Origin of the sequence: Planomonospora corallina, from assembly GCF_042650625.1 — a bacterium.
Classification (GTDB): domain Bacteria; phylum Actinomycetota; class Actinomycetes; order Streptosporangiales; family Streptosporangiaceae; genus Planomonospora_B; species Planomonospora_B corallina.
On record NZ_JBHSBM010000042.1, the window covers coordinates 1 to 51763 of the forward strand.

Consider the following 51763-nt stretch of genomic DNA (forward strand, 5'->3'; position numbering starts at 1 on the left):
TGCGCCTGCTGTCGGCCCGCTCCCCGAAACTCGACCACGCCCTGCGCAAGGCCAGGCGGGACGGACTGCACTACCTGGTCCTGGACGGCATGCTCGTCCGCACCGACCGCGTACGGGCCGACCGGCCCTACTACTCGGCCAAGCACCGCGTGCACGGGATGAACATCCAGGTAATCGCCTCCCCGGACGGGACGATCATCTGGACTTCCGGCGCCCTGCCGGGCAAGACGCATGATCTGACCGCCGCCCGCATCTGAGGCATCCTGCGCGCGCTGGAGCGGGCCGGCATCGTCACCCTCGCCGACAAGGGCTACCAGGGCGCCGAAGGGCCGGTCGTCACGCCGTACAAGGGCCGGAACAAGCCCGTCGCGCAGAAGCAGGCCAACCGCTCCCACGCCCGGCTACGCGGTCCCGGCGAGCGCGCCAACGCCCAGCTCAAGAGCTGGCGCATCCTCCGGCGGCTCCGCTGCAGCCCCGGCAAGGCCGGGCACCTGTGCAAGGCCATCGCCGTCCTGCAGAACTACGAGGTCGCCCGGGGATGAAAAAGGTTCACTTGTCTCATGAAGTTTAGTTTCTTCAATGCCATGCTCCGGCGGCTAGCGAGAGGGCATGAAGACCGGACGCTGATAGTGCTGATCATCATAGGTGGAGCGAGACTCCCAGTAGGACAGAAGTCAATCATGATCCGATGTATCGACCGGGGTATCTCGTTGCCGCGATACCCCGCCGCGATCCTGATGTTCCCTCGTCCGCCTAGCCGAGCTGATCCGCGCACACCGTCACAGACGTTGATCTCGGCGGCTGCGCCTGGACGTGGCCGAGCAAGTGCTACTGGCACTGACCCACCTGCGTATCGGTGGACACCTGTGTCCGTCTGACCACTGGTTTTGCTATTGGCCGGCTAGCGCGTGGCGGCGCTGGCCGCGACCGGCCGAAGAGCCGCAGCGCGGCCGGCGACCGCCCAGCGCGGGGCGGGCCGCGGAGCGGGCCGCCCTTGAAGTCGAGAAGATAAGTTACGTTCGATCTTGGTTGGACGCCGTTCAGGCCGTGTGGGCTGCTGGTTCGGTGCTCGCCCAGACTCGTTCGAAGCTGTCGAGGTAGGTCACTGCGGCATTGTCGGTCTCGGTGCGGGTCAGGTAGATGACCGGCGCCTCGGGGGCTCGGGTGCCGTAGGCGTGGAGATTGACCAAGAGGCCGTCGTCGGCGCGGTAGATCGAGTTGTAGAGCACCGTACGGTGGAGCCGGACCTCGATGTTCTCGACCTCTTGGAGCGGCTGGTAGAGCGCCAGGGCGTTGCGGACGCGGGCGGCCATGACGTCACCGCCGATGCCCTCTTCGACTCCCCGGGCCGCTACCTGCGGGCTGTCGGGGTCGCCCAGGATAATGCGGACTCGGGCACCTGTGTGGGCCCGCTCGGTGAGGATGCGCAACAGGCCGGCGTCCTCGGCCAGGAACAGGCCGCTGTAGACGAGGATGCCGATCTCCTTGCCCGCGGCCTGGAAGAAGCCGCGCCAGGTCTCGGCCGGTACGGCCCAGCGGTGCGGATAGACCGCCTTGATCTCCCCGGGAAGCATCCGCCGGCCTCCGGCCTGCTCGGGCCAGAGTTCGCCCTCGTCCACGCCGAGGAGGTCGGCGACCGCCAGACGATGACGGGGGTAGGGGATCCGGCCGCTGATCCAGCGGGCGACGGTCTTGGGGTCCACCGCCAGGCGGGCGGCGATGTCGACGGGTTGCAGTCGCGCCCGGATGAGCGCGTGACGGAGGTTCTCGTTCATGAGGGGGCGCACCTTCCGCAGCAGGGTCGGTGCCTGCGACGGTAACACGAGACGTCCCTAGACGTCCCTAAGTCGTGGTGGGGAAGTCCCGCCCTTCGAACGAAGCTCATCGGCACGGACCCACCTGCGCATCGGGTCCACCCTCCAGCGATGGGAGTCTCCATGAGTGCCGTGAAAGCCAACCAGCGGGCCTATCAGATCGACCTGCTCACCGCGCTGCGCAACGAGCTGGTGGACCGGGAGGTGATCGCGGTTCTGATCACCGATGACAGGGACCGGCCGTGCCTGGACGTCACCGACAGCGCCTTCCGTACCCGCCGGGTCTACCTCCACCTGCCGTTCCAGTGGTTCTACTGGGGCGACCACCACGACGAGCGGGTCTCGTGCCTCAAGCTGTTCCCCGCGGCCGACCGGATCGCCGAGGCGGCCCGGGCCGGCTGGCGCGAGGGCGAACAGGGAGAGCTCGGCCTCGACCTCAGCCGGATCATCAACGCCTACCGCTCCTGACACGATGCCTGAACAAGAGAGCAGGTGGCTGACTGGCGGGCGGGTCTACCGGCAACTCGCCGACCGGCTCCGCGCCCAGATCACCGCGGGCACCTACCCGCCGGGAAACACCCTGCCCTCCGAGGCGGCCCTCAGCGCGCAGTTCCGCGTGGCCCGTACCACCGCCCGCCGTGGCCTGGCCGTCCTGGAGAACGAAGGGCTGATCGTCACCCTGCCCGGCAAGGGCCGCGTGGTGGCCGGCGACGGGCACGCCGCGGCGGCGTACCGCTACCAGGTGATCGCCCGGGACCTGCGCGAGCAGATCCGCGCCGGGACGCTGGCCGCCGGGGCGGCGCTGCCGAGTGAGCACGTGCTCCGCCGTCGGCACGGGGCCTCCCGCAACACCGTCCGTCACGCCCTGGCGGAGCTGGAGCGGGAAGGGCTGATCGCCACCGAGCACGGGAAGGGCCGGTTCGTCCGGCCTGACCGGGATTGAGACGTCTCAGGACGTCCCGGGCCGGACTCTGGAAGTCCCCCAGGGTCCGGCCTTTATCGTGACCGCATGGGACAAGCTGAATGGGCCCGTGAGCTGGCCAGAACCATCCTGGAAGAGCCGTTGCCGCGCCGCTGGGCGCACTCCCAGGGAGTGGCCGCGAAGGCCGAATCGCTGGCGCCGATCCTCGGGGAAGAGGCAGACCTGCTGATCGCCTCGGCCTGGCTGCATGACATCGGCTATGCGCCCGACCTCATCGACACCGGGTTCCATCCGCTCGACGGGGCGCGCTACCTGCGCGACGTGATCAAAGCCGATGACCGGCTCTGCCGTCTGGTCGCGCACCACACCTGCGCGGTCAACGAGGCGCGTAACCGCGACCTCTTCGACGCGCTCACGAGCGAGTTCGACCAGGAACGCCCCGAGCTGGTCGAGGCGCTGACCTACTGCGACATGACCACCAGTCCGGACGGCGTGCCCCTCGACGTCACCGAGCGCCTGGCTGAGATCCATTCCCGCTACGGCCCCGAGCACCTCGTCTCACGATCGATCACGGCATCGACGCCGTGCATTCTGGCCGCGGTCGGAGCCGTTGAGACAGCTCTCCGGGCACGGCAGAACTACACGGGCCGATAGTCAAGAGGTGTAGCCCCGGAACACGTCGTTCGCCATCAACTCCCAGAACGACCGGAAACGGTATGCGCCTGGGTACCAGGTGGCGAAGTTCCATGCCTCCCACTCGCCATCAGGCGTGATGACATGCGGGTTGAGCAGGTAGACCTGGCCTTCGAGGTACTCGGCGATACAGAGAGTGCCAGGCATGTATTCATCACGGATGTGAATCGGGTCCTGCTCCGCACCGTAGGTGAAATAGTCCTCGTCAGAGACGGCTGGGGAACCTGACTTGGGCCCCCATGACTCAGCAAGATGAGGGTCGACGTCACGGGTCCAGCCGACTTCGGCTATGGGCAGCAGTCGGAGACTGGAGCGGGTCTCCTCATCCCAGCCGTTAGTGACTTGGAGGAACTCCCTGTAGCTCGGCGGCAGACGGATACCGAGGCGCTCTTCGTGTTGCACGATCTCGGCTTCGCCGGCGCCATCCATGCCCAGCCACTCAGGGGGACGCTGTTCGGCCATCTGCTGAGGGCTGATAGGCCCCGGCGGCCGGGAAGGCAGACTCCACTCAGGGCTTCCATGGACCACGCGGTTGACGGTGTGGAGAAGATCCAGCCAGGGGTAGCGGGGGGCGTCAGAGGCGCTCATGGGGCCTACCGTACGGCAGCGCGATCAAGGAGGGCTCAGCCGATGTACGGCATCGCTCGGCCGGCCAGGTAGTGGCCGATCCGTAGGCGCATCGACCGGTCCATCGTCAGCGTCTCGACCTCCTGGCGTGGCACCCAGCGCACTTCGCGGGACTCGTCGCTCGGCGTCGGCTCGCCCTCGACGGCGCGGCCCGTGAGCACGATGGAGAACTCCTGCCGGGCCTCGCCGTTGGAGGTGTAGAGGATGACGTGCTTGGGGTCGGTGTAGGTGCCGACGATGCCGGTGATCTCGCACCGGACGCCGGTCTCCTCCAGCGTCTCCCGGATCGCCGCCTCGGGCAGGGACTCGCCCAGGTCGATCGCGCCGCCGGGCACCGCCCAGTTGTCGTTGTCGCTGCGGCGGATCATCAGGATCTCGCCCGCGTCGTTGGTGACCACGACGTTGACCGACGGCACGAGGCTGTTGGGTGCGGGTGCGGCGGGGTCGTCGTAGAAGTCGATGCGGCGGGCCATGATCAGGAGCTTACGAGAGTGGCCTTCGCCCACACGGTCTCGAAGCTGTCGAGGTAGGTGGAGACCATGTCCCCGCCGACGACCTTGCGCAGGTGCATGACCGGGGCGTCGGCGGCGAACTTGCCGTAGATGTGGGTGTTGATGAGGAGCCGGTCGTCCCCGCGGTAGATGGAGTTGTAGAGCGTCGTGGCGTGGAGCCGTACCTCCAGGCCGTCGACGCCGAGCAGCGGCCGGTACAGCACCAGGGCGGTCCTGATCTGCGCGGCCATGCCGTCGCCGACGCCCTCGTCCTCGCCACGCTGGGCGACCTCGGCCGAGTCGGGATCGCCGAGCAGGATGCGCACCCGCGTTCCGGCGGCGGCCTTCTCGGCGAACATCCGCATGATGCCGGTGTCCTGGGCGATGAAGATGCCGCTGTAGACGAGCACGCCGATCTCTTCTTCGGCCTGTGCGAACAGACGTCCCCAGGCGTCCCGGGGGACGGCCCAGCGGTGCGGGTAGACCGTGACGATCTCGCTCTCCGCCACGGCTGCGGCCTGCTCGGGCGTCAGGGCCTCCGGCCACAGGTACGCCTCGTCCATCCGCAGGAACGAAGCCACAGCAAAACGGTGCTTTCGGTACGGCGTGCGGTTCTTGGTGATCCACCGCTCCACCGTTTTCGGGTCGACCTGAATGGACTCGGCCAGCTCGGCCACCGTCGCCCCTCGTTCCAGAAGGGCCGCGCGCAGTCGCTCGTTCGGCATTTCACCTGACCAGAGGGGACGTCCAGGGACCTGGCAATCGTAGACCGGACGTCCTGAACATGTCCCGTCCTGTAGTGATCTCGTCCCGCCCTTTCACCGGATTCTCGTGTCACACCGCACCACACGGAATCGGCGAAAGGAGAAACAACGATGATCGACCTGATTTTCCCGCTGGACGACGGACCGGCCTGCGACTGCGGCGCGGCCCTGGAGGAGGGCCAGACGCTCTGCCGCAAGTGCCACGCCCTGGCGCGCTGGCTGCGCCGTACGACCAGGCAGCGCAAGGCGGGCAGGCGGCGCGGCGAGACCCGGCGGCCGGCCGGTCGCCCGCGGGGCCTGGCCGAGGCGGGGGTGATCTGGACGTGACCGCGATCCCTCTGATCATCGGTCTCGTGCTCGGGGCGGCCGTGTTCGTCGGCTATGTGCTCGTCATGGTCGGGATGCGTCAGGAGGACCGGCGGATGAACCTGGCCGCCGCTCCTCCGACCCGCGCGGCGGGCCTGGCCCGCCGGGTGACCGGCTGCCGGGCTACCGGCGTTCCTTCAGCTCGGCCTCGACCCGCGTCAGCCGCTCCGACAGTTCGCGCAGCGTGAGGCGGATTTCGGTGATCTCGTCGGCGGGCGGCGGGGCCGGCGCGGCGTCCTCCCGGACGAACACGCCCTTGCCCTGCTGGCCGACGACCAGGCCCTCGTTCCGCAGGATCCCGACGGCCATCTTCACCACGCTCAGCGAGGCGTCGTACCGCTCGGCCAACTGGGCGGTGGACGGCAGCGGGGCACCGGGCGCGAGCGCACCCGTGCGGATCTGCTCCCGCAGATCGTCGGCGATCTGCAAGTAGCCGGGCCGCCCGGTGTGCTTGACCATCCGTCCCTCTTCCGCCGCGTCGTCTGCCCTCTAGTTCAGCACAGCCGCGGAACCAAGCCAACCTTGAGAACATTGACAACCCAGCCAACTAGGTTAACTATGTTGACTACGACGAATAAGGAGGTCACCCGCCATGCGCAACATCCCGATCCCGGTCGACACGACCAAGCTGCAGTTCGTCTGCGTCGCCGCACCCCGCCCCCGCCTGCTCAACAAGGACACCGGCGAGATCAAGACCGACAAGAACGGCACCCCCGTCTACGAGGTCGCCCTGTCGGCCATCAACAGCGCCGGCCGCATCGAACTGATCCGCGTCAACACCTCCGGAGAGCCGCCCGTCACTCTCGGCATGCCCGTCTGCCCGGTCGACCTGGTCGGCTTCGTGTGGGAGCAGAGCCGAGGCGGTGAAGTGCGGTGGGGCATCAGCTACCGGGCCGCCTCGATCGTCCCGGTGGAGGTGAGCGCCCTTGCGTGATGACCTGCTGCTGAGACTCCTCGACGTCTTCGTGGTCCTGGCCGTCGCGGTGGCCGGCCTGTGGGCCTGGCGGCGCTGGCACTACCGGTCCTTCTGGCTGGTGGTCGGCTATCCGCTCATGGCCATCAGCATCCGCACCACCTGGCGCAAGGTCGCCCTCGGCTGCGGCCTGACCACAAAGCGCCACCGCTGGTGGTTCACCCTGGTCCCCAACGCGGTCGCCTCCACCGGCATGGTCAAGGTCCGCCGCCGCTTCCAGCGGATCGCGGTCGACACCAAGCCGTGGATGTGGCTGCCCCGGCCGACCCGGTACGGCTGGCGGGTGACGGTCCACCTGCTGGAGGGGCAGATCCCCGACGACTACGCCCAGACGGCCGAACGGCTCGCCCACTCCTGGCGGGTGCACGCGGTCCGGGTCTCCTCGCCCCGGCCCGGCCGGGCCGTACTGGCCGCCACCATGCGCGATCCGCTCGTGCGGGTGGACAAGATCCCGCCGTCCTCGGAGCTGCTGAAGGTCACCGTGGGACGGCTGGAGACCGGCAAACCGTGGGAGATCGACTTCCGCACCGTCCCGCACTGGCTCAACGCCGGGGCCACGCAGTCCGGCAAGTCGAACCTCGCCAACGCGCTCATCGTCGGCCTGGCTCCGCAGCCGGTCGCCCTGGTCGGCTTCGACCTCAAGGGCGGCGTGGAGTTCACCCCGTACGCACCTCGGCTGTCGGCCCTGGCCACGTCCCGGACCGAGTGCGTCGGGCTGCTGGATGACCTGGTGGCGCTGATGGCCGACCGGATGGGCCTGTGCCGTCAGGCCGGGGCGCGCAACATCTGGCAGCTTCCGCCCGGCGTGCGGCCGGTGCCGGTCGTGGTCCTGGTCGACGAACTCGCCGAGCTGTACCTGATGGCCGACAAGAGCGAGAAAGACGAGATCGCCAAGACCTCCACCGCGCTGCTGCGGGTCGCGCAGCTCGGGCGGGCCTTCGGCATCTACCTGTTCTGCTGCGGCCAGCGCATCGGCTCCGACCTCGGCCCCGGCGTCACCGCGCTGCGCGCCCAGTGCTCGGGCCGGATCTGCCACCGGGTCAACGACCCGGAGACCGCGACCATGACCCTCGGCGACCTCGACCCGGCCGCCCTCGTCTCCGCCCGCGCCATCCCCGCCGAGACACCCGGGGTGGCGATCGTGGCCGCCCAGGACGGCCAGTGGTACCGCGCGCGCTCCTTCTACGTCTCCGAGCACGCGGCCGAACACGCCGCCCGCATGTACGCCGACCTCACCCCGCCATGGGAGGAGATCACCTCCGGCACCCAGGGCGCGGAGATCACCGAAGCCGACCTGACCGAACTCATCGACGCCTGAACCACCGAACCGACCTGACCTGATCAGAAAGGGGGGACACGATGCGACGCCTTGCCTGCTGGCTGCTCGACTCCGGGCCGGTCCTCGTCCTGGCCGCCATCGCGGGTGCCGGATCGTTCACCCACATCCACGACACCGCCAGCGAGCACGGGCAGACCGGCTGGATGGCCTGGGCCGTGGCCGTCTGCGTCGACCTGACCTGCGTCATGGCCGCCCGCGAGCGCCAGCGCGACGCCACAACCGGCCGCGTCCGCTCCGGGCCGGTCTCCTGGCCGACGCTGGTGCTGGCCGGCGGGGTCGTGCTCTCCCTGGCCGCCAACCTCCACCAAGCCGAACCCTCGGTGTGGGGCTGGCTGGTCGCCGCCACCCCCGCCGGGGCGTTCCTCATCGCGGTCTCGATGCTGGAACGCCGCGCCGCCGCCTCCCGTCCCGCACCGGCCCCGGTGACGGTCACCGCCTCGGCCACGCCCGTCCCGACGTCGCCGATGCCCGAACTCGCCCCGGCCACCGATGACGGCCCCGAACTCGCGGCCGGTCCCTCCCCGGCCCTGATCACCTTCGCCCGTCGCGTGGCCGACGAGCACCACGCCAAGCACGGCGCACCCATCACACCCGAGCTGCTGCGCGCCCGGCTGGGCGTCTCCGACCAGCTCGCCACCGACCTGCTGCGCACCCTGCAGGCCGCCTGATCCGGAAAGGAGGGACCACCATGCGCATCCGCCTCGACGGCACCCGCGCCGAGATCACCGATGCCCTGCTGCGCCTGCGGGAGCTGTTCACCGTCGCGACGGTCTCGCGGGCCTACCCCAATCGCAGTCAGCCCCGCCACTGGCTGGTCTACGTCGACACCGCACCCCGGGAAAGGAGGTGACCCGCATGGACGAGACCGAGCAGGACCCGCCCGGACCGCTTGCACCTCAACGCTGGCGCTGCTGCGACTGCGGCGGCACCGGACTCGACTCCCTCGGCGGCACCTGCCGCCTGTGCGACGGCCTCGGCTTCTGCTGAGTCGTCGGCGCCCCCGGCCTGGCCGTACATCCGCCAAGACGCCTGCCAGGTCGGGGGCCATCCCCTTTGCACCCCGACGAGTGAAAGGAGGTCTCCATCTTGCCCGTACCCGCGCTCAACCCGCACGCGATCCGCGGCATGATCACCCGCCTGCACGATCCGGACTACGCCCGGTGGGCCGCCCAGATCCGCGCCACCGGCGGCTGCCGACAGCCGATCCACCTGCGCGGCAAGGTCGACCACATCGACCGGGCCACCGGCGAACTGCTCCACCGCTACACCACCCGCACCGAACCCGGCGGCGTGCTCCGCGTGCCGTGCAAGACCCGCCGCGCCTCCCGCTGCCCGGCCTGCGCCGAGGTCTACCGCGCCGACACCTACCAACTCATCCGCGCGGGCCTGGCCGGCGGCAAGGGCGTGCCCGAGACCGTCACCGCCCACCCGTGCCTGTTCGTCACCCTCACCGCCCCGTCCTTCGGCGTCGTCCACGCCCGGCGGGAGAAGAACGGCAAGGCCCTGCCGTGCCATGCTCGCCGCGACGCCGAGACCTGCCCGCACGGGCGGGTCATGTCCTGCACCGCCCGCCACGGCACCGAGGACGCCTGCCTCGGCGAACCGCTCTGCCCGGACTGCTACGACTACGCGGGCTCGGTTCTGTTCAACGCTCTCGCCTCCCAGCTCTGGCGGTACTTCACCGACGCCCTGCGCCGCCGCGTCGCCAAGCTCGGCGGGCTGACCCTGCGGGAACTCCGCCAGCAGCTCACGATCGCCTTCGCCAAGGTCGCCGAGTACCAGCGGCGCGGCGTCATCCACTTCCATGCCGTCATCCGTCTCGACGGCCCGGACGGTCCTGCCTCTCCGCCTCCGGCCTGGGCGACGGCTGATGCCCTGGCGGACGCCGTACGGCACGCCGCCTCGGCTGTCTCCGTGCCGGTTCCGGCCGTCGCCGACGAGCCCGCCCGGGTGCTGCGCTGGGGCGCTCAGCTCGACATCCGCCCGATCACCATGGGCGGGGAACTGACCGAACAGGCCGTGGCCGGCTACATCGCCAAGTACGCCACCAAGGCCGCCGAGTGCGTCGGCACCCTCGACCGGCGCGTCAGTCCCCTCGACGACCTGGCGGCCCTGCCCATCCGGGAGCACGCCCGGCGGCTTATCACCGAGTGCTTCCGCCTGGGCGCCCTCGACGGCCTGGCGGACCTTCGGCTGACCCAGTGGGCGCACATGCTGGGCTTCCGCGGCCACTTCTCCACCCGCTCCCGGAACTACTCCACGACCCTCGGGGACATCCGCGCCGACCGGGAGACCTTCGTCCGCGAGGAGGAGATCAGCACCGGGCGGCTTCCGCTCTTCGATGAGGAAACCGTGCTCGTCGTCGCCGAATGGGAGTACGCGGGCAAGGGCCTGGCCCCCGGTGACGCGCTCCTCGCCGCCGCGCTGACCGGCGTCCCCCTGGCCGATCCCGGAGGCCCGCGATGAGGACGATGAACCGGCTCTGGACGGTGGAGGAGGTCGCCGAGTACCTCGGCGTGCCGGTCGGGACCCTCTACCAGTGGCGCTACAAGAAGATCGGGCCGCCCGGCCGGCGGATCGGCAAGTATCTGCGCTACCTCCCCGAGGATGTGCACGCCTGGGTCCGGGAGCAGATATGACCGTCTACGACCGGTGGCACAAGTCCCGCCCCAAGCCCGGTGAGCCGACCTGCAAGGAGCACCGGCGCGTCCCCACGAACGTGCACGGGACCGGCGAGAGGTGGCAGGTCCGGTGGCGCGACGACCGGGGAGAGCAGCGCAAGCGGAACTTCACGAAGAAGAGCGACGCGGAGAGCTTCGACGCCGAGACCAAGGCCAACATCGACAAGGGCGTCTCCCTCGACATGGCGGCCGGTCGCGAGCGGGTGAAGGACGCGGCGGCCAAGTGGCGGGCTCACCTGCTGCACCGCGGCTCGACGAGTGAGCGGATGGACCGGGTGTTCCGGCTCCACGTGGACCCGATCCTCGGCCATCTCCGGATGGCCCAGGTGCGGCCGTCACACATCCGCGCGTGGGTGAAGGACCGCTCCCAGGTGCTGGCCCCGTCCACGCTGGGCGTGGTCTACAGCAACCTCGCCTCGTTCTTCGCCGCGGCCGTCGCCGACCGGGTCATCAGCGTCTCGCCGTGCCTCGGCGTCCGGCTGCCGAGCGCGGAGGAGCGGCGCCAGTTCATCCCGACGCCGGAGCAGGTGCACATCCTCGCCGAGTCACTGCCTCCGCGCTTCGCGGCGGTGGTCTACCTGGCGGCGGGCTGCGGGCTCCGCGGCGGTGAGGTCTTCGGCCTGGAGCTCGACCAGGTCGACCTCAAGCGCCGTGAGGTGGACGTGAGCCAGCAACTGGTGTCGGTCGGCGGGCGCTCGCCGTACCTGGGGCCGCCGAAGACCAGGACGTCGATGCGGACCGTCGAACTCCCCGAGGTGGTCTGCTCGGCCCTGGCTGTGCACCTGAAGCGGTTCGAGCCGGTCGAGATCGAGGTGGACGACGAGACCGATCCCCGCAACCCGCGCCGTCGTACGGCCCGGCTGCTGTTCACCACGAACATGCTGCTCCCGGTCCACCGGTCGACCTGGGCGCACATCTGGGCGCCGGCGGCCCGCGTGGCGGGGATCCCGAAGGGGACCGGGCTGCACGTGCTGCGGCACTACTTCGCGACCCTGCTGATCCACCGGGGAGCGAGCGTGAAGACCGTTCAGCTCGCGCTCGGGCACAGCACGCCCACGGTCACGCTCAACACCTACGTGGGGGAGTGGCCCGAGGCACAGGAGAGGACGCGTGCCCTGGTGGACAGCGCCCTCGGCCGTGTGCCCCGGATGTGCCCTCCCACATAGGCGCGGCTCTGAACGCGCAGCTCAGAGCCATGATCACCCATCTGGTTAACGGTAGTTCGTGAACTGCAGGGCGATGTCCAGGTCCTTGCCCTTGAGCATGGAGATGACCTCCTGGAGCTCGTCCTTCTTCTTGGAGCTCACCCGCAGCTCGTCACCCTGGATCTGGGCCTTGACGCCCTTCGGGCCCTCGTCGCGAATGATCTTGGAGATCTTCTTGGCGTTCTCCTGGTCGATGCCCTCCTTGAGGTCGACCATGAGCCGGTACTCCTTGCCGGACAGCTTGGGCTCGCCCGCGTCAAGGATCTTCAGGGAGAGGCCGCGCTTGATCAGCTTCTCCTTGAACACGTCGAGGACGGCGTTGGCGCGCTCCTCGCTGTTGGCCCTGATCTCGACGGCCTTCTGGCCGCCGGACCACGAGATGGCCGCGCCGGTGCCCTTGAAGTCGAACCGGTGCCCGATCTCCTTGACCGTCTGGTTCAGCGCGTTGTCGGCCTCCTGATGGTCGATCTTGCTGACGATGTCGAAACTGCTGTCGGCCATGCGTCGACTGTCCTCCCTAGGTCTCTGGACGACCCTAGCGTCTTGCCTGTCAGCCCATGATGAAGTGATCGCCGCCATCCCGGTGACGCTCCGGGAAGAGGGGCGGAGCGGACCTGGAGCCCGTACGGCCGCCGTATCGCACGGGCCGTCTGGGAGTGCGGGTACGGGGAGAGAAGGCCCTGGTGGACCGGGGTGGCGAAGGATCGGCGCCGCCGATGTCACGTCACGTCCGGAAGTCCGCTATTCTTCTTCCTGTCGCCGCCGCAAGCGGATGGCAAGGCAGGTTGCCCGAGTGGCCAAAGGGAACGGTCTGTAAAACCGTCGGCTCAGCCTACGATGGTTCGAACCCATCACCTGCCACCAGCCTTAACGGCAGCTGAGAGGCCCTACGGGGCCTCTTTTGCTGTTCCGGGACATGCAGTCGTGTGCCGCTCTGAGCGGCCGTGCGTCGGTGGTCGCGCAATATGTGCGCAATGATCTTGAGGGTGTTCTCCCAGGTCGGGCCGGACTTCGGAGCCGGTCAGGAACGCGAGTCCACCCCTGAACGTCGAAGGGCCCCGGGTGGTGCCCCGGAGCCCTGATCATACGTCGGGTGCCTCACGCCGCCAGGGCGTCACTGATCCGCCGGTTGGCGATCTCCTTCTGCCCGTCGATGCACTTGGCGTAGACGCGAAGGAGGACGTCCACGCTGTGCCCGGCCCGCTCAGCCACATCGGGAGCCGGAACGCCCGCATTCAGCCACAGAGAGACCGCCGCGTGCCGCAGGTCGTACGGTCGCCGGGCGAGGGGAGAGGCCACCTGAGCAGGCGTGAGAGCCAGTTTCCGAGCCTCCTGCCAGACCTCGGTGTAGGCCGTCGAGGCGACCACGCCACCCCGCTCACTGCGGAAGATCCGCCCGCCCTCGCCGGCGCCGTACTCCTGGACGTGCTCCCGGAGGATCCTGACGAGTTCGGGAGGGATCGGCACCGGCCGCACGTCGTCACGGCCCCGGTGCTTGAGACCGCGCTCCTCGTGGGCGTCTCCGCTGTCAGTCCACTGCGTGTTGACCTCCGGTCGCGAGACATCGACCGTGATCTGTCCCCACCCTTCGGCGGGAAGGTGGCAGTCCTGGAGACGCAGGCCCACTGCCTCACCGGGCCGCAGCGCGGCGTAGTACATGCAGGCGAACAGAGCCATGAGCCGCCGGCCACGGCCCCGCCGACCCACGTAGGTCACCGCGGTGAGCAACTCCCCAGCCTGCCGGGGATTGACCGCCACGCGCGGGTCGACGGTCTCGGTCGTCTTGGGCGGCTTCCACTTGACCTTGTGCAACGGATTGGCGGGCAGCTCTCCCAGCTCCACGGCGTATTCGAGGACCGCATGGAGAACGGCTCGCTTGCGGGCGACCGTGTTCGGGGCCGACGCCGTACCGTCGAGCCGGAGCGCGAGCGCGTCGAGTGCCAGCCGTACGGTTCGCGTCTCGCCGAGGTCGGCCAGGTCCAGCGAGGCGCCATCAAGCCAGCGGATGGCCTGGGCCATCTCATGCGGAGCATTGGGCCGCTTGCCCGCAGGCAACAGGGCGTACTTACGCAGCGCGGTCCGGAGAGCCCCGGCGTCGGGGCGGCCCGGCCGGTCCTTGGTGAGCGCGGGAAGTACCGTCGAAAGCGCGTCGGAGATGCTGTCCCGGCTCTTGGCCGCCGCGTGCGGCCACTTCATCTCGATGTAGGCCCGTACGAACTCGAAGACCGTCCGGGCGCTCTTGGCCTGGAGCATGGAGAGCGGGAACCCGGTCTCCACGTCGAACGCCTCACCGCGCTTCGCGGCCTGCCGCAGGTCCGACAGGAAGCTCTCGGCGAGGGCCTTGGTCCGCAGGGTCTTGGACTTCTGCCGGCCTCCCACCTTCCAGCGGACCACGTAGGAAGGCGTCTTGCTCGTCTCGTTCCGGCGGATTTCCCAGAACTTCACGTCGTATGAGGTGTTCACGCCGCCTCCCGGAGGGACTCAAGCCAGGCGAGGAATTCGCTGCGGTAGATGCGGATCTCGCCGTTCGGGAGCTTGAAGCCCCGAGGAGCGTGGCCGAGTTCGCGCCAGCGGTAGAAGGTGCGGCGGGAGACGCCCCCGAGTTCGGCCAAGATCTCCGGGACGGTCATCAGCTCGTCACGCTTGCTCATGCCGCCCTCCCGATGGTCTCGATTGCCGAAGGATCTTGACCGGTGGCTTCGGCTTGCCGGGCGAGGAGGGTTGCCCGCCAACGCTGGCGGTCGGCGACCATGCGCAGCAGCCGCAGAGCGAGGGAAGGAACGGTGCCGTCCCCGGCCGGGACGGGCTTCCAGACGTAGCGGTGCGGGTCGACCGGTTCATCGGCCAGGCCGAGGGCCTCCAGGACCCAGGTACGGCGGTCACGGCGGTGTTCGGCGAGGGTCTTGTTCGACCACTTCCGGGAGACCAGGACCCGCCGGCCCGCATAGCCGAGGTGTTCGGGCTTGTGGGCCTTGCCCCGGCACCGGCCCGGAGCCATCCCGGCTTTGGCGCCCTTGGGCTGCACGCCGTAGCGCAGCCAGTTCGGGCAGACCGGCGAGCACGGTTCGTAGCGCAGGGCCTCGACCAGCCGGGCCGCGTGATCCCGCCGGGCCGCGTCATCGGCATCCAGGCTCTCGCCGAGGGACTTGGTCAGGTACTTGGACAGATAGCGGATGCACTGGTCGGCATCCGGAGTGCCCGCGAGCACGCCCTGAACGTCGACCTGGTCGCCGAAGCGGATCACGTGCAGGGGTTCGGCCTCGTCGTCCTGGTCGAGTTGGTCGAGCGCCTCATCCCAAGTGGGAAGCACTTCCCCGGTTTCGGGGTCGAGGTAGTCGCCGTCCTGGCCGTCCGGGTAGGCCGCCCCATCGGGAAGTTCGGCCCGCGGAGTCCACACCGGCAGGTGATCGCCCGCGAAGCGGACCTCGTCGGCCGCCGGCCACCACACCTGGTGATACGTCGCCGCCGCGATGGCCTTGATCTCCGCGCGGGGCAGGGTGCCCCGGATGGCCATGTGCAGGTGCGGCGCGAGGCGCTTCTGAGGCTCCACCGTGGCGAAGTACTGCACGTCATAGCCCGCCACCCGCCGCAGGTTCTGCACGAACCGGTCCACCAGCTTGGAGAAGTGCAGCGCGTCCCGCGCGGCCCGCTGGTAGTCGTAGCTCGCGGGATCGACGGGAACGCCCTGCCCGGCCCGGATCCTGCCGTAGGAGGGCAAGGTGAGCGTGATGAACATCGACGGCCGGTAGACCGCGCCATCGGTGCCGGTGAAGGCCCGCCCGAGCGTGGTCGGGCTCATGGCCCGCTTTGGCAGGTCCGGGGCGTCCTGCCGCCGCCGGGTCGAGCGCGAGCGCCGGGAGACCTCCCGACCGGACAGATTGCCGCGCATCCCGGCCGCGGTGATCTCGGCGTCGATCTCGGCGATCGCCTCATCCCAACTGGCGATCTCGGCGGTATCGCCGTCCCGTTCGGCCGCGTCCCGCTGAGCCTGCACGTCGGCCCGGAACTCGATCAGCCACCGCTGCTGTTCGTCCGCCTCGTCCGGTTCGGCGACGGGCTCGGCTTCCAGATGCCAGCCCTCCCGGCACTGGGCCATGCGCAGGTAGCGGTTCCGTTTGGCGCACGGCGGGCACTTGGCCTCCTGCGTGGCCCCGCAGGGGACGTTGACGTCCTCGCTTCGGCCGGTGCGGACATCGAGGCGCCGCAGCACGATCGGCCGGATACACACGCCGTTGGCCTTGGCGATCTCCACCGCGACATCGAGGGCGACCGGCATCTTCTGCCGCTGCGCCCGCGTCAGGCTCCGATCGGTCGAGATGTTCACGGGTTCGGCCGGGGTGTTCATGGGGTCACCTCCTCTCGGTGGATCTCGGCCAGGTCCGCCGCCAGCCGGTAGACGGCCCTGTACGGGTCGGCGGTCACGCGGATGTCGGACAGTTCGAAGGCCACCACCCGCTGCGTCCGGTGCGGCCCGAACAGCGCCAGCACGGGCCGCTCGCAGATGCGGGTGATCTCCTCGTCGGTGCCGTAGAAGCAGACCCTCACGCCGCCACCGCCTCGGCCATCGCGCGGATGTCGGCGTCGGAGACGTAGGCCGCGCGGACCCGGATCGGTTCCGGTGAGGCTTCCAGGCGGACGTAGCCGACGCCCGCGCCTTGCTGGGGGACGGGTGAGATGTGGTCGGCCAGCGCGCCCCGGTCGCGGGCGCCGTCACCGAGCACCATGTCCACCTGCTCCGACTCGTCCAACCGGAGCGCGATCTTGTCGGGGAACAGGTTGCGGATGTTCAGCACGTCTTTTCGCGGGTCCTGGAGCGCGGCCAGGACGCCGACCCCGACCGCCCGACCCTGGGTCGTGAGCGTCGCCAGAGCTGCGGTGATGCGGAGCTTGAGGCTCTTGTCGGACTGGTAGGCGGTCAGGAACGCCACCTCATCGACCACCACCAGGACGAACGGATCCTCTGGTGTGGGGGTGTGGGAGCGCTGGAGGCCGGCGAACCGGTCGGCCCGCTCCTGCATCACCGCCACGGCGGCTTCCAGCAGGTCGGCGCACTCGGCCGGGGTCGCGGCGTAGCGGTCGCCGAACAGGGCGCGTCCGAAGGACAGCTCCATCCGCTTGGGGTCCAGCGCCCATATCTCGACCAGGTCCGCCCGCACGGCGGGGAGCAGGCCGCGGATGGTCGACCAGATGACCGAGCCCTTGCCTGCCCCGGTCGCGCCGGCCACCAGGACATGCGTGCCGTGCACGTTGAGCAGCCAGGGAGCCCCGTCCTCGCGGGTGCCGATGCACACAGGTCCCACCGATGCCTGCTCCGGAATCGGCATCGCGGGCAGGGGCACCGCCAAGGGGTCATGGCGCGGGAAGACCAGATGCAACCGGCCCGCCCGCGCGATGGAGACGCGGCAGGAGCGGGCGCCGAAGCCGTGCGCCAGATGGTCGAGCCGATCGGCCCAGTCCTTGACCGCCTGCCCGTGCAGCATCTTGACCGTCACGACGTCGGCCCAGGAGGTGCAGCGCACCCGCACCAGGTGGGGGAGGTAGTCCCGGCCGCGCAGGTGCCGCCCCAGCCCGGAGACGACCATCACGGCCTGCCAGTGCCGCCGGTAGACCCACAGGAAGCGCCAGAAGGCCAGCAGCCGCCAGCCTGCCCACCGAAGGAACGATGGCCGGTGCAGCGAGCACCACAACGCGAGCACGGTCACAGCGACTGCGACCAGGACCAGGCCCGCCCGCCAGCCGTACCACCAGGCCACCGCACACGGGGCGGCGACGACGGCCGAGGCGATCGGGTGCCGCCAGACCAGCCGCACCAGGCCGGCGACCAGGCGGGCGGCGAAGATGACGAGCGTGACGAACGCCGGGGTGCGCACCACGGCGGGGCGGAAGACGACGGCGGTATCGGGAGTGGTGGAGACGAGACTCTGGGTCTCGTCGCCGGGCAGTTTCTTGAACATTAGACTTCAGTCCTCTCTTGATTCGCAGTCGGGAGAATCGAGGGGCCGCCGGAAGTTGCCGCTTCCAGCGGCCCCGCTCGCATGTCAGGCCGCAGTGTCCTTGCTGGTCGCCGCCTTGACCGCAGCCCCGGCCGCGCGAGGCGGGCGCATGGACGTGGCGCGGATGGAGTAGGCCAGGCGGCCGGTGGACTGGTTGACGTACGGCGTGACGGTCATGCCGTCGAACTCGACCGGCACGAACGGCAGGCCCGGCAGCGCGGGCGGGACGACCGGCTCGACCGGCGACAGGATCTTGACCGAGACCGTCTTCTGGCCGGCCTTCACCGCCGGGTCGGCGTCCATCACCGCGACCTGCCAGACCAGTTCGCCGGTGGTCTTGTCCTTGGCGTAGACGGTCCGGCCGCCTGTGGAGGCGTCGAAGTCCTTGACCTGCTCGACCGCGCCGACGATGTAGCAGCCGTGCGGGAAGACCTGCTCGAAGCTGACAGGGATGGGTCCTTGCAGTGCCATGTTTTCTCGCTCCTGTTCACCCCCCTAGACAGTGGCGGCCGTTCCGCCCCGAAGACTGTCTAGGGGGGTATGCATCGAAGATAAAGGCGCTCTCCCCAACTGTCTAGGGGGGTGAACGAAACTCTTGCGTCGTGTCGCTCGAACCGCAGACGGCTCGCCTTCAGCGCATCGAGCTACGCGAAAGAGCGTCCGAGGTCACGCTGTTGAGGACAAGGTGCAGTAGACCGCCGTGGCGTCGTCGAAAATCTTGCCGCGGGGCCAGCGCTCGCCCTGGGGGTCGGAGCGCTCGGCCGTACGGGTCCGGCGGATCAGTTCGGCCGCGCCGCCCTGCTCCAGGACGTCGAGGAGCTGCCGCCAGGTAGACCGGCCGAACCGGTCGACCAGACGGGAGGCCCCGTCGCTCAGCACCGCCACCGCTCGCACAGTGTCGACCGGTACCGAGCCGGTGAGAGCGTGCTCGCCGGCCAGAGGATCGACGGCCGCCACCCAGAACCCGCCGTCGCGGTTGCGGTAGGCGCGCAGGGTCGTGATGTACTCGCGCCGGGCCTGGAGGTACTCCGGGCTCCCGTACGGCAGGCCCTCCAGTCGGGCCCGGTGGGGAGCGGCCACCCGATCCAACCGGTCGTCGCAGATCACCATCGGCTCGGCCGTACCGACATCCAGCACGAGCACCGAGTCCGCCAGCACCAGCCACTCCAGCGCCTCGGAGGTACGGCGCAGCATCACGACCGTGGCCGAGGGGGACCCGGCGTGCAGCAGGTTGCAGGTGCCCTCGTGCAGGGAGGCGACCTGCTTGATGCCTGCGGCCAAGACCTCGGTGAGGGGAGCGGAACTCTGTGTGAGTTCGGCGAGCAGAGCAGAGCCGAGGGTGCGGGAATACCACGCCACGCTGTGGGAGCAGCCCGACTCCAGTCCGGCAGGCTCCCCGGCGCCGTCGAGGAGGACCACCGCGTCCGGCGTCGCGCCGACGAAGTCCTCATTCGGCCGGTCGGGGCGGGCCGGTTCGGTGGCGAAGGTGACCCGCACGCGCCTTCAGCCCTCCTCGTGGCGATACAGCGGACTGGCCAGTTCCGCGCGGACGGGTTCGCCGGTCTCGGGGTCATAGGTGACACCGACCACGCAGGAGAACCGACGGTCGCCGACCTGCCCCCACAGCGTGGCGATCTCGCTTGCGATGAAGTGGATGACGCCCAGGGAGCCGTTCGGGTGGATGCCGGCGATGGCCAGGAAGAAGCCCTTGCCGTCGGGGCGCGGCAGCCGTCCCAGATACGCCGAGTCGGTCGGCTGGTGCGGTTCGGTCTGCGTGCCGGAGCGGAACACCTGACCGGTACGGGTGTCGCGCAGGAGCCAGCCGATCTCGTCGCGCTCCCAGCGGATGACCGGATCGGTCTCGTAGGCGGTGCGCATCGCCTCCGACATGCGGGGGCCGCAGATGACGAGCAGGCCGGGCCGGTTGAGGTCGATCCGGCCGTCAACGGTGACGTTGTCGCTGCCGACGGTCAGTCCGAAGGTCCGGGCGAGGTCTTCCAGGCGCTTGCCCGCCCGCATGTCGTCCAAGGCGACGACGGAACGGTTCGCCGCCGGATCGTGCCGCAGCGGCGTCACGACGGTGACGGTTCCGGCGCCGAGGAACGCCCCTTCCGGGGCCGGGCCGGTGTGGCGGATCTGGTGGATGCGCCCACGAGACAGGCCGGCCTTTTCAGCGATCTGAGCGTATGACAGGCCCTGGGCGTGCAGTTCCTGGATGACGCGGCGGCGCAGCCGGGCCAGTTCGGTGACCTCCTGCTGTGCGGCGTTGAGACGTTCGGTCGCGGCCCGCAGCAGCAGATACGGATCGTCGATCGCGGCGATGCGGTCGAGGTCGCTCGATGGCACGGCGGTTCCCTTTCGGTGGTGCTCGATCGAGTCTAGACCCCTGGACGAAATGCCGTCTATCCCCCTTGACAGTATGCTTCTCAGTCGTTTGCCGGTTCTGGGGTCCACTGCCCGGATCGCTGAGCGCCGGTTCGGGACACCGCGCGGGCTCACCGCTCACCGGACCAGACCGGACAGCAACGCCGTCCACATCACTCGTGCCGTCGCCGTGCGCCATCGCGGGCTCTCTCGGATCTCGCGCCGGCCGTCGAACCGGACGGTCCGGCGGATGAAGCCCTGTCCGCCGGCCTCGCACAGCTCGTAGACCGTGGCCAGGCACGTGCAGGTCCAGGCGATCACCCGCACTCGTTCCCCGAGCCTGGGGCCGTACCAGTCCAGGCGCTCACATCGCGACTGCGGAAGGGGGACGTGCGGGCTCAGGCAGCGCGTCACCGGCATGACGCCACCCGTAGGGCCGCGGCGGTCTCGGTGTGGAGCACCGCCCAGACGGTACGGCCGTGCTCGTCGCCGTGGACTCCCCAGGAGTCGGCGAGCACGGAGACGAGCAGCAGGCCCCGGCCGCCCTCGTCGTCGGGACCGTCCGGGCGAAGGACGGGGGAGGAGGGGCCGCCCTCGTCGAGCACGCCGAGCCAGAGCCGGTCCTGCCCGGCCTGGAGGGTCACCAGGAACCGGCCACCGAAGCGACCGCTGGCCGAGTGCCGTACGGCGTTGGTCGCCAGCTCGCTCACGATCAGTTCGGCCGTCTCGGCGACGGGCCAGCCGGACAGGAACGTGGTCACGAAGCGCCTGGCCTCGCGTACCGAGGCGGTGGAGCCGAGGAAGTGACGGGACAATCGCCAGCCGGACATGGGAGCACTCCGTTGTCTAGGGGGCTATACATCCATGTGAGCAGCGTATGAGCGAACCTAGACGACGTTCAAGAGATTCGACTTATAAATAAGTGACTAATCCGGGTCGGTCGCGAGCATCCGGTAGTCCGCTTTGATCCGCTCCAGCAGATCTCGCAGCTCATCGCCGTACAGCGCGGCACCCGCGAACGCCTCGAACGCCTCCTCGTGAGCGTCCAGCTCGCCCGGCTCCGTCAGCGTGAGATCACCGGTCAGGCTCTCCATCACGCTCACCGATCCGTCGTAGATCGTGAACCCGTGCAGCGGAAAGGCCGGCACCCGCGCCGACCAGGGCACCACGCCGAGCCGGACATGCGGCAACCCCGCGACCTGAGCGAGCCGATCCAGCTGCGCAGCCATCAATGACGGAGGCCCCGGCCAGGTACGGACGGCCCCCTCGGTGAGTACGAAGGCGAACTTCCGGCCCTCCTGGAGGAGTAGCGACTGTGCCTCGATGCGTACGGCCGCAGCCTTGGCCGCGTCATCGTCGCTCACGTTCCGGCCGATCGCCAGCGCCAGCCGCGCGTATTCGGCCGTCTGCAACAGCGGCGGGACCATTGCCGAAGAGAACACCGCCATCCACCGGGCCGAACGGACCCGCGTCGCGTTCGCCGCCTCCCGACCGGCAAGCCCGTCCTTGAGCCGGGAGACCTCATCCCGCAACCGGAGAAGCAGCGCGTCCAACTCCCCGCGGCCTGCCGCGTCCAGGCCGAGCGCTGCAACGAGCCGCTCCACCGTCTCCGGTACGGGCAGGAGCTTGCCGGTCTCGATCTGGGAGATCGCCGGCTGACTCACTCCGACCCGTAGCGCCAGCTCCTTGCCCGTCAGCCCGGCATCCTTGCGCAACCGCCGAAGCAGCTCGCCCAGCTCCCGCAACCGATCCTGTCGATCCTCCACACCGAGCGTTCTACCACCGGTCACCACACGGCGATCCGCGCCCTCATGGATCACTGCCGAATTGTTCTTGTAGGTATCAAGCGGCGGCGCGCCGCGCCGCCGTACCCCGGCCCTCTGCCGCCCGCCGTCCGGGCGTGCGGCGTGGGCGCCGGTCCCGGCCGGCGGCGCCCCGGGCCGTCGCCGCACCGCGCACCCGCCGTACCCAACGAACGCGCCAATCCCAGCGCCGCGCCCCCGCACCATCGATCAGTCGCCCTCGTCCTCCAACTCCAATGCCTCCGGAAACACCTCCAGGAACTCGCGGAACGCAGGGTCGGTCTCAGTCCTGGCCCTCTCACGGACCAGCTCGGCCAGTCTCCGCCTGTCCTCACCCGGCAAGCCGGCGAGCTTGTGACCGATCCACTCCTGCTGCTCAACCGCATCATCGAGGTCAAGGACGGAGCCGTCGCACGACTCGAAGAACCAGGCAAGGTCTACAACCAGCTCAGCCAGCGTCCGGACAAGAAGGTCTTCTCTCTGCACCCGCTCATCCTGTCCGTGGACCGCCCACGGCCTCAAGGTGCCTCCGGCAGGAGCGCTCCGGCTCCGGGATGATCATCGAGGGCGTGCTCCTCGCGTCGGCCTCTCTGTGGCTGGGGTAGGGGCCTGCTCATCCCGCCTGCCGTCGACCCGGGACAAGCCGAGCGGAGCAGGGCCAGGCGGTCAAGGTCGTTCGTCCGCGGGGCGCTCCACCTTGACCGCCTGGCCCTGCTCCGCTTCCCCTGCGGGCGGGTCGACGGCGGACGGGATGAGCAGGCGGGCGGGGTGTACGCAGGTGCGTCACTTCTCCCCGCTGTGTCACGATGACGCCATGTTCGAGGTGATCAACTGGAGAGGCTACCTGCGGGTGAACAAGCAGGCCGGCGCCGAACGGGTGATCGCCAGGATGGGCGCGGCCCTGGGAGAGCCCTTCACTCTCCTGTCCTATCAGCGGTACTGGAAGATGCCCGAGCTGGCCGAGGTGCAACTGACCTCTCCACTCGGGGTGCAGGAACCGCAGGAAGCCGTGTTCCGCACGATGCTCGCCGCCCAGAAAATCGCCGGCCCGTGGTCCGTCACCTGCCACATGTTCAGCGACCGCCTTGACTTCGAAGGAGTCGCCGCCAAGACGGTGCGTGCTCATCTCACTGTGCCCGGCGTCGAGTGGCTCTTGTTCTCCGTGACCGCCGACGAGCCCACGCCCTGGCCCGATCAGGAACAACCCGCATGATCCTCGGGCCATTGGCGGGTCATTAGACAGGGTGACGAGGGGTCAACCACGGTCACTCATGATCGGCTGGACGCCCAGCTCAGCCGCTCTACGAGGCGTGATCGATGCACTTCCCAAGCTGACAGCGCAGACTTGCTCCTATCGCTCGATTCACCTCCAACAGCTGCCAATCTTGACGCTGTACCACAGCAATGCCAGCATCCAGTCACTATGACTATCGACTCCTCGAATCCGAACGAGCAAAACTACAAGCCTTTGGCCTTCGTCCTTACCTTGTTCAGCTCAATCCTTATGGTCATGCCGATCCACATCGTGGTCGAGGTAAGTGAGTCCGGGCTGCGGCAACCGATTACTCCGGCGTTTATTCCGGCACTGATCCTAGTCGGGCTGCCTTCACTCGGGGCTCTCGTCGGAGCCTTCCTGAGGTTTCAAGGATCTGGTGGCAGATTCTTTGGGATCATCTTGGGAATCTTTATCGCCAGCGTGATTCTGATGGCGCTGCTCATTTTCTGGGTTTTCCACTCCGTCGACTAATCTATCCAGGGCCTCGACCCGTCGAGGGTGGCAGGGTTGCAATATATAGCTGTTCAGGGTAGACCGCACACATTCTCTGGTCGGTCGTGAGCATCCGGAACGGCCCAAGGCCGATCGTGTCGTGTTCACCTTGCGGGATATATGCGGGACGATCTCCTGTGCCCAAGGGTGGGAAGGGTGTTTCTGCCCTGGTGAGGGGCCCTATCGCTGTATGGAACCCAGCCCTCTTGAAAACCGCTAGCGGAGTGGTGCCGCCCTCACGATCGCCCTGCGATGGCTAGCCTTCATCAGTGGTCGGGGGCGATCGACGGGCCGGCGCTTCGTTCCTCAGCCCCGGCCCACCGGAGAAGTGGCTGGCCGCCGTTCAGGGCGACGGGAGGCGTGCAATATGCGTGCAATGGTCAAGGTCGTTGCTGGCGCGGAGGAGAGCCCCGCCGCAGGTGGGGCACGGTGAACCGTCGGGAACGGTCACGCCCTGTAAAACCGTCGGCTCAGCCTACGATGGTTCGAACCCATCACCTGCCACCAGCCTTAGCGACAGCTGAGAGGCCCTACGGGGCCTCTTTTGCTGTTCCGGGGGCCCTTGGCCGTACGCCGGGCCTCGCGCCCCGTCGGTCCTCCCTGTTTCCGGTGTCCTCGGAGCCGGGCCCGGTCCGCTCGACGAGCATCCGCGGGTTGCCGCTGTCAGGCGTCCCGCGAGCGGAACACCGCGAAGGCCGTCATCAGCAGAACGGCGGTGAAGGCGGCCATCAGGCCGAACCCCGTCCACGGAGCGAGCCGTTCCGCGTCATGGACGGTGGTGGTGATCCGGAGTCCGGCCGAGATCGGCCAGTAGACGGACACCCACTCCCCGACGGCTTCCGGCATGAGCCTGGGTCCGATGATCGGAATGATGAAGTTGACGACCGTCACCACGGTCGTTGCGGCCATCGTGTTCCGCAGCAGGCAGCCGAGCGCCACGCCGACCAGGCCCACCAGCGCCCAGACGAGCCCCATGCCGACGACGGCGCGCAGGACGTCGGGCTGGCCGAGCGCCGCGGAGGGGGCGCCGGCGGCGCCGATCAGGGTCTGGCCGAGGAGGAACGAGCCGAAAGCCGCGATCTCTCCCATCACCAGGGCGATCAGGCCGAACGTCCAGATCTTGGCGGCCAGCAACCGTCCGCGCCGCGGGACCACGGTGAGGCTCGTGCGGATCGTCCCGGTGGCGTACTCGGAGGTCACCACCAGCACGCCCAGTGCGCCCACGCTGATCTGGGCGAACAGGAACCCGCCGTACATGCTGACGTAGGTCGGGTCGAACGCGGATCCCGCCGCCCGGTAGCCCTCGCTCGCCCGGTTGGCGGTGAGGGCGCCCGCGCCCACCATGACGGTGACGGTCGCCAGCAGGATGGGGATGTTGGAGGGGATGGAGCGGAACTTGCTCCACTCCGACCGCATCGTGTCCGCGATGGGGGCCCTCATGCCGCGCTCGCCTGGAACTCGACGCTGTCACGGGTCAGATCCATGTAGGCCTGCTCCAGTGAGCGCTGTGGTGTCAACTCCGTCACCACGATCCCGGCGGCCAGTGCGGCCTTGCCGATCTGCCGGGCCTCCAGGCCGGTGACGACGAAGGAGCCGTCGGTGCCCTGTTTGACGGAACCGCCCGCTTCCACCAGGAGGGGAACGAGCCGGTCCCGGTCGTCCGCCCGCACCAGCACGTTGGAGCCCTGCCGGACGAACTCGCCGATCCCGATGTCCGCGATGAGTCTCCCCCTGCCGATGATGACGAGGTGGTCGGCGGTCTGCGCCATCTCGCTCATCAGGTGGCTGGAGACCAGGACGGTGCGGCCCTCTCCGGCCAGTCCGCGCATCAGCTCGCGGATCCACTTGATGCCTTCGGGATCCAGGCCGTTGACCGGCTCGTCGAACAGCAACACCTTCGGGTCGCCGAGGAGCGCCACCGCGATCCCGAGCCGCTGGCTCATCCCCAGGGAGAAACCGCCGGCCCGTTTACGGGCGACCGATTCCAGTCCGACCAGTTCCAGCACCTCGTCCACCCGTTCACCCGGAATGCCGTTGGTCTGGGCGATGCAGAGCAGGTGGTCGCGGGCCGTACGCCTGCCGTGCAGTGCACGGGCGTCCAGCAGGGCGCCCACCTCCCGCATGGGCCTGGCCATGCCCACGTAGTCGTGGCCGTTGACCGTCACGCCGCCGGCGTCCGGTCTGTCGAGGCCGAGGATCATTCTCATGGTCGTCGACTTGCCCGCCCCGTTCGGGCCGAGAAAACCAGTGACCTTTCCGGGTTCGACGGTGAACGTCAGACCGTCCACCGCTGTCCTGTCACCGAAACGTTTCGTCAGCCCGTTTATTCGGATCATTCCTCACGTGCCTCCCGTGCGTTTTCCTCGATCAAGGAGTTCGTCCGGTCCATACGCTGACACAATGAGGAGGCTGAGCATAGATCTCCGCGGCCTTGTGTTCCGATCTTCAGGCCATGTGCCGCGGGTCGCCCGCCGTGGGATGCGCGCGGGATGATTTTCCTCGGATACCTCCGGGGGAACGCCCGCCTTCAGACGTGCGAGGAGTCGGACCCCCGCGGAGTAGGGCGGGGACAGGCGTTTCGCCGCCGAGCGGACCTCCGTATCGGACGACCGAACGGTTCTCGGCTGATCGCTTGGTGCGATGTGAGGCATGGCACGGCTCGTGAAGCGGGCCTGCGAGCACCGCTTCCACCCGACCCCCGGCCAGGCCGAAGAGCTCGCCCGGACGTTCGCCGGGCGTTCGGCTGCGTCCGCCACGTCTGCGACAGGCCGGAGGATCCGGATACGACGGTCGTCGTCGACCGCCGTTCCTGAGTGCGCTCGTCGAGGGGGCGGCTAGCGGGTTCCGGCCGGAGGGGGCGGCCGGTGCTGCGCGCCCCAGTCCCACAGGGCCTGCAGGACGGGGCCGAGGCGGCGCCCGTGTGCGGTGAGCGTGTAGCGGACCCGGGGCGGCCAGCCGGGCTGGCGATGGCGATGGCGATGGCGATCGAGTACACCGGCTTCCGTCAGGTGCGCCAGCCGATCGGACAGGACCTTGTCCGACAGCGCGGGCAGGGCATGGCGGAGCTCGGTGAAAGTGCGGTCGCCCTGCAGGAATTCGCGGATCACCAGGGTCGTCCAACGGCCGTGCAGGGCCGAGAGGGCGATCTCCACCGGGCAGGAGGGGGTGGGTTCGGTGACGTTCGCGCGAGGGTCGTCGGGCAGGCCCGGACGGGCTGGGTGACCAACCGTTTGGTGAGTCACGAGGGCGCCTCCTAGCGTTGCCGCGTCTGACTGTTTTCTATCCGCTGAGAGGGTGCACATCGATGATGCGGCAGCTTGCCGAACGTCCCGAGGACGTGCCCGCGGTGTTCGCCGAGCGGTTCAACACCGGTGACGCGGAGGCGGTGGCGGAAGTCTACGAGAGCGGGGCGGTGTTCGTCCCGGAGCCGGGCTCACCGCTGACCGGGCAGGAGGCCCGTGCCGCCAACGAGCGGTTCCTGGGTCTCGGGCTGCCGATCACCGTCCGGCCGCGACACGTCTACACGGCGGGCGACATCGCCTTGCTGATCGTCGACTGGGTCATCGACGGCACGGATCGGAACGGCCTCCCCGTGCACATCGAGGGCACCGCCACCGATGTCGCCCGGCGTGGGCACGATGGGCGCTGGCGGTACGCCGTCGACAATCCTTTCGGTGTGAGAGCGGGAACCGGCGGCCGACCATGAGCCGCGTCGATGGATGCGCCGTGCGGCACACGCCGAATGATCGGGTGGCTCGTGGCGGCGGGGGCCTGCGTCCGTGCCGGGCGGGTCCCGGTCCGGCACGGCGATGGCGGGCTCGGCCGGGCGGGTCCCGGTCGTCCCCGGTTCAGGCGGGGACGGCGGCGACCGCCTCGACCTCGATCAGGATGTCGGGCCGGAACAGGCCGGCGACCTGGACGAGCGAGCTGGTCGGGGGCCGCTCCGTGTCGACGAACTCGTCGCGTACGGCCCGCACGACGGGCAGCGCCGAGGTGTCCACGACGTAGATCGTGAGCTTGAAGACGTCGCCCCAGGTGGCGCCGGCCGCTTCGAGCGCGGTGCCGACGTTCCGCATGGCCAGGCGGGTCTGGGCCTCCCAGTCGCCCGCGGGGGCGGGTGTGCCGTCCGCGTCGATCGGGACCTGCCCGGAGGTCCAGACGAGCCGGCTGCCCGGCGGGACACTTGCGACGTGGCTGTAGCCGTTGGCCGGCGGGAGTTCCGGTGATGCGCCGAACCCGATGTGCTGCATGGGGCCTTCTTCCGTGGTGGCGGCGGTGCGGCCGTGGATCGTACCCGAGGGTTCCGCTCGTGGGCCGTGCGGGGACTCGCGGGCTGCGCGGGAGGGGTTCGCTCCGGGAGGGGCGCCGGGCTCGGTGCTCCCGTCGCGGCTCACGGATCGGGGCCGGGGACCGGCGAGGTGGGGAGTGCCGGGACCGGCCGGGGGCGCTCAGCGGTCGAGCGCCTCCCACAGGACGGCGAACTCCTCGGCGGTCAGCCGGTTCAGGCCGAAGTCGTCCGGGAAGAGCGGACCCTCGGCCAGGAAGCCGTGCTCGTCCTCCAGGTGGCGCCAGGAGTAGCGGCGGGGGAGGCCGTCCCCGCCGAGCTCGGCGTGTCTGACCGGCCAGTACTCGCCGCCGTCGTCGATGACCGTCTCGAACAGCCAGACGTGGCCGCCGGCGTCCGTCCCGTGCCAGTACAGTCGGGGGCGGTCGCTCTCGTCGAGCGCCCGGATCGCCTGTCTGCGCTGCTCCTGCACCGGTCGTCTCCCCTCGGTCGGGTTGCCGGTGACCAGTCTGCCGGGCTCCGGGAGCGGATTTCGCATCGCGCCGTCCGGGCGTGTATGGTTACACCTGTCCGCAGCGCGAGAGCGAAGCAGACAGGCCCCTATAGCTCAGTCGGCAGAGCGTCTCCATGGTAAGGAGAAGGTCAACGGTTCGATTCCGTTTGGGGGCTCCACAGCCTGACGCCCTGGCCATCCGGTTGGGGCTTTTGGCTTGGGTGGGCCTGTTGCGGCCACCCGGAGATGCGTAAGGTCCCCGGCACGGGGGCGGGCACATCGGGACAACCTCCCGATAGTCGCCCCGACCTGCACAGGTGCGCGGTCGCTCCGTGAATCGGGTATCCTTGCGAGGGCAGCCGACCCCCGTCGGCTCCAAGGCGGAGTAGCTCAGTCAGGCAGAGCAAACGGCTCATAATCGTTGTGTCGCCGGTTCAAGTCCGGCCTCCGCTACTACCCTCCCGGACCTCCTTCCCAGCGAAGGGGCTCCGGCGTGGGTCGTCCCAGTCCCGAACGTAGAAAGGCACTCCCACGTGGCTGCCACCGACGTTAGGCCGAAGATCACGCTGGCCTGCCAGGAGTGCAAGCACCGCAACTACATCACGCGGAAGAACCGGCGTAACGACCCGGACCGGCTTGAGCTCAAGAAGTACTGCCCGAACTGCAAGACGCACCAGGCGCACCGCGAGACCCGCTAGTCTCGGCGAGCCTCCCGCTTCGCGTGGCTCGCGACGGGAGAAGAGCACTTCCGCAGCGCTCAGCGCAGCTCAACATATTCGTTGCCGAACCGGCGCCCTCCCTTCGAGGGCGCCGGTTCGTCGTATGGGGGCCCGGTCCATCGGGCCTCCGCGGGTGATGGCCGGCGGGGTCTTTCGCGGGTGTCCGTGGGTGAGGGTCTGTGGGAACCTCCATGGGTGTCCGTGGGTGAGGGCCTGTGGGGGGCCTCTTCGGTCTGGGAGGAGGGCCGCTCCTGGCCGGCGCGGGTGGGAGCCGACGCGGGTGCCCGGATGTGGGCCTTTGTCGTCTCCGTACAGGTTTTCCGGGCAGGTGTTGACCACGCTCCGCACCCGGAGGGGACCTGGTCCGGGCTACGGTTTCCTGGTGAGCGGGACGGGACCGGTTTCCCGAACCTTGTTCTGTTAGTGTCGGCCTCACCAGCTCGAATTCCGTAAAGGAGCACGATGGCTCTGAACCGTGATTTCGTCGGGCGGGCTTCCGAGCCCTCAGCGCCCTACGAGGTCAGTCGAGTGAAGATCAGAGAGTTCGCGGCGGCGATCGGCGACAACAGCCCGATCTACCGGGACAGGGAGGCCGCCCAGGCCGCCGGCCACCCGGACGTCGTGGCCCCGCCCACCTTCCCCATCGTGTTCAGCCTGGCGGGCGGGTCGCTCCTGGCCGACCCCGATCTCGGCCTGAACTTCGCGATGGTCGTCCACGGCGAGCAGCGCTTCCAGTACCAGCGGCCGATCTACGCCGGCGACGAGCTGGTCAGCGTCTCGACGGTGACCGACATCCGCAGCGTCGGCCGCAACGAGTTCATCACCGTGCGGAGCGACGTCACGACCGTCGGGGGCGAGCCCGTGTGCACGACCTACAACACCATCGTCGAGCGTGGAGGTGCGGGCTGATGGCCGCGACGGTCAAGTACGACGACGTCGAGGTCGGGCAGGAGATCCCGGCCGTGGACTACCCGGTGCGCCGCGCCAGCCTGGTGATGTACGCCGGGGCCTCGGGGGACTTCAACCCCATCCACTGGAACGAGCGCTTCGCGAAGACGGTCGGGCTGCCCGACGTCATCGCGCACGGCATGTTCACCATGGCCCAGGGCGGCCGCTTCGTCACCGACTGGGCCGGCGACCCGGCCGCGGTCGTCGACTACGGCGTGCGCTTCTCCTCCATGGTGGTCGTCCCTGACGACGACAAGGGCGCCGTCATCACGGTGAGCGGCGTCATCGAGGAGAAGCTCGAGGACAAGCGCGTGCTGGTCGCTCTGACCGCCCTCTGCGACGGCTCCCGGGTGCTCTCCAAGGCGCGCGCGGTGGTCCAGCTCTCCTGAGCCGCCTCCGAGGGCCGGCCCTCGCGAGCCCTCCGCTTCCCGGGTCCGGCTCTCCCGGCGCTGTCATCTCCGGAGGTTCATGCGGTGCTCCCGGTTCTTCCGGCGCTGTCATCTCCGGAGGTTCATGCGGTGCTCCCGGTTCTTCCGGCGCTGTCATCTCCGGAGGTTCATGCGGTGCTCCCGGTTCTTCCGGAGCCGTCATCTCCGGAGGTCCACGCGGCGGTCCGTCTCTCCTGGCCCCGTCTCCGCCGGGAAGCCCGTCCGGGCCGGGGAATGAGCATCTTCCCCCGGCCCGTGGGTAGGCGTCCGGCATGGACGAAACACCACGTCATGTCAGTGAACGGGCCGAGGAGAGGGCTGGTGAGCGGGTCCACGACCGGCCCGTCGAAGAAGTGTCGGAGGCCGCGCGGCGGACCGGCGCCCCCGAGCGGGTCGACCCGCCCGGCGCCAAGCTGCTCGCCGACGAGGAGGCGTACCCGGAGCAGTCGCCCGAGGGCGCCGAGCTCGTCGGCCGGGAGGGCGACAACGAACTGGAGGGCAACGCCGAGCGCATGGTCGCCTCCCAGCGGCTGTGGGACGGGAGCCTGTCGGTGTCGCGGCTGGACGAGGCCATGCCGCAGGGACAGGACGAGGACCCGGCGGGGTCTCCGAAACCGGAAGGGCGCGGCGGCACGCGGTGAGCTTCCGGCCCGTCGCACGTCACCCGTCGCAGTGGTCCGCCGTAGGCGATCCGTGCCGGTGGCCGTGCCGTCGGTCGGCCGTAGGGGGCCCGTGCCGGTGGTCCGCCGTAGGCGATGCGTACCCGTGATCTGCCGTACGCGGCCCACGCCGGGCTCGCCCGTACGTGACCCGCGCCGGTGGTCCCGTCCGTACGCGCCGGTCCCGGCGGGCGAGCACGTGACGGTTCGGCCGTGCCGGGTTCAGTCGTGTCCAGGAGGGCCGTGTCCGGGATTACCGGCGCCGCATAGGCTGGGGCGCGTATTTTGTCGGGTCTGCTGGGGATGGGGCATGGCTGAGCGGGTCGCAGGGGTACGGCTGGCGCCGTACACGACGTTGGGGCTGGGCGGTCCGGCGCGGGCGTTCGTGGAGGCGGGGTCGGCCGAGGAACTCGTCGAACTGGTCGCGGAGGCCGACCGGGCGGGTGAGCCGGTGCTCGTGCTCGGCGGCGGGAGCAACCTGGTCGTCTCCGACGAGGGCTTCGACGGGCTGGTGGTGCGCGTCGCGTCGCGCGGCGTCGAGTCCGACGGCGACCTGGTCACCGCGGAGGCCGGGGAGGACTGGGACGCGCTGGTCGAGCGGGCCGTGGCGGAGGGGCGGTCCGGGATCGAGTGCCTGTCGGGCATCCCCGGGCAGGTCGGTTCCACGCCCATCCAGAACGTCGGCGCCTACGGGCAGGACGTCTCGCAGACGATCACCTCCGTCCGGGTCTACGACCGCACGGCCCGCCGGGTGCGCGACCTGACCGCGGCCGAGTGCGCCTTCGCCTACCGGCACAGCGTCTTCAAGCGGGAGCCCGGCCGGCACGTCGTGCTGGCGGTCACCTACGCCCTGCCGAGGGCGGGCGGGGACGGCGGGCTCTCCGGTCCGGTCGCCTATCGCGAGCTGGCACTGCGGCTCGGCGTCGAGCAGGGGGAGCGGGTGCCGCTCGCCGAGGCCCGGCGGGCGGTCCTGGCGCTGCGCGCGGGCAAGGGCATGGTCCTCGACCCCGCCGACCCGGACACCCGGAGCGCGGGCTCGTTCTTCACCAACCCGGTGCTGGACGCCGGGCAGGCGGCCGAGCTGGAACTGCGCGCCCCGGGCTTCCCCCGCTGGGACATGCCCGGCGGGGCGGTGAAGGTCCCCGCCGCCTGGCTGATCGAGAACGCCGGGTTCCCCAAGGGCTACCGGCGCGGCCCGGCCAGGATCTCCACCAAGCACACCCTCGCCCTGACCAACCCGGAGCTGGCGGCCCGTACGGAGGACCTCCTCGACCTGGCCAGGGAGGTCCGGGACGGGGTGCACGAGAAGTTCGGTGTGACGCTCGTCAACGAGCCCGTCCTCGTCGGGACCCGTCTCTGATCCCTCCCCGCGGCGGTCGTCCCCGATCGTGCGGAGGCGGGAATGAGCAGCAGGGCAGGGGTGTTAGGGTCTGGTGGAAACACCCGAGGGGGAGTAGTCCCAATCGCGTGATCGACACACTGGCGCCCTGCGGGCGCCCGGTCACGCGGGCCTGGCATCCACAGGCGGACGAGACCTTCGGCCTGGCAGGCATACCGAAAAGGTGCCGCCGGGCCGGAGCGTGCCCGAAACCCCCGGGTGCACCCCTTCCGGCCCGGTCGCACGCGCGTGAAGGGCGACCCCGTTGGAAGCGTTCTGGCTCAGTCTTGCTGTCATCTTCGTGGCCGAGCTCGGCGACAAGAGTCAGCTCATGGCGATGACCTTCGCCACCCGGTTCAGGCCGTGGCCGGTCCTGGCCGGCATCACCCTGGCCACCACGGTGGTCCACCTCGTCAGCGTCGCCCTGGGCGGGCTGGCCGGTGATTTCCTCCCCACCACCGCCATCACGATCGTGGCGGGCATCGCCTTCCTCGGCTTCGCCCTGTGGACGCTCCGCGGGGACGAGCTGACCGAGGAGGAGGCGGGCAAGGCCAGGCGCACCACCCGGTCGGCGCTCATCGCGGTGACCGTGGCCTTCTTCCTGGCCGAGCTGGGTGACAAGACCATGCTCGCCACCATCACCCTGGCCACCCAGCACGACTGGGTCGGCACCTGGATCGGCTCGACGGTCGGCATGGTCGCCGCCGACGCGCTGGCCATCGCGGTCGGCCTCATGCTCGGCAAGAACCTGCCGGAGAAGGTCGTGCGGTACGGCGCCGCCGCCGCGTTCGCGGTCTTCGGCGTGCTCCTGCTCGCCGAGCCGGTGCTGGCCTGACCGGTGCTCTCACCCGGAGGATGTGAGGAGGGCCGCGGTGGCCTCGCGGGTGTCCCGGGCCGCTCCGGCCTCCTGTCCGGTCCGCCGCCCGGCCTCCTGTCCGGTCCCGTGCCGGGCCCGCCGCCCGGCCAGCCGGCAGCCGAGGCAGCCGGCGTGCGCCGTCATGGGATCGCGCACCCGCCAGTCCCGCTCCTGCGACGGCCGGGGCCCGCTCGGCTTCCCCCAGCCCATCAGGTGCAGCACCCAGGTGGTCAGCCCGGCGGCGGCGATGACGCCGGTCCCCAGCCAGACGCCGGGGAGCCAGGCAGCGCAGATGGAGGCGCCCACCGCGGCGGAGCCGGTGACGGCCAGGGCGCACCCGGTCCAGCCCGCCACCGTGTGGCCAAGGTCGTAGTCGCCGTGCACGCCGCTCATGACCGCTCTCCTCGGTGGACCCGGCTCTCCCGGGGTAGGGTGGAAGAAGACTTATCTCACGTACTAAATATCTTAGATTCTAAGGAGAATGTCAGTGGAGGGCAAGTCCCGCCCCGCCGCGTCACCCGCCCAGGCGCTGGCCGGCATGGACCGGCTCATCGCGCTGGGCATCGTCGGGCAGAACGAGATCGCCCAGCGGCTGGGCCTGAACGCCACCGACCTCACCTGCCTGGCCCACATCTGGGACGCCGGGGACGAACCCCTGACCGCCGGCGCCCTCGCGGAGAAGGCGAACCTGACCACCGGCGCCATCACCGGCGTCGTCAACCGCCTCGAACGGGCCGGTTACGCGCACCGGCAGGCCGACCCAGCGGACCGCCGCCGCATCCGGATCATCGCCGACGCCTCCGCCGCGGCCCGCGTCGTCGCGGTCTACCAGCCCTTCTACGACCGGCTCGGCGAGCTGTTCGCCGACTACTCGCCCGATGAGATCGCCGTGCTGGCCGACTGGTTCACCCGGGCCGCCGAGGCGATGCGGACCTCCATCGAGGAGATCCGCCGGGGCGACACCCCGGCCTGACCCGCCGGTCCCCGGCCGGCGGCCCGGCCCCGGATCCGCTCTCCGGCGTCCGCGCCCGGATCCGCTCTCCGGCGTCCGCGCCCGGATCCGCTCTCCGGCGTCCGCGCCCGGATCCGCTCTCCGGAGTCCGCCCTCGGGAGCGACGCGGACCGACGCGGACCGACGGGAGAACGACCGGCCGGGACCGCCGGGGAGGGCCTCAGCCGATCAGGGCGAGGCGGTGGGCGGCCGCGGCGGCCTCGCCGCGGGTGGACACACCGAGCTTGGCCAGGATGTTCGAGACGTGCACGCTCACCGTCTTGGCCGAGATGAACAGCTCGGCGGCGATGTCCCGGTTCGAGCGTCCCAGGGCGACGAGACGGAGCACCTCCTGCTCGCGCGGGGTGAGCGCCGGGACACCGTCCCCGGCCGGGTCCCCGGTCCTGCCCGCGGCGCCGTTCTCCCGGGCTCCCTCCGGCGCGTCCTGGGCGAGCACCGCGCCGATCCGGCGGGCCAGGGACTCGATCTCGGCCACCAGGGGCCGGGCGCCCACCCGCACCGCGACCGGGTGAGCCGCGCGGAGCCGTACGGCGGCGCCCTCGCGGTCGCCCGAGGCGGCCGCGGCCCGGGCCGCCCGGAGCAGCGCCGCGGCCCGGCGGAAGGGGCGGTCGATCCGGTCCCAGGCGGCGGCCGCGGCGTCGTGGTCGCCGTCGAAGCAGAGCCGGTAGGCCTCGGCGACCGGGCCGTCCGCGGTCATCGCGGCGACGGCCTCCTCGACCCGGCGGCGCAGCGCCGCGGCCCGCTCCGGGGCGACCGGTGCGGCTGCCTCGCACGCCTCGGCGATCTGGGCGACCAGCCGCCAGCCCAGCTCGGACTTGTTCAGGACGCGCGCCTCCAGCGTCATCCGCCCGGCCACCTCCAGCGCGGCCTCCGGCGCGCCCTCCAGCAGGTGGAGGCGGATGGCGAGGCAGGTGTTGGCGACCGCCTCCTGGGTGAACTCCTCCTGCTCGGGACAGGGACCGAACATCGCCAGCACGGACCTGAGCACCTCGATCTCGCCGCGCGCGGCGGCGACCTCCGCGCGGGTCCGGCTCAGGTGGTGCCGGTCGCGGATGGAGGGGTCCTTGGCCAGCTCCCGCTCGGTCACCTCGGCGGCCTCCTCGAAGCGGCCCAGCGCCTCCAGCGCCTCGGCGCGGTTGCCGGCGATGAAGGCGCCCTGGGTGCGGTGCCGGCCGTACTCCTTGGCCAGCCGCTCGCCCTCCAGCGCCAGCTCGACGGCCTCGGCCGAGCGGCCCAGGTTGTTCAGCGCGTCCACGGTGTTGGCCAGGGCGCGCAGCACGATCCGGCCGGAGTGCAGCCGCCTGCCGATCTCCAGCGCGACCTCGTTGGCCTCGAGCATGAGCAGGGAGCGGCCGGCGGTCGAGTGGCCCACCCCGAGATTGAGCAGCAGGTCGGCCTCCAGGCACTCGTCGCCGTGGGCGCGGGCGATGGCCAGGGCCTCCTCGGTGAGCGCCGTCCCCTCGTCCACCTCGTTGCGGAAAATCAGGTACGAGCCGAGCCTGGCCAGCACGCGGGCGCGGGCCAGGCTCCCGGTGGGCGCCAGCCGCTCGGCGTGGCGCAGGTCGTCGAGCGCCCCGGGGCGCCGCTTGCCCAGCTTCAGCTGCGAGAGCCGTACGACCAGCTCGGCGACCCGCTCCGGCTCGGCCTCCTCGTCCAGCTCGGCGAGGGCCGCCTTGGTGAACTTCACGCCGCGGTCGTACTCCCCGCAGGCGTGCGCGGCCTCCGAGGCCTGCTCCAGCACCGTGGTGTGGTCCGCGCCGATCCGGGCGGCGGCGTCTGGCACCTTGCTCCACAGCGCGAGCACCCGCTCCAGCAGCTGCACCTTCTCGTTGTAGGCGAAGGTCCGGGCGGCCTCCTGCGCGGCCTCCCAGGCCGAGACCAGGGCCCACACGTCGTCGCGGGCGGAGTACCAGTGGTGGGCGATCTCGATGGCGGCCCGGCCGGGCGGGACCAGCGTGCGGTCGCGCCCGATCTCCTCGGCGAAGCGGGCGTGCAGCCGCACGTGCTCGCCGGGCAGGAGCTCGTCGTGGACGGCCTCGCGGATCAGGGCGTGCCGGAAGGCGTAGGCGCGGCCGTCGGCGACCTGGACCACGTTGGCCGCGACGGCGGGCCGGATGGCGTCCTCCAGCTCCACGCCGGACAGGCCGGTGACGGCGGCGAGCAGGTCGTGGCCGACCCGGATGCCGCCCGCGGCGGCCACGCGCAGCACACGCTGGGTCTCGTCCGGGAGCTGCTCGACGGAGCTGATGATCAGGTCGTGCAGGGAGTCGGGGAGGGAGCCGCCGCCGCACTCCATGAGGGCCTCGACGAAGAGCGGGATGCCCTCGCTGCGCCGGTGGACCTCCAGCACCCGGGCGAACTCCGGGGCGGCGCCGAGGATGCCGGCCATCTGCGCGGCGACCTCGTCCTGGGTGAGCCGGGGCAGGTCCATCCGAAGGACCCCGTCCATCCGGCCCAGCTCGGCCAGGACCGGCCGGAGCGGGTGCTGGCGGTGCAGGTCGTCGGAGCGGTAGGTGAGGACCATCAGCACCGGCGCGGTGCACAGGTTGCGGCTGAGGAAGGCGATCAGGTCGCGGCTGGACCGGTCGGCCCAGTGGATGTCCTCGATGAGGAGGATGACGGGGCGCTGCTCGGCCAGGCGCTCCAGCAGGGTCAGGATCTGCTCGAAGAGCCGGGCGCGCGCGGTGTCGCTCTCGGTGTCGCCGCCGGGCTCGCCGAACTCGGGCAGCAGCCGGGCCAGGTCGCGGGCCGCGCCCTCCGGCAGCAGTGCCGCGACCTCGTCGGCCCCGCGCTCGCGGACCAGCTGGCGGATCGCCGCGGTGAAGGGGGCGTAGGCGAGGCCCTCGGCGGACAGCTCGACGCAGCCGCCGGTCAGCACGAGCGCGCCGTCGCGGGCGGCCAGCTCGGCGAAGCAGGTGACCAGCCGGCTCTTGCCGACCCCGGCCTCTCCGCCGAGCAGCACGGCGGACGCGGTCTTCCCCCGTGCCCGGGTGAACGCCTCGTCCAGGTCGGCGAGTTCGTTCTCCCGCCCCACGAAGACGGGGCTCACCGTCCGACCCATCATGTTTTCCAGCATGTCATGCCTTCTGCATTCGTTCCTCCTTTTATCCGAGCCCGTGCGGGCCCAGCGGGGAGGCTACGGAGGCTGAGAGGCCCGGCCGCGGTGGGGAATGCGGCCGGGCTCTCGTGCGGGCGTCATGCGGAGACGGTCTTGCCGAAGAGGCGCAGCGCGCGGCGGCGCTCGCCCCCGGAGCGGATCTTCCGTACGGCCTCGGCCGCGCGGGCCAGGCGGTACTCGGTGGCCTCGGCGATGAACTCGTCATGGCGGCTGGTCATCATCTGGAGGTGGAGCTCGGGACCCATGTCGGGTTCCTCCTTGGGTGGTGTCGATTCCCTTACACACTCAAGATTCGGCCTAAGGCCCCCGGTGCCACATCGGACGGATGCCTTATCTCCGGCGTCGATTCGTCCTACGAATGCTTAGGGCCTGCCCCGGCGTGCCCTAAGGCGGCCCGTCCCGGCCCCGGCCGGAGGTCTGAGGCGGTCCCGGTCCGGCTGGCCGTTCCCCTCCGGGACCCGTCCTGAGCAGCCCGTTCCCGCCCGGCCGGGCGTCTGAGGCACCTCTCTCCGCCATCTGAGGCACCCCCGGCCGGGCGTCTGAGGCGCCTCCGTCCGCCGTCTGAGGCAGCCCGGTCGAAATAACCGGAGGGCCGCCGTGGTTGCACAGCGTGCACCGCGGCGACGCCTCCCGGCCGGGTGCGCGCCCCTGTCCGGCTCCGCCGGAGCGCCGCTCCGGGCCCGCCGAACGGCCGGACCCTCCGGACCGCGTCCGCCCAGGGACGTCCCGCAGAGAACGCCTCGTCAGAGAAAGGCCCGCCCGCCATGGCGCTTCCCCGCCCCCTCCCGCTCTCCATCCTCGACCTGGCCCACATCGGCGACGGGGAGACGGCGGCCGACAGCTTCGACGCCAGCGTGGCGCTGGCCCGGCGCGCCGAGGAGCTGGGCTACCTGCGGGTCTGGTACGCCGAGCACCACAACATGGACACCATCGCCTCCTCGGCGACCAGCGTGCTCATCGCGCACGTGGCCGCGCACACCCGGACGATCCGCCTGGGCGCCGGCGGCGTCATGCTGCCCAACCACTCCCCGCTGACCATCGCCGAGCAGTTCGGGACCCTCGAGACGCTGCACCCGGGCCGCATCGACCTCGGTCTCGGCCGGGCGCCGGGCAGCGACCAGCAGACCATGCGGGCGCTGCGCCGCGGTCCCGCCTCCGCGGACGCCTTCCCGGAGGACGTCCTGGAGCTGCAGGGGTACCTGACCGGCGAGACCCGCATCCCGGGCGTGAACGCCACCCCCGGCAGGGGCACGGACGTGCCGCTGTACATCCTCGGCTCCTCGCTGTTCGGGGCGAAGCTCGCCGCCGCGCTCGGGCTCCCGTACGCCTTCGCCTCCCACTTCGCCCCGGACGCGCTCGAGGAGGCCGTCGCCCTCTACCGGCGGGAGTTCAGGCCCTCCGCGCAGCTCGACCGGCCGTACGTCATCGCCGGGGTCAACGTCATCGCCGCGGACACCGCCCAGGAGGCGCAGGAGCAGTTCCTGGACGCCAAGCGCAAGCGGGTGAGCCTGCTGCTCGGCCGGGGCCGGACGTTCACGCCGGAGGAGGCGGACATGGTCCTGGAGTCCCCGGCCGGGCGCCAGCTGCTGAACATGGCCCGCTACTCCGCCGTCGGGACCCCGGCGGAGGTGGAGGAGTACCTCGGCCGCTTCGCCGGGCACGCCCAGGCCGACGAGCTGATCGTGGTCTCCATGGCCCCGGACAGGAAGGCCTGGCTGCGCTCCGTCGAGCTGCTGGCCGACGTCCACGGGCTGACCGCGGCCTGAGGCCGTACGGCCCGCGGGCCGGTCCTGGCGGAACGTGCCGCGCACCCGCCGGTCGCCGTGCCGTACGGACTGCGGGCCGGTCCTGGCGGCGTGTGCCGCACGCCCGCGGGCCGGTCGCCGTGCCGTACGTCCGCGGGCGGTTCTTGGACCCGCCATGACCGTCTCCGGCGCTCCCCCGCCGAACTCGGCGAATGTTCACAAAAAGTCGTTACCGGCCTCAGCCGCGTCCGGTTTGGAACTCACCATCCGAGTCGGCATGCTGGAGTGGTGTCAACTGTGACTACTTCGCTCGCTGACGTGGCCTCGTCCGGTGCCACGCTGCGAGCCTTCCTGCACGGCCTGCCCGGCGTCGACCGGGTGGGCGCGGACCAGCGAGCCGCCATGCTCGGCACCCGGTCGATCAAGACCACCGCCAAGGCGGAGGCGATCGACCTGGCCATCCGCATGGTGGACCTGACGACCCTGGAGGGCGCGGACACGCCCGGCAAGGTCCGCGCGATGTGCGCCAAGGCCGTACACCCCGATCCGAGCGACCCGTCCGTGCCGAAGACGGCCGCGGTCTGCGTCTATCCCGACATGGTCGGCCAGGCGGTGGACGCGCTCGCCGGCTCCGGCGTGAAGGTGGCCAGCGTCGCCACCGCGTTCCCGAGCGGGCGCTCCTCCCTGGAGGTCAAGGTCGCCGACACCGCGCTCGCGGTGGCCGCCGGCGCCGACGAGATCGACATGGTGATCGACCGCGGCGCGTTCCTGTCCGGCGACTACCTGAAGGTCCACGAGGAGATCGTCGCCGTCAAGGCCGCCTGCGGCCCGGCGCACCTGAAGGTCATCCTCGAGACCGGGGAGCTCGCGACCTACGACAACGTACGGCGTGCGTCCTGGCTGGCGATGCTGGCCGGCGCCGACTTCATCAAGACGTCCACCGGGAAGATCCAGCCCGCGGCGACCCCGCCGGTCACGCTCATCATGCTGGAGGCGGTCCGAGACTTCCTCGCGGTGACCGGGCGCAAGGTCGGCGTCAAGCCCGCCGGGGGCATCCGCACCACCAAGGACGCGATCAAGATGCTCGTCATGGTCAACGAGACCGTCGGCGAGGGCTGGCTCGATCCCGACTGGTTCCGCCTGGGCGCCTCGTCCCTCCTCAACGACCTGCTGATGCAGCGCCAGAAGATGGCGACCGGCCGGTACGCGGGCCCCGACTACTTCACCCTGGACTGAGGCGATGTTCGAATACGCACCGGCACCCGAGTCCCGCGACGTCGTCGACATCCAGCCGTCCTACGGCCTGTTCATCGACGGCGAGTTCACCGACGGGTCGGGCGCCCCCATCAAGACCGTCAACCCCGCGACCGAGGAGACGCTGGCCGAGGTGGCCACGGCCACGGACGCGGACGTCGACCGCGCCGTGCGGGCCGCCCGCAAGGCGTTCGGCACCTGGTCGGCGCTGCCCGGCTCCGAGCGGGCCAAGTACCTGTTCCGGATCGCCCGCATCATCCAGGAGCGCTCGCGCGAGCTGGCGGTGCTGGAGACGCTGGACAACGGCAAGCCGATCCGCGAGTCGCGCGACGTGGACCTGCCGCTGGTCGCGGCGCACTTCTTCTACTACGCGGGCTGGGCGGACAAGCTCGCCCACGCCGGCTACGGCCCCGACCCCAGGCCGCTGGGCGTGGCCGGGCAGGTCATCCCGTGGAACTTCCCGCTGCTCATGCTCGCGTGGAAGGTCGCCCCGGCGCTGGCCTGCGGCAACACGGTCGTGCTCAAGCCCGCCGAGACGACGCCGCTGAGCGCGCTGCTCTTCGCGGACATCTGCCGGCAGGCCGAGCTCCCGCCCGGCGTGGTGAACATCGTCACCGGCGCGGGGGAGACCGGCGCGGCCGTGGTGAACCACCCGGACGTCGACAAGGTCGCCTTCACCGGCTCCACCGAGGTCGGCCGGCTCATCGCGCGCTCGGTCGCGGGCACCGGCAAGAAGCTCACCCTGGAGCTGGGCGGCAAGGCCGCCAACATCGTCTTCGACGACGCCGCGATCGACCAGGCCGTCGAGGGCATCGTCGACGGCATCTTCTTCAACCAGGGCCACGTCTGCTGCGCCGGCTCGCGGCTGCTGGTCCAGGAGTCGGTCGCCGGCGACCTGCTGGAGGCGCTCAAGACCCGTCTCGGCAGGCTCCGGCTGGGCGACCCGATGGACAAGAACACCGACATCGGCGCGATCAACTCCGAGGTGCAGCTCGCCCGGGTCCGGGAGCTGTCCGACATCGGAGAGGCCGAGGGCGCCGAGCGCTGGTCGCCGCCGTGCGAGCTGCCGTCCCGGGGCTTCTGGTTCCCGCCGACGATCTTCACCGGTGTCGCGCAGTCGCACCGGATCGCCCGGGACGAGGTCTTCGGCCCGGTCCTGGCCATGCTGACCTTCCGCACCCCGGCCGAGGCCGTGGAGAAGGCCAACAACACCCCGTACGGCCTGTCGGCCGGCGTCTGGACGGAGAAGGGCTCGCGCATCCTGTGGATGGCCGACCGGCTCCGCGCGGGCGTGGTGTGGGCCAACACCTTCAACAAGTTCGACCCCACCTCCCCGTTCGGCGGGTACAAGGAGTCCGGCTACGGCCGCGAGGGCGGGCGGCACGGGTTGGAGGCCTATCTCGATGTGTGAGCACCAGAGTTCGGGCCGCACCTCCCGGGTCCGCAGGGCCCGCCGGGCGCAGAGCACCCGGGGGCACGGCTACGCCAGGGTCGGCCGTCCGGAGCCGCGGGGCTGGTTCGCCCACCGGTGCGGCGTGAGCCGCTGCGGCCAGGTCTTCGTGCCGGTACGGCTGGCACAGCAGCAGAGCACGTGGAGGGGGCGCGGAAATGACTGAGGCGGAGCAGCCGGGCAAGCCGGCGGCCGACGAGAAGCAGGCCGGGCGCCGGGCCGTCAGGCCCGGCCGGGCGCGTACCGGAGAGGACCGGCCCGCCGCGCCGGCGGCCGCACCGGCCGGCGCGCAGACCGGCGGGAACGGGCGGTCGCCCCTGCGGCTGGACGTGCGCAAGACGTACAAGCTGTACATCGGCGGGGCGTTCCCGCGGTCGGAGAGCGGAAGGTCCTACGCGGTGACCTCCTCGACAGGTGAGTTCCTGGCCAACGCCTCGAAGGCCTCCCGCAAGGACGCCCGCGAGGCGGTCGTCGCGGCCCGCAAGGCCTTCGGCGGCTGGTCGGGCGCGACGGCCTACAACCGGGGCCAGATCCTCTACCGGATCGCCGAGATGCTCCAGGGCCGCCGGGCGCAGTTCGCCGCCGAGCTGGCCGACGCGGGCACGGAGCGGCCCGAGGAGGTCGTGGACGCGGCGATCGACCGGCTCGTCTGGTACGCGGGGTGGTCGGACAAGATCGCCTCGGTGGCGGGGGCGGCCAACCCGGTCGCCGGGCCGTACTTCAACCTCTCCTCGCCGGAGCCGACCGGCGTGGTCGCGGTGGTCGCGCCGGACGAGCCGCTGCTGGGGCTCGTCTCGGTGATCGCCCCGGTGATCGTCACCGGGAACACGTGCGTGGTGGTCGCCGGTGAGCGGGCGCCGCTCCCGTCGATCACGCTGGCGGAGGTGCTCGCCACCTCCGACCTGCCCGGCGGCGTGGTGAACATCCTCACCGGCTCGGTGAAGGAGCTCGCGCCCTGGCTGGCCGCGCACATGGACGTCAACGCCGTCGACCTGACCGGCGTGGCCGACGAGGAGCTGGCGGTCGCGTGCGAGCAGGCCGCGGCGGAGAACCTCAAGCGGGTGCTCCGCCCGGCGGCGGCCGACTGGTACGCCGACCCCGGCACCCGGCGCATGACGGCCTTCCTGGAGACCAAGACCGTCTGGCACCCCACCGGCGTCTGACGGGCCTGTGCCGACGGACCGGCCCGGCCGGGGAGTTCGCTTCCCCGGCCGGGCCGGTCCTGTCAGAGCCGGGAGGTGACCGTCAGAGCCGGGAGGCGGCGTGAGCGCCGGTTCCCCGGCGTCCGCTCAGGTCCTCACCCGGCCGGCCCGGGACTCCAGGTAGCGCCGCTCGGCGAGGCTGGCGGTGGCCTTCGCGGCGCGCCGGTAGTGCTCGTGCGCCCCGGCCGGGTCGCCCGCCTTCTCCAGCAGGTGCGCCCGTACGGACAGCAGCCGGTGGTGCCCGGCCATCCGCTCGTCGCCGTCCAGGGTGGCCAGCAGGGCCAGCCCGGCCGGTGGGCCCTCGGTCTCGGCGAGCGCGACCGCCCGGTTGAGGGTGACCATCGGGTTGGGCGCGATCCGTTCCAGGATCAGGTAGAGGGCGTGCACCTGCCGCCAGTCGGTCTCCTCGGCCGTGGCCGCGTCGGCGTGCGTGGCGGCGATGGCGGCCTGCAGCAGGTACGGCCCCAGCGCCGGACGGGCCAGTGCCTCCTTGACCAGTGCGGTGCCCTCGTCGATCAGCGCGCGGTCCCATTTCGCGCGGTCCTGCTCGTCCAGCGGCACCAGGTCGCCCGCCGCCGTCGTGCGGGCCTCCCTGCGGGCGTGGGTCAGCAGCATCAGCGCGAGCAGCCCGGTCACCTCACTGCCCCCGGGCAGTTGTGCGTGCACCATCCTGGTCAGCCGGATCGCCTCGCGGGCGAGGTCGGCGCGGTGCAGCTCGCCGCCCGAGGTGGCGGTGTAGCCCTCGTTGAAGATCAGGTAGAGCACGTGCAGGACGACCCGGAGCCGTTCGTCGAGCTCCGCGCCGCGCGGCAGGCCGAACGAGCCGCCGGCGGCCTTGATGCGCTGCTTGGCCCGGCTGATCCTGGCCGCCATCGTGGCCTCCGGCACCAGGAACGCGCGGGCGATCTCGGCGGTGGTCAGACCACCGACCGCGCGCAGCGTCAGCGCGGTCTGGGAGGCCGGCGTCAGCGCCGGGTGGCAGCACAGGAACAGCAGGACGAGGCTGTCGTCGGTGTCCGGCACGTCCTCGGGCGCCGCCTCGGCGGCCGTTGCCGCCTCCCGCTCGCGGCGTGCGTGGTCGCTGCGCACCTGGTCGATGAGGCGCCGGGAGGCGACGGTGATCAGCCAGCCCCGGGGGTTGCCCGGCACGCCCTCGGCCGGCCACTGCACGGCGGCGGCGAGGACGGCCTCCTGCACGGCGTCCTCGCACTCCTCGAACCGGCCGTTCCGGCGTGTCAACGCGCCGAGGACCTGCGGCGTGAGTTCACGCAGCAGGTCCTCGATGGCCTGTGTCGTCATGCCTCCAATTGTCCGGCAGCGAACATCACCTGGCGCACCTCGATGCCCAGGCCCTCGATCGCGGCGTCCGGGATCCGCGCCGCCAGCTCGATCGCCCGATCCCTGTCCTCGCAGTCGATCAGGTAGAAGCCGCCCAGGTACTCCTTGGCCTCCAGGAAGGGGCCGTCGGTCACGACCGGCTGGCCGTTGCGCACGGACACCACGGCGGCCTGCGACGGGTCGGCCAGCGCCTGCGTGGTGATCAGCTCTCCGGACTCCCTCAGCTCCTCGATGAACCTGCCGTGGCCGTCGCCGATCGCCGCCCTCTCCTCGTCGGTCAGCGCGTCCAGCACAGCGGGGTTGATGTGCATGCTGATCAGGAACTGCATCTCGTGCTCCTCGTGGTCCACGGGCCCCGGAGCGGGCCCTTCAACAGGTCGGTCGGATCCGCCGCCGCCGTCTTGACATCCACCGCCGGAACTCTCGCACGGATCTCCTCTCGCACGGATCTCCTCTCGCACGGATCTCCTCCCGCACCGATGCCGAGCCGGCCGTGCCGATCCTGACGATGCGCCCGGCGGCCCGGACGCCCCGGCCGGGCTCCCCGGCCGCGAGGCGGCCCGTCCGCAGCGCCGCCGGGGCCGGCGTCGTGGTCGTCGCAGTGGTCGTCGCAGTGGTCGTCGCAGTGGTCGTCACAGTGACCGTCACAGTGACCGTCACAGCGGAACGCGGCTTGACCGCCGCGGGGCGCCCTGAGGAGACTGCCGCTGTGATCTTCGCCGACGCGGACGCCGCCGCCCTCTACGACCTGATGTATCCGTGGGATCCCGAGCGCCATCCCGGCGACGCCTTCTACGACGGCCTGGTGACGGCCGCCGGCGCCGTGCTGGACGTGGGGTGCGGGACGGGGAGCATGCTGCACCGGGCGCGCGAGCGCGGGCACACCGGGCGGCTCGCCGGCCTCGACCCGGACCGGGCGGCGCTGGAGCGGGCCCGGCGGCGCACCGACGTCGAGTGGGTCGAGGGCGTCGCCGCGGACGCGGCCTGGGACCGGGAGTTCGACCTGGCGGTCATGGCGAGCAACGCCTTCCAGTGCCTGGTGGACGATGACGGGCTGCGCGCCTCGCTCGCCGCGATCCGGGCGGCGCTCCGCGACGGCGGCCTGTTCGCCTTCGAGACGCGTCACCCGCAGGCGCGTGCCTGGGAGGACTGGACCCCGGAGAACGCGGCCGAGGTCGTGGACGTCGCCGGCCGCGCGCTCCGGGTGGAGCACCGGGTCGAGTCGGTGGCCGGGGACGTCGTGACGTTCACCGAGACGGTCAAAGACCCGGACGGCGCCGTCCTGCGGGTCGACCGGACGAGCCTGCGCTTCCTGGACGCGCCCGAGCTGCGGGCGTTCCTGACCGGGGCCGGGTTCGCGGTCGAGGCCCAGTACGGCGATTGGCACCGCGGGCCGGTCACCGGCGAGAGCCGGATCATCGTCACCCTCGCCCGCCGCGCCTGAGCCGGGGGTGGTCGAGCGGTTCGGGACCGTTCTTCCAAGGGTGGGCGGTGTCCCTCCGGGTGAGCCGAGTGCGGTACGCAGCCAGGAGGAAGGACGGAGTCAGGGCCGTGCGGCGGGTGGAGCGGCATGGCAGCATGGGAATCGGGAGGCGACATGAGTGTTGACTTCACGACCATCCGCCCGCAGCTCATCAGACTGTGCCGGAAGTACGGCATCGCGGAGCTGGCGGTCTTCGGCTCCGTCGCCCGTGGCGAGGACCGCCCGGACAGCGACGTCGACTTCCTCTATGTCCTCAGGCCCGGCAACGACATCGGACTCGAGTTCTTCGGGTTCCAGGAGGAGCTGGAGGAGCTGCTCGGCCGGAAGGTCGATGTGGTCTCCAAGGAAGGGCTCCACTGGGTCATCCGCGACGAAGTCCTCGGCGAAGCCCAGGTGCTCTACGCAGCGTGATGTCCGGTGACCGGTGGACATCGTAAACTCGTCTTCATGAGCGCGGCACCGGAAGAGTACGACGACCTCCATCGCCTGGTCGACCGCTTGACGCTGAAGCAGGTTCGGGCCCTGCGGGCCGTCGCGTTGGAACTCGTCGAGAACGAACCGTCGCCTTCCGCCGAATCGGGTGGCCGGCGCGGTCGGCTCTCGTTCGCAGGGATCATCGAGGACGAACCGGACAGCGCGCAGCGGGTTGAGGAGATCCTGCGCGGACGGTTCGGGAACGGCTGATGCTGGTCTGCGACACCGGACCCCTGTATGCGGTGATGAACCGGAAAGACCAGGATCATGACCGTTGCCTGGAGCTTCTCGAGGCGCATCCAGGGCCGCTGGTCGTTCCGGGCCCTGTGCTGGCTGAGGTGTGCTGGCTGCTGGAGTCACGGGTGGGACCGGTTGCCGAGGCAGGCTTCCTCCAGGCCGTCGTGGACGGTGAACTGATGATGGAACCGCTGACCACCGCGGACGTCGCGCGTATGAAGGCGCTGGTGGTGAAGTACGCCGACTTCCCGCTGGGTGCGGTGGATGCGGCCGTGATCGCGGTGGCCGAGCGATTGGGAGTGCAGAAGATCGCGACCATCGACCACCGGCATTTCAGAGCCGTCAGGAACAACCGGGGCGGGTACTTCACGCTGGTGCCGTAGACCGCGGGCACCTCGCGCCGTCGTCAGCCGGTGGGGGCGTGGCGGGGCCAGGGGCGGGCGGCCTCCAGCTGGGCGGCGAGGGTGAGGAGCTGGGCCTCGCCGCCGGGGGCCGCGACGAGCTGCACGCCGATGGGCAGGCCGGTGGAGTGCGTGCCGTACGGGACGGTCATGGCGGGCCAGCCGGCGAGGTTCCAGGCGGCGGTGGCGGGGGCGTAGGTCAGGTTGGCGCGGGCGTTGGCCAGCAGGCCGCGCTCGCCCCAGCGGCGGGCGGGCGGCGGGACCGCCGCCAGCGCGGGGGTGACGAGCACGTCGGCGTTGCCGAACCACTGGTCGGCGCCGTTGGCCCGCCAGCGGTCGCGGCCCCTGGCCCCGTCCATCCCGATCGCGCGCAGCATCTTCCCGGTCCGGGCCAGGGCCTTCGTGCGCCGCTCCAGCCGGTGCCGGTCGAGCTCCGCGGCGTCCTCGCGGGCGCACGCGAACCAGGCGGCGACCGCGGCGGAGCCGAGCCAGAGGGGCATCCGGGCACCGTGCTCCACGACCGTGTGCCCGGCCTCGCCGAGCGCGCGGGCGGCGTCGGTGACCGCCTTCTGGAACTCGGGGTCCACCGCGAACCCGGGCGGGAGCGGCCGGGGCGCGACGGCGACGCGGAGCCGGACCGGCTCGGACGGGACCAGCCCGCCCGGGTAGTCGTCGATCTCCTCGTCCACCGGGAGGGACTCGGTCTCGCCGGGAGTGGCCAGCGACATGTCGCCGGCCATCACGGCCAGGGCGAGGGCGAGGTCGGCGACCGTCGTGGCGAGCGGGCCGTTCTCCGACATGCCGTGCCAGTGGTGCTCCGGCGGGGGGACGAGCCCGAGGCCGGGCTTGATCGTGACGAGGCCGCAGCAGGCGGCCGGGATGCGGAGCGAGCCGAGCCCGTCGTTGCCGTGGGCGATCGGCACCATGCCGGCCGCCACGGCGGCGGCGCTCCCGCCCGAGGAGCCGCCGGGCGTGCGGGACGGGTCCCAGGGGTTGCGCGCCGTGCCGTACACGCTGTCGGAGAAGCCGGCCAGGCAGAGCTCCGGCACGTTGGTGAGGCCGACGACCACCGCGCCCGCCGCGCGCAGGCGCGCCACCACGGGGTGGTCGTCGAGGGCGGGGGTGTCCGGGGTGGCGGCCGAGCCGTTGCGGAGGGCCTCGCCGCGGACCGCGACGTTGTCCTTGACCGCCACCGGCACCCCGGCGAGCGGCAGCTCCGCCAGGTCCGGGCGCTCCTGCACGGCACGGGCCTCGGCGAGCGCCGCCTCGGCCCGGACCGTGCGGAACGCCCCCACGCGCCCGTCGCGCTCGGCGATCACGGCGAGGTGCTCCTCGACGACCTGCGGAGCGGTGGCCCTGCCCTGCCGTACGGCCTGTGCGATCTCCGTTGCGGACCTACCCACCCACGACATGTACCGAGTGTCGTCCCATGGGCACTCGTAGGGGAAGTGCCCTGTGTCTCAATCGGATGACGTGTCCTGGGGCGGGTCCTTGCGCGGTGTGCGGCCCGCTTCCTTGAGCGCCAGGCGCAGCGCGTACTCGATCTGGGCGTTGATGCTGCGCAGGTCGTCGGCCGCCCACCTGGCGATCGCCTCGTAGACGGCCGGATCGAGCCTGAGGAGGAGCTTCTTGCGCTCTGGCATGGTGTCAGGAGTAGAGGCTGCCGGCGTTGACCACCGGCTGGGTCGCCCGGTCGCCGCAGAGGACGACCAGCAGGTTGGAGACCATCTGCGCCTTGCGCTCCTCGTCCAGGTCCACCACGCCCTCCTCGGCCAGCTTCGTCAGTGCGAGCCGTACCATGCCCACGGCGCCGGACACGATGTGCGTGCGGGCCGCGACGACCTGGGCCGCCTGCTGGCGGACCAGCATCGCCTGGGCGATCTCCGGAGCATAGGCCAGATGGGTGATGCGCGCCTCCAGGACCTCCACACCGGCCAGCTCGGTGCGCTCGCGCAGCTCGGTGGTGAGCTCCCCGGCGACCTCGGCGCCGTCGCGCAGGCTGGTGCGGCCCTCCTCGTGGGCGTCGTAGGGGTGGCTGGTGGCGAGGTGGCGCACCGCCGCCTCGGACTGGATGGCGACGTACTCCTCGTAGTCGTCGACGGAGAAGGCGGCCTTGGCGGTGTCGGTGACCTTGTAGACGACGACCGCGGCGATCTCCACCGGGTTGCCGTCGGCGTCGTTGACCTTGAGCTTGGCCGTCTCGAAGTTGCGGACCCTCAGGGTGACGTGCTGCTTGGTGGTGAACGGCAGGACCCACTGGAATCCCGTGTCCTTCACCGTGCCGACGTAGCGGCCGAGGAACTGCACGACCTTCGCCTCGTTGGGGTTGACCACCGTGAAGCCGCTGAGCAGGACGATCGCGGCGATGCCCCACGGGCCCGCGGTGGCGAACAGCGCCACGACCGATTCGGTCCAGCCGGCCGCCACCACGACCGCGGCCAGGGCCGCGGCGAGCACCAGCATGACGGCCAGGACGAGGAAGCCGTTGATCCGGAATGCGGGTCGTTCCATGGATCCACCTCTGCTATCGGGAGACTATCGAAGTGATATCACTAAGATAGCCCATGAAGCGGCCGTGCGCGTACCCCCGTACGGCGGTCGGCCGCGTGGACCGGGCTCCAAGTGAGTTTCAAGTCGGGCACGGCACACTGGCGGGCATGTGGTTCCTCGATCGCACGGCACGACAGATCCGCCGCCATCCCGCCCTGCTCACCTACCGGCCTCCGGAGCCGGCCCGGCTGGAGGACCTGCTCCGCCAGTACGACCCCGGCCTGACGCGCTCGGGGGACTGGTTCGTCGTGCGCGGGACCAAGATCCGCTGGACGGAGCTCACCGAGGAGCAGGCCGCCAGGGCGCGCGTGCCCGCCGACCGGCGCGGGGCGGTCATCGCCTGCGGGGGCGGGCACCGGACCGCCGGGACCTTCCTGCTGAACGGCCTCGCCCGTCGCCTCGGCGGGGCGCTGCACCCGGCGGCCGATCTCGACGACGCCGTGGACGTCGAGGTGAACCTGGGCAGGCGCGCCGTGCTCGACTGCGAGGAGGTGGCCGCCCTGGTGCGCCCGATCCTCGGGGAGCGGTCCGTCGCGCACGACCACGACCTGGGCATGTGCCGCATCGGAGCCGAGGAGGAGCGCATCCAGGTCAACTACAGCCGCCCCGACTCCGACTGGACGGGCGAGGACGACGCGGACCACGCGATCGACCTGGACATGCGCCCCACCGGCCCGGACGACCCGGACGTGGAGCGGCTCTACCAGGCCGCCGTCGCCCTCGCCGCCGCCCTCGGCGGCACCATCCGCTCCTGGGACCTGCCCGTCACCCGCTTGGAGGACATCGCCCCCACCTGGGACCGCCTGCCCGTCTGATCCGGTGCCGGAGTCCGTACGGTGCCGGAGTCCGTACGGTGCCGGAGCCCGTACGGAGCCGGAGCCCGTACGGAGCCGGGGCGCGCGGTGGCGCGGTCGTCGTCAGCGGCGCGGGTTGGTGCGGCGGGTGGCGGCGGCCGAGAGGGGGTCCTCCGGCCAGGGGTGCTTGGGATAGCGGCCGCGCAGCTCGGCGCGGACCGCGCGGTAGCCCTCCCGCCAGAAGGACGCCAGGTCGGAGGTGACCGCCGCCGGGCGGCCCGCCGGGGAGAGCAGGTGCACCACCAGCGGCACCCCCGCCACCCGGGGGGCGCTGTCCCAGCCGAACAGCTCCTGCAGCTTGGCCGCGAGGACCGGCCGCTCACCCGAGTAGTCGATCCTGATCCGCGACCCGCTCGGCACCTCGATCCGCTCGGGGGCCGTCTCGTCCAGCCGGACGCTCCACGGCACCAGCCGGTGCAGGGCCGCGGCCACGTCGATCCGCTCCAGGTCGGCGCGGCGGCGGGCCCGTGACAGCTCGGGCTCCAGCCAGAGCTCCGCGGCCGCGATGAGGGCCTCGTCGTCCACCTCGGGCCAGGGGTCGCCGAGCGCGCGGCGGCAGAAGGCCAGGCGCTCGCGGAGCGCCACCGCCTCGGGGCTCCAGCGCAGGACCGGCAGGCCCTCGGCGCGCAGGCCCTCCAGGAGGGCGGGCCGGACGCCGGCGTCGCGCAGCGGGACCGAGGACAGCTCGATCGCGCCGAGGCGCTCGACGCGGCGGGCCGAGACGTCGCCCTGCCGCTCCCCGGGCGGGACGCGCCAGGCGACCTCGTCGGCGCGGGTGAGCAGGGGGGCCGCGGCGAGCCGGGCGGTCTCCTCGTCGATCACCACGGCCTGCCGGATCCGCGCCGCCGCCGAGCCCGCGGGCCGGTCCGCGACCGCGACGGCGAGCCACTCCGCCGTGCCGAGCCGGGACCCGGCGGGCAGTTCGGCGGCGGTCCCCGAGGCCATCAGGTAGGCCCCGCCCCGCCGCCTGGCCACCCGTTCCGGGTAGGCCAGCGCCACCACGAGCCCGGCCACCCCGTCATCGCTCCGCGGTCCGCCCGTGCCGCGACCGCCGGGCGGGTCCCCGCCGGGTCCGGA

Annotated in this window: 64 protein-coding genes, 3 tRNA genes and 1 pseudogene (1 of these 68 cut by a window edge); 36 read left to right on the forward strand and 32 right to left on the reverse strand. The window is 71.0% G+C overall.

Annotation, left to right across the window (positions count from 1 at the left end):
• Positions 1–542 (forward strand): annotated as a pseudogene (locus ACFOWE_RS28425) (transposase family protein); the annotation flags it as partial.
• 498 nt (positions 543–1040) lie between these two features.
• Here ACFOWE_RS28425 and ACFOWE_RS28430 read toward each other — a convergent pair.
• Positions 1041–1775, reverse strand: a complete 735-nt coding sequence (locus ACFOWE_RS28430) for a helix-turn-helix domain-containing protein (RefSeq protein WP_377293192.1) — start codon at positions 1773–1775, stop codon at positions 1041–1043.
• Between the two features lie 162 nt (positions 1776–1937).
• On the opposite strand from ACFOWE_RS28430, the gene ACFOWE_RS28435 reads away from it, so the two are divergent.
• The 3 genes from ACFOWE_RS28435 to ACFOWE_RS28445 all read left to right on the forward strand — a co-directional run bounded on the left by ACFOWE_RS28435 (position 1938) and on the right by ACFOWE_RS28445 (position 3390).
• The gene (locus ACFOWE_RS28435) at positions 1938–2282 is read left to right on the forward strand and encodes a hypothetical protein (RefSeq protein WP_377293194.1); all 345 of its coding nucleotides are present in this window, start codon (positions 1938–1940) and stop codon (positions 2280–2282) included.
• A gap of 4 nt (positions 2283–2286) precedes the next feature.
• On the forward strand, positions 2287–2757 hold the full coding sequence (locus tag ACFOWE_RS28440) for a GntR family transcriptional regulator (RefSeq protein ID WP_377293196.1): 471 nt from the start codon (positions 2287–2289) through the stop codon (positions 2755–2757).
• A gap of 66 nt (positions 2758–2823) precedes the next feature.
• Positions 2824–3390 carry an HD domain-containing protein gene (locus tag ACFOWE_RS28445; protein ID WP_377293198.1) on the forward strand — a complete coding sequence of 189 codons (567 nt, stop codon included), beginning with the start codon at positions 2824–2826 and terminating at the stop codon, positions 3388–3390.
• Here the strand turns inward: ACFOWE_RS28445 and ACFOWE_RS28450 are convergent, their stop codons facing one another.
• Genes ACFOWE_RS28450 through ACFOWE_RS28460 form a run of 3 tightly spaced genes read right to left on the reverse strand, consistent with a single transcriptional unit; the run spans position 3391 to position 5272 of the window.
• The gene (locus ACFOWE_RS28450) at positions 3391–4017 is read right to left on the reverse strand and encodes an SMI1/KNR4 family protein (RefSeq protein ID WP_377293200.1); all 627 of its coding nucleotides are present in this window, start codon (positions 4015–4017) and stop codon (positions 3391–3393) included.
• A 35-nt stretch (positions 4018–4052) separates the two neighbouring features.
• Positions 4053–4529, reverse strand: a complete 477-nt coding sequence (locus ACFOWE_RS28455) for an NUDIX hydrolase (RefSeq protein ID WP_377293202.1) — start codon at positions 4527–4529, stop codon at positions 4053–4055.
• A gap of 2 nt (positions 4530–4531) precedes the next feature.
• Positions 4532–5272 carry a helix-turn-helix domain-containing protein gene (locus ACFOWE_RS28460; RefSeq protein WP_377293204.1) on the reverse strand — a complete coding sequence of 247 codons (741 nt, stop codon included), beginning with the start codon at positions 5270–5272 and terminating at the stop codon, positions 4532–4534.
• A 150-nt stretch (positions 5273–5422) separates the two neighbouring features.
• Between ACFOWE_RS28460 and ACFOWE_RS28465 the strand changes: the two genes are divergently transcribed.
• On the forward strand, positions 5423–5638 hold the full coding sequence (locus ACFOWE_RS28465) for a hypothetical protein (protein WP_377293206.1): 216 nt from the start codon (positions 5423–5425) through the stop codon (positions 5636–5638).
• 162 nt (positions 5639–5800) lie between these two features.
• Here the strand turns inward: ACFOWE_RS28465 and ACFOWE_RS28470 are convergent, their stop codons facing one another.
• A complete protein-coding gene (locus ACFOWE_RS28470) occupies positions 5801–6136 on the reverse strand; it encodes a winged helix-turn-helix domain-containing protein (protein ID WP_377293208.1) in 336 nt (111 codons plus the stop codon).
• Positions 6137–6269: 133 nt separating this feature from the next.
• Between ACFOWE_RS28470 and ACFOWE_RS28475 the strand changes: the two genes are divergently transcribed.
• The 8 genes from ACFOWE_RS28475 to ACFOWE_RS28510 all read left to right on the forward strand — a co-directional run bounded on the left by ACFOWE_RS28475 (position 6270) and on the right by ACFOWE_RS28510 (position 11836).
• A complete protein-coding gene (locus ACFOWE_RS28475) occupies positions 6270–6611 on the forward strand; it encodes an SCO3933 family regulatory protein (RefSeq protein ID WP_377293210.1) in 342 nt (113 codons plus the stop codon).
• On the forward strand, positions 6604–7968 hold the full coding sequence (locus tag ACFOWE_RS28480) for an FtsK/SpoIIIE domain-containing protein (RefSeq protein ID WP_377293212.1): 1365 nt from the start codon (positions 6604–6606) through the stop codon (positions 7966–7968). Before ACFOWE_RS28475 ends, ACFOWE_RS28480 begins: the two co-directional genes overlap by 8 nt.
• Before the next feature lie 41 nt (positions 7969–8009).
• Positions 8010–8657 (forward strand): DUF2637 domain-containing protein, encoded by a 648-nt coding sequence (locus ACFOWE_RS28485; RefSeq protein ID WP_377293214.1) that lies wholly within the window; start codon positions 8010–8012, stop codon positions 8655–8657.
• A gap of 20 nt (positions 8658–8677) precedes the next feature.
• Complete coding sequence (locus ACFOWE_RS28490) at positions 8678–8839, forward strand: DUF3970 family protein (protein ID WP_377293216.1); 162 nt, start codon at positions 8678–8680, stop codon at positions 8837–8839.
• Positions 8836–8976 (forward strand): hypothetical protein, encoded by a 141-nt coding sequence (locus ACFOWE_RS28495; RefSeq protein ID WP_377293218.1) that lies wholly within the window; start codon positions 8836–8838, stop codon positions 8974–8976. The genes ACFOWE_RS28490 and ACFOWE_RS28495 overlap by 4 nt, the downstream gene beginning before the upstream one ends.
• A 99-nt stretch (positions 8977–9075) precedes the next feature.
• The gene (locus tag ACFOWE_RS28500; protein WP_377293220.1) at positions 9076–10455 is read left to right on the forward strand and encodes a replication initiator; all 1380 of its coding nucleotides are present in this window, start codon (positions 9076–9078) and stop codon (positions 10453–10455) included.
• Positions 10452–10628, forward strand: coding sequence for a helix-turn-helix transcriptional regulator (locus tag ACFOWE_RS28505; protein ID WP_377293222.1), 177 nt, complete (start codon positions 10452–10454; stop codon positions 10626–10628). The genes ACFOWE_RS28500 and ACFOWE_RS28505 overlap by 4 nt, the downstream gene beginning before the upstream one ends.
• On the forward strand, positions 10625–11836 hold the full coding sequence (locus ACFOWE_RS28510; RefSeq protein ID WP_377293224.1) for a tyrosine-type recombinase/integrase: 1212 nt from the start codon (positions 10625–10627) through the stop codon (positions 11834–11836). The genes ACFOWE_RS28505 and ACFOWE_RS28510 overlap by 4 nt, the downstream gene beginning before the upstream one ends.
• 45 nt (positions 11837–11881) lie before the next feature.
• On the opposite strand, the gene ACFOWE_RS28515 is transcribed toward ACFOWE_RS28510, so the two are convergent.
• Positions 11882–12376 carry a YajQ family cyclic di-GMP-binding protein gene (locus tag ACFOWE_RS28515; protein ID WP_377293226.1) on the reverse strand — a complete coding sequence of 165 codons (495 nt, stop codon included), beginning with the start codon at positions 12374–12376 and terminating at the stop codon, positions 11882–11884.
• Positions 12377–12654: 278 nt separating this feature from the next.
• Between ACFOWE_RS28515 and ACFOWE_RS28520 the strand changes: the two genes are divergently transcribed.
• Positions 12655–12739: transfer RNA gene (locus ACFOWE_RS28520), tRNA-Tyr, on the forward strand.
• Positions 12740–12973: 234 nt separating this feature from the next.
• Here ACFOWE_RS28520 and ACFOWE_RS28525 read toward each other — a convergent pair.
• The 12 genes from ACFOWE_RS28525 to ACFOWE_RS28580 all read right to left on the reverse strand — a co-directional run bounded on the left by ACFOWE_RS28525 (position 12974) and on the right by ACFOWE_RS28580 (position 22520).
• Positions 12974–14338 carry a tyrosine-type recombinase/integrase gene (locus tag ACFOWE_RS28525; protein WP_377293228.1) on the reverse strand — a complete coding sequence of 455 codons (1365 nt, stop codon included), beginning with the start codon at positions 14336–14338 and terminating at the stop codon, positions 12974–12976.
• Positions 14335–14526 carry a helix-turn-helix transcriptional regulator gene (locus ACFOWE_RS28530; protein WP_344861223.1) on the reverse strand — a complete coding sequence of 64 codons (192 nt, stop codon included), beginning with the start codon at positions 14524–14526 and terminating at the stop codon, positions 14335–14337. The genes ACFOWE_RS28525 and ACFOWE_RS28530 overlap by 4 nt, the downstream gene beginning before the upstream one ends.
• Positions 14523–16220 carry a replication initiator gene (locus tag ACFOWE_RS28535; RefSeq protein ID WP_377293230.1) on the reverse strand — a complete coding sequence of 566 codons (1698 nt, stop codon included), beginning with the start codon at positions 16218–16220 and terminating at the stop codon, positions 14523–14525. Before ACFOWE_RS28535 ends, ACFOWE_RS28530 begins: the two co-directional genes overlap by 4 nt.
• Positions 16217–16420 carry a hypothetical protein gene (locus ACFOWE_RS28540; protein ID WP_377293232.1) on the reverse strand — a complete coding sequence of 68 codons (204 nt, stop codon included), beginning with the start codon at positions 16418–16420 and terminating at the stop codon, positions 16217–16219. The genes ACFOWE_RS28535 and ACFOWE_RS28540 overlap by 4 nt, the downstream gene beginning before the upstream one ends.
• Positions 16417–17829, reverse strand: coding sequence for an FtsK/SpoIIIE domain-containing protein (locus ACFOWE_RS28545; protein ID WP_377293234.1), 1413 nt, complete (start codon positions 17827–17829; stop codon positions 16417–16419). Before ACFOWE_RS28545 ends, ACFOWE_RS28540 begins: the two co-directional genes overlap by 4 nt.
• Before the next feature lie 84 nt (positions 17830–17913).
• Complete coding sequence (locus ACFOWE_RS28550) at positions 17914–18339, reverse strand: plasmid replication, integration and excision activator (RefSeq protein WP_377293236.1); 426 nt, start codon at positions 18337–18339, stop codon at positions 17914–17916.
• A gap of 195 nt (positions 18340–18534) precedes the next feature.
• Complete coding sequence (locus tag ACFOWE_RS28555) at positions 18535–19365, reverse strand: integrase (RefSeq protein ID WP_377293238.1); 831 nt, start codon at positions 19363–19365, stop codon at positions 18535–18537.
• Positions 19366–19371: 6 nt separating this feature from the next.
• The gene (locus ACFOWE_RS28560) at positions 19372–20214 is read right to left on the reverse strand and encodes a sigma factor-like helix-turn-helix DNA-binding protein (protein ID WP_377293240.1); all 843 of its coding nucleotides are present in this window, start codon (positions 20212–20214) and stop codon (positions 19372–19374) included.
• A 156-nt stretch (positions 20215–20370) separates the two neighbouring features.
• Positions 20371–20652, reverse strand: a complete 282-nt coding sequence (locus ACFOWE_RS28565) for a hypothetical protein (protein ID WP_377293242.1) — start codon at positions 20650–20652, stop codon at positions 20371–20373.
• Positions 20643–21062, reverse strand: coding sequence for an ATP-binding protein (locus ACFOWE_RS28570; protein WP_377293244.1), 420 nt, complete (start codon positions 21060–21062; stop codon positions 20643–20645). The genes ACFOWE_RS28565 and ACFOWE_RS28570 overlap by 10 nt, the downstream gene beginning before the upstream one ends.
• Positions 21063–21158: 96 nt before the next feature.
• Entirely contained in the window at positions 21159–22052 is an 894-nt protein-coding gene (locus ACFOWE_RS28575; protein WP_377293246.1) for a helix-turn-helix domain-containing protein, read from the reverse strand.
• 192 nt (positions 22053–22244) lie between these two features.
• Positions 22245–22520 (reverse strand): hypothetical protein, encoded by a 276-nt coding sequence (locus tag ACFOWE_RS28580; protein ID WP_377293248.1) that lies wholly within the window; start codon positions 22518–22520, stop codon positions 22245–22247.
• 328 nt (positions 22521–22848) lie between these two features.
• Between ACFOWE_RS28580 and ACFOWE_RS28585 the strand changes: the two genes are divergently transcribed.
• Entirely contained in the window at positions 22849–23247 is a 399-nt protein-coding gene (locus ACFOWE_RS28585) for a hypothetical protein (RefSeq protein ID WP_377293250.1), read from the forward strand.
• 210 nt (positions 23248–23457) lie between these two features.
• Complete coding sequence (locus tag ACFOWE_RS28590; RefSeq protein ID WP_377293252.1) at positions 23458–23781, forward strand: hypothetical protein; 324 nt, start codon at positions 23458–23460, stop codon at positions 23779–23781.
• A gap of 684 nt (positions 23782–24465) precedes the next feature.
• Here the strand turns inward: ACFOWE_RS28590 and ACFOWE_RS28595 are convergent.
• The 3 genes from ACFOWE_RS28595 to ACFOWE_RS28605 all read right to left on the reverse strand — a co-directional run bounded on the left by ACFOWE_RS28595 (position 24466) and on the right by ACFOWE_RS28605 (position 26954).
• Positions 24466–25242 carry an ABC transporter permease gene (locus ACFOWE_RS28595; protein WP_377293254.1) on the reverse strand — a complete coding sequence of 259 codons (777 nt, stop codon included), beginning with the start codon at positions 25240–25242 and terminating at the stop codon, positions 24466–24468.
• Positions 25239–26138 (reverse strand): ABC transporter ATP-binding protein, encoded by a 900-nt coding sequence (locus ACFOWE_RS28600; RefSeq protein WP_377293256.1) that lies wholly within the window; start codon positions 26136–26138, stop codon positions 25239–25241. The genes ACFOWE_RS28595 and ACFOWE_RS28600 overlap by 4 nt, the downstream gene beginning before the upstream one ends.
• Positions 26139–26636: 498 nt before the next feature.
• Positions 26637–26954, reverse strand: coding sequence for a winged helix-turn-helix transcriptional regulator (locus tag ACFOWE_RS28605; protein WP_377293258.1), 318 nt, complete (start codon positions 26952–26954; stop codon positions 26637–26639).
• Positions 26955–27106: 152 nt separating this feature from the next.
• On the opposite strand from ACFOWE_RS28605, the gene ACFOWE_RS28610 reads away from it, so the two are divergent.
• Positions 27107–27508: a YybH family protein gene (locus tag ACFOWE_RS28610; protein WP_377293260.1), complete on the forward strand. Its 402-nt coding sequence runs from the start codon at positions 27107–27109 to the stop codon at positions 27506–27508.
• 142 nt (positions 27509–27650) lie between these two features.
• On the opposite strand, the gene ACFOWE_RS28615 is transcribed toward ACFOWE_RS28610, so the two are convergent.
• Entirely contained in the window at positions 27651–28052 is a 402-nt protein-coding gene (locus ACFOWE_RS28615) for a RidA family protein (protein WP_377293262.1), read from the reverse strand.
• 198 nt (positions 28053–28250) lie between these two features.
• Positions 28251–28625, reverse strand: a complete 375-nt coding sequence (locus ACFOWE_RS28620) for a hypothetical protein (protein ID WP_377293264.1) — start codon at positions 28623–28625, stop codon at positions 28251–28253.
• A 58-nt stretch (positions 28626–28683) separates the two neighbouring features.
• On the opposite strand from ACFOWE_RS28620, the gene ACFOWE_RS28625 reads away from it, so the two are divergent.
• From ACFOWE_RS28625 to ACFOWE_RS28660, 8 genes are all read left to right on the forward strand, one after another.
• Positions 28684–28759: transfer RNA gene (locus ACFOWE_RS28625), tRNA-Thr, on the forward strand.
• A 200-nt stretch (positions 28760–28959) separates the two neighbouring features.
• A tRNA-Met gene (locus tag ACFOWE_RS28630) sits at positions 28960–29033 on the forward strand.
• 80 nt (positions 29034–29113) lie between these two features.
• Positions 29114–29278, forward strand: a complete 165-nt coding sequence (gene rpmG / locus ACFOWE_RS28635; protein WP_030921771.1) for a 50S ribosomal protein L33 — start codon at positions 29114–29116, stop codon at positions 29276–29278.
• 483 nt (positions 29279–29761) lie between these two features.
• Positions 29762–30208 carry a MaoC family dehydratase N-terminal domain-containing protein gene (locus ACFOWE_RS28640; RefSeq protein WP_377293266.1) on the forward strand — a complete coding sequence of 149 codons (447 nt, stop codon included), beginning with the start codon at positions 29762–29764 and terminating at the stop codon, positions 30206–30208.
• Positions 30208–30636: a MaoC family dehydratase gene (locus tag ACFOWE_RS28645; protein WP_377293268.1), complete on the forward strand. Its 429-nt coding sequence runs from the start codon at positions 30208–30210 to the stop codon at positions 30634–30636. The genes ACFOWE_RS28640 and ACFOWE_RS28645 overlap by 1 nt, the downstream gene beginning before the upstream one ends.
• 311 nt (positions 30637–30947) lie before the next feature.
• On the forward strand, positions 30948–31316 hold the full coding sequence (locus ACFOWE_RS28650; protein WP_377293270.1) for a hypothetical protein: 369 nt from the start codon (positions 30948–30950) through the stop codon (positions 31314–31316).
• A 328-nt stretch (positions 31317–31644) separates the two neighbouring features.
• Entirely contained in the window at positions 31645–32694 is a 1050-nt protein-coding gene (locus ACFOWE_RS28655; protein WP_377293272.1) for a UDP-N-acetylmuramate dehydrogenase, read from the forward strand.
• Between the two features lie 283 nt (positions 32695–32977).
• A complete protein-coding gene (locus ACFOWE_RS28660) occupies positions 32978–33547 on the forward strand; it encodes a TMEM165/GDT1 family protein (RefSeq protein WP_377293274.1) in 570 nt (189 codons plus the stop codon).
• Positions 33548–33556: 9 nt separating this feature from the next.
• Here ACFOWE_RS28660 and ACFOWE_RS28665 read toward each other — a convergent pair whose 3' ends face one another.
• Entirely contained in the window at positions 33557–33961 is a 405-nt protein-coding gene (locus ACFOWE_RS28665) for an HGxxPAAW family protein (RefSeq protein ID WP_377293275.1), read from the reverse strand.
• A gap of 94 nt (positions 33962–34055) precedes the next feature.
• Here ACFOWE_RS28665 and ACFOWE_RS28670 point away from each other — a divergent pair, with 94 nt between their 5' ends.
• Positions 34056–34541: a MarR family winged helix-turn-helix transcriptional regulator gene (locus ACFOWE_RS28670; protein WP_377293277.1), complete on the forward strand. Its 486-nt coding sequence runs from the start codon at positions 34056–34058 to the stop codon at positions 34539–34541.
• 199 nt (positions 34542–34740) lie between these two features.
• Here ACFOWE_RS28670 and ACFOWE_RS28675 read toward each other — a convergent pair whose 3' ends face one another.
• Positions 34741–37644 carry an AAA family ATPase gene (locus ACFOWE_RS28675; protein WP_377293279.1) on the reverse strand — a complete coding sequence of 968 codons (2904 nt, stop codon included), beginning with the start codon at positions 37642–37644 and terminating at the stop codon, positions 34741–34743.
• 131 nt (positions 37645–37775) lie between these two features.
• Positions 37776–37943, reverse strand: coding sequence for a hypothetical protein (locus ACFOWE_RS28680; protein WP_377293281.1), 168 nt, complete (start codon positions 37941–37943; stop codon positions 37776–37778).
• A 519-nt stretch (positions 37944–38462) separates the two neighbouring features.
• Between ACFOWE_RS28680 and ACFOWE_RS28685 the strand changes: the two genes are divergently transcribed.
• The 5 genes from ACFOWE_RS28685 to ACFOWE_RS28705 all read left to right on the forward strand — a co-directional run bounded on the left by ACFOWE_RS28685 (position 38463) and on the right by ACFOWE_RS28705 (position 43310).
• The gene (locus ACFOWE_RS28685; protein ID WP_377293283.1) at positions 38463–39464 is read left to right on the forward strand and encodes an LLM class flavin-dependent oxidoreductase; all 1002 of its coding nucleotides are present in this window, start codon (positions 38463–38465) and stop codon (positions 39462–39464) included.
• A 276-nt stretch (positions 39465–39740) separates the two neighbouring features.
• Positions 39741–40679: a deoxyribose-phosphate aldolase gene (gene deoC / locus ACFOWE_RS28690; RefSeq protein ID WP_377293285.1), complete on the forward strand. Its 939-nt coding sequence runs from the start codon at positions 39741–39743 to the stop codon at positions 40677–40679.
• Between the two features lie 4 nt (positions 40680–40683).
• Positions 40684–42108, forward strand: a complete 1425-nt coding sequence (locus ACFOWE_RS28695) for an aldehyde dehydrogenase family protein (protein WP_377293287.1) — start codon at positions 40684–40686, stop codon at positions 42106–42108.
• On the forward strand, positions 42101–42313 hold the full coding sequence (locus tag ACFOWE_RS28700; RefSeq protein WP_377293289.1) for a hypothetical protein: 213 nt from the start codon (positions 42101–42103) through the stop codon (positions 42311–42313). Before ACFOWE_RS28695 ends, ACFOWE_RS28700 begins: the two co-directional genes overlap by 8 nt.
• Complete coding sequence (locus tag ACFOWE_RS28705) at positions 42306–43310, forward strand: aldehyde dehydrogenase family protein (RefSeq protein ID WP_377293291.1); 1005 nt, start codon at positions 42306–42308, stop codon at positions 43308–43310. The genes ACFOWE_RS28700 and ACFOWE_RS28705 overlap by 8 nt, the downstream gene beginning before the upstream one ends.
• A 126-nt stretch (positions 43311–43436) precedes the next feature.
• Here ACFOWE_RS28705 and ACFOWE_RS28710 read toward each other — a convergent pair whose 3' ends face one another.
• Both ACFOWE_RS28710 and ACFOWE_RS28715 read right to left on the reverse strand, forming a co-directional pair.
• A complete protein-coding gene (locus tag ACFOWE_RS28710; RefSeq protein ID WP_377293293.1) occupies positions 43437–44648 on the reverse strand; it encodes an RNA polymerase sigma factor in 1212 nt (403 codons plus the stop codon).
• Complete coding sequence (locus tag ACFOWE_RS28715) at positions 44645–45016, reverse strand: YciI family protein (protein WP_377293295.1); 372 nt, start codon at positions 45014–45016, stop codon at positions 44645–44647. Before ACFOWE_RS28715 ends, ACFOWE_RS28710 begins: the two co-directional genes overlap by 4 nt.
• A gap of 380 nt (positions 45017–45396) precedes the next feature.
• On the opposite strand from ACFOWE_RS28715, the gene ACFOWE_RS28720 reads away from it, so the two are divergent.
• From ACFOWE_RS28720 to ACFOWE_RS28735, 4 genes are all read left to right on the forward strand, one after another.
• Complete coding sequence (locus ACFOWE_RS28720) at positions 45397–46131, forward strand: class I SAM-dependent methyltransferase (RefSeq protein WP_377293297.1); 735 nt, start codon at positions 45397–45399, stop codon at positions 46129–46131.
• 153 nt (positions 46132–46284) lie between these two features.
• Positions 46285–46581 carry a nucleotidyltransferase family protein gene (locus ACFOWE_RS28725; RefSeq protein WP_377293299.1) on the forward strand — a complete coding sequence of 99 codons (297 nt, stop codon included), beginning with the start codon at positions 46285–46287 and terminating at the stop codon, positions 46579–46581.
• Positions 46582–46617: 36 nt separating this feature from the next.
• Complete coding sequence (locus tag ACFOWE_RS28730) at positions 46618–46854, forward strand: hypothetical protein (RefSeq protein WP_377293301.1); 237 nt, start codon at positions 46618–46620, stop codon at positions 46852–46854.
• A complete protein-coding gene (locus ACFOWE_RS28735) occupies positions 46854–47264 on the forward strand; it encodes a type II toxin-antitoxin system VapC family toxin (protein ID WP_377293303.1) in 411 nt (136 codons plus the stop codon). Before ACFOWE_RS28730 ends, ACFOWE_RS28735 begins: the two co-directional genes overlap by 1 nt.
• Positions 47265–47287: 23 nt before the next feature.
• On the opposite strand, the gene ACFOWE_RS28740 is transcribed toward ACFOWE_RS28735, so the two are convergent.
• The 3 genes from ACFOWE_RS28740 to ACFOWE_RS28750 are packed head-to-tail and all read right to left on the reverse strand — an operon-like array spanning position 47288 to position 49793.
• On the reverse strand, positions 47288–48694 hold the full coding sequence (locus ACFOWE_RS28740; protein ID WP_377293305.1) for an amidase: 1407 nt from the start codon (positions 48692–48694) through the stop codon (positions 47288–47290).
• 48 nt (positions 48695–48742) lie between these two features.
• Entirely contained in the window at positions 48743–48925 is a 183-nt protein-coding gene (locus ACFOWE_RS28745; RefSeq protein ID WP_377293307.1) for a hypothetical protein, read from the reverse strand.
• 4 nt (positions 48926–48929) lie between these two features.
• Positions 48930–49793: an SPFH domain-containing protein gene (locus ACFOWE_RS28750; RefSeq protein WP_377293309.1), complete on the reverse strand. Its 864-nt coding sequence runs from the start codon at positions 49791–49793 to the stop codon at positions 48930–48932.
• Between the two features lie 146 nt (positions 49794–49939).
• Between ACFOWE_RS28750 and ACFOWE_RS28755 the strand changes: the two genes are divergently transcribed.
• On the forward strand, positions 49940–50647 hold the full coding sequence (locus ACFOWE_RS28755; protein ID WP_377293311.1) for a hypothetical protein: 708 nt from the start codon (positions 49940–49942) through the stop codon (positions 50645–50647).
• Positions 50648–50749: 102 nt separating this feature from the next.
• Here the strand turns inward: ACFOWE_RS28755 and ACFOWE_RS28760 are convergent, their stop codons facing one another.
• Positions 50750–51763, reverse strand: the 3' portion of a protein-coding gene (locus ACFOWE_RS28760) for an ATP-dependent RNA helicase (protein WP_377293480.1). 1989 nt of this gene lie beyond the right edge of the window; only the last 1014 of its 3003 coding nucleotides appear in the window; the start codon falls outside the window, past its right edge; it ends in the stop codon at positions 50750–50752.

Excerpts from the sequence above, each read along its gene's own strand:
- ACFOWE_RS28665 (WP_377293275.1), bottom strand. The coding sequence starts at position 33,961 with ATGAGCGGCGTGCACGGCGACTACGACCTTGGCCACACGGTGGCGGGC.
- ACFOWE_RS28655 (WP_377293272.1), top strand. The coding sequence starts at position 31,645 with ATGGCTGAGCGGGTCGCAGGGGTACGGCTGGCGCCGTACACGACGTTG.
- ACFOWE_RS28590 (WP_377293252.1), top strand. The coding sequence starts at position 23,458 with ATGACTATCGACTCCTCGAATCCGAACGAGCAAAACTACAAGCCTTTG.
- ACFOWE_RS28740 (WP_377293305.1), bottom strand. The coding sequence starts at position 48,694 with ATGTCGTGGGTGGGTAGGTCCGCAACGGAGATCGCACAGGCCGTACGG.
- ACFOWE_RS28470 (WP_377293208.1), bottom strand. The coding sequence starts at position 6,136 with ATGGTCAAGCACACCGGGCGGCCCGGCTACTTGCAGATCGCCGACGAT.
- ACFOWE_RS28565 (WP_377293242.1), bottom strand. The coding sequence starts at position 20,652 with ATGCCGGTGACGCGCTGCCTGAGCCCGCACGTCCCCCTTCCGCAGTCG.
- ACFOWE_RS28430 (WP_377293192.1), bottom strand. The coding sequence starts at position 1,775 with ATGAACGAGAACCTCCGTCACGCGCTCATCCGGGCGCGACTGCAACCC.
- ACFOWE_RS28530 (WP_344861223.1), bottom strand. The coding sequence starts at position 14,526 with ATGAGCAAGCGTGACGAGCTGATGACCGTCCCGGAGATCTTGGCCGAA.
- ACFOWE_RS28755 (WP_377293311.1), top strand. The coding sequence starts at position 49,940 with ATGTGGTTCCTCGATCGCACGGCACGACAGATCCGCCGCCATCCCGCC.
- ACFOWE_RS28545 (WP_377293234.1), bottom strand. The coding sequence starts at position 17,829 with ATGTTCAAGAAACTGCCCGGCGACGAGACCCAGAGTCTCGTCTCCACC.
- ACFOWE_RS28620 (WP_377293264.1), bottom strand. The coding sequence starts at position 28,625 with ATGCGAAATCCGCTCCCGGAGCCCGGCAGACTGGTCACCGGCAACCCG.
- ACFOWE_RS28600 (WP_377293256.1), bottom strand. The coding sequence starts at position 26,138 with ATGATCCGAATAAACGGGCTGACGAAACGTTTCGGTGACAGGACAGCG.
- ACFOWE_RS28505 (WP_377293222.1), top strand. The coding sequence starts at position 10,452 with ATGAGGACGATGAACCGGCTCTGGACGGTGGAGGAGGTCGCCGAGTAC.
- ACFOWE_RS28680 (WP_377293281.1), bottom strand. The coding sequence starts at position 37,943 with ATGGGTCCCGAGCTCCACCTCCAGATGATGACCAGCCGCCATGACGAG.
- ACFOWE_RS28515 (WP_377293226.1), bottom strand. The coding sequence starts at position 12,376 with ATGGCCGACAGCAGTTTCGACATCGTCAGCAAGATCGACCATCAGGAG.
- ACFOWE_RS28645 (WP_377293268.1), top strand. The coding sequence starts at position 30,208 with ATGGCCGCGACGGTCAAGTACGACGACGTCGAGGTCGGGCAGGAGATC.
- ACFOWE_RS28735 (WP_377293303.1), top strand. The coding sequence starts at position 46,854 with ATGCTGGTCTGCGACACCGGACCCCTGTATGCGGTGATGAACCGGAAA.
- ACFOWE_RS28440 (WP_377293196.1), top strand. The coding sequence starts at position 2,287 with ATGCCTGAACAAGAGAGCAGGTGGCTGACTGGCGGGCGGGTCTACCGG.
- ACFOWE_RS28610 (WP_377293260.1), top strand. The coding sequence starts at position 27,107 with ATGATGCGGCAGCTTGCCGAACGTCCCGAGGACGTGCCCGCGGTGTTC.
- ACFOWE_RS28745 (WP_377293307.1), bottom strand. The coding sequence starts at position 48,925 with ATGCCAGAGCGCAAGAAGCTCCTCCTCAGGCTCGATCCGGCCGTCTAC.
- ACFOWE_RS28490 (WP_377293216.1), top strand. The coding sequence starts at position 8,678 with ATGCGCATCCGCCTCGACGGCACCCGCGCCGAGATCACCGATGCCCTG.
- ACFOWE_RS28715 (WP_377293295.1), bottom strand. The coding sequence starts at position 45,016 with ATGCAGTTCCTGATCAGCATGCACATCAACCCCGCTGTGCTGGACGCG.
- ACFOWE_RS28650 (WP_377293270.1), top strand. The coding sequence starts at position 30,948 with ATGGACGAAACACCACGTCATGTCAGTGAACGGGCCGAGGAGAGGGCT.
- ACFOWE_RS28640 (WP_377293266.1), top strand. The coding sequence starts at position 29,762 with ATGGCTCTGAACCGTGATTTCGTCGGGCGGGCTTCCGAGCCCTCAGCG.
- ACFOWE_RS28675 (WP_377293279.1), bottom strand. The coding sequence starts at position 37,644 with ATGATGGGTCGGACGGTGAGCCCCGTCTTCGTGGGGCGGGAGAACGAA.
- ACFOWE_RS28510 (WP_377293224.1), top strand. The coding sequence starts at position 10,625 with ATGACCGTCTACGACCGGTGGCACAAGTCCCGCCCCAAGCCCGGTGAG.
- ACFOWE_RS28465 (WP_377293206.1), top strand. The coding sequence starts at position 5,423 with ATGATCGACCTGATTTTCCCGCTGGACGACGGACCGGCCTGCGACTGC.
- ACFOWE_RS28615 (WP_377293262.1), bottom strand. The coding sequence starts at position 28,052 with ATGCAGCACATCGGGTTCGGCGCATCACCGGAACTCCCGCCGGCCAAC.
- ACFOWE_RS28535 (WP_377293230.1), bottom strand. The coding sequence starts at position 16,220 with ATGAACACCCCGGCCGAACCCGTGAACATCTCGACCGATCGGAGCCTG.
- ACFOWE_RS28455 (WP_377293202.1), bottom strand. The coding sequence starts at position 4,529 with ATGGCCCGCCGCATCGACTTCTACGACGACCCCGCCGCACCCGCACCC.
- ACFOWE_RS28485 (WP_377293214.1), top strand. The coding sequence starts at position 8,010 with ATGCGACGCCTTGCCTGCTGGCTGCTCGACTCCGGGCCGGTCCTCGTC.
- ACFOWE_RS28710 (WP_377293293.1), bottom strand. The coding sequence starts at position 44,648 with ATGACGACACAGGCCATCGAGGACCTGCTGCGTGAACTCACGCCGCAG.
- ACFOWE_RS28750 (WP_377293309.1), bottom strand. The coding sequence starts at position 49,793 with ATGGAACGACCCGCATTCCGGATCAACGGCTTCCTCGTCCTGGCCGTC.
- ACFOWE_RS28725 (WP_377293299.1), top strand. The coding sequence starts at position 46,285 with ATGAGTGTTGACTTCACGACCATCCGCCCGCAGCTCATCAGACTGTGC.
- ACFOWE_RS28685 (WP_377293283.1), top strand. The coding sequence starts at position 38,463 with ATGGCGCTTCCCCGCCCCCTCCCGCTCTCCATCCTCGACCTGGCCCAC.
- ACFOWE_RS28435 (WP_377293194.1), top strand. The coding sequence starts at position 1,938 with ATGAGTGCCGTGAAAGCCAACCAGCGGGCCTATCAGATCGACCTGCTC.
- ACFOWE_RS28730 (WP_377293301.1), top strand. The coding sequence starts at position 46,618 with ATGAGCGCGGCACCGGAAGAGTACGACGACCTCCATCGCCTGGTCGAC.
- ACFOWE_RS28460 (WP_377293204.1), bottom strand. The coding sequence starts at position 5,272 with ATGCCGAACGAGCGACTGCGCGCGGCCCTTCTGGAACGAGGGGCGACG.
- ACFOWE_RS28595 (WP_377293254.1), bottom strand. The coding sequence starts at position 25,242 with ATGAGGGCCCCCATCGCGGACACGATGCGGTCGGAGTGGAGCAAGTTC.
- ACFOWE_RS28475 (WP_377293210.1), top strand. The coding sequence starts at position 6,270 with ATGCGCAACATCCCGATCCCGGTCGACACGACCAAGCTGCAGTTCGTC.
- ACFOWE_RS28585 (WP_377293250.1), top strand. The coding sequence starts at position 22,849 with ATGTTCGAGGTGATCAACTGGAGAGGCTACCTGCGGGTGAACAAGCAG.
- ACFOWE_RS28695 (WP_377293287.1), top strand. The coding sequence starts at position 40,684 with ATGTTCGAATACGCACCGGCACCCGAGTCCCGCGACGTCGTCGACATC.
- ACFOWE_RS28550 (WP_377293236.1), bottom strand. The coding sequence starts at position 18,339 with ATGGCACTGCAAGGACCCATCCCTGTCAGCTTCGAGCAGGTCTTCCCG.
- ACFOWE_RS28705 (WP_377293291.1), top strand. The coding sequence starts at position 42,306 with ATGACTGAGGCGGAGCAGCCGGGCAAGCCGGCGGCCGACGAGAAGCAG.
- ACFOWE_RS28445 (WP_377293198.1), top strand. The coding sequence starts at position 2,824 with ATGGGACAAGCTGAATGGGCCCGTGAGCTGGCCAGAACCATCCTGGAA.
- ACFOWE_RS28570 (WP_377293244.1), bottom strand. The coding sequence starts at position 21,062 with ATGTCCGGCTGGCGATTGTCCCGTCACTTCCTCGGCTCCACCGCCTCG.
- ACFOWE_RS28700 (WP_377293289.1), top strand. The coding sequence starts at position 42,101 with ATGTGTGAGCACCAGAGTTCGGGCCGCACCTCCCGGGTCCGCAGGGCC.
- ACFOWE_RS28450 (WP_377293200.1), bottom strand. The coding sequence starts at position 4,017 with ATGAGCGCCTCTGACGCCCCCCGCTACCCCTGGCTGGATCTTCTCCAC.